The sequence below is a fragment of the Mycobacterium sp. MAC_080597_8934 genome (assembly GCF_000523975.1).
GTDB lineage: Bacteria > Actinomycetota > Actinomycetes > Mycobacteriales > Mycobacteriaceae > Mycobacterium > Mycobacterium avium.
Window position 1 is genome coordinate 284,773 of sequence record NZ_JAOS01000019.1, and the last position, 53,255, is coordinate 338,027.

Annotated in this window: 65 protein-coding genes, 4 tRNA genes and 2 pseudogenes (2 of these 71 only partly in view); 39 read left to right on the forward strand and 32 right to left on the reverse strand. The window is 69.5% G+C overall.

The features are described from left to right. The 5 genes from NF20_RS10210 to NF20_RS10230 all read right to left on the reverse strand — a co-directional run. Nucleotides 1-1,159, reverse strand: partial view of a lyase family protein gene (locus NF20_RS10210; RefSeq protein WP_033712743.1) — the 5' portion only. It extends 68 nt beyond the left edge of the window; the window shows 1,159 of its 1,227 coding nt (coding positions 1-1,159); it begins with the start codon at nt 1,157-1,159; its stop codon lies beyond the left edge, outside the window. Next, the gene (pcaG, locus tag NF20_RS10215) at nt 1,156-1,719 is read right to left on the reverse strand and encodes a protocatechuate 3,4-dioxygenase subunit alpha (protein ID WP_050593731.1); all 564 of its coding nucleotides are present in this window, start codon (nt 1,717-1,719) and stop codon (nt 1,156-1,158) included. Before pcaG ends, NF20_RS10210 begins: the two co-directional genes overlap by 4 nt. After that, nucleotides 1,712-2,476, reverse strand: coding sequence for a protocatechuate 3,4-dioxygenase subunit beta (gene pcaH, locus NF20_RS10220; RefSeq protein WP_033712740.1), 765 nt, complete (start codon nt 2,474-2,476; stop codon nt 1,712-1,714). The genes pcaG and pcaH overlap by 8 nt, the downstream gene beginning before the upstream one ends. A 67-nt stretch (nt 2,477-2,543) precedes the next feature. Beyond that, nucleotides 2,544-3,029, reverse strand: a complete 486-nt coding sequence (locus NF20_RS10225) for a hemerythrin domain-containing protein (RefSeq protein ID WP_033712739.1) — start codon at nt 3,027-3,029, stop codon at nt 2,544-2,546. Then, nucleotides 3,026-3,997 (reverse strand): Rieske 2Fe-2S domain-containing protein, encoded by a 972-nt coding sequence (locus tag NF20_RS10230; protein ID WP_011725507.1) that lies wholly within the window; start codon nt 3,995-3,997, stop codon nt 3,026-3,028. Before NF20_RS10230 ends, NF20_RS10225 begins: the two co-directional genes overlap by 4 nt. Nucleotides 3,998-4,267: 270 nt before the next feature. Between NF20_RS10230 and NF20_RS10235 the strand changes: the two genes are divergently transcribed. Genes NF20_RS10235 through NF20_RS10255 form a run of 5 tightly spaced genes read left to right on the forward strand, consistent with a single transcriptional unit; the run spans nt 4,268 to nt 7,883 of the window. Next, entirely contained in the window at nt 4,268-5,629 is a 1,362-nt protein-coding gene (locus tag NF20_RS10235; protein WP_011725508.1) for an aromatic-ring-hydroxylating dioxygenase subunit alpha, read from the forward strand. Continuing rightward, on the forward strand, nt 5,614-6,138 hold the full coding sequence (locus tag NF20_RS10240) for a 3-phenylpropionate/cinnamic acid dioxygenase subunit beta (protein WP_033712738.1): 525 nt from the start codon (nt 5,614-5,616) through the stop codon (nt 6,136-6,138). The genes NF20_RS10235 and NF20_RS10240 overlap by 16 nt, the downstream gene beginning before the upstream one ends. Beyond that, entirely contained in the window at nt 6,135-6,386 is a 252-nt protein-coding gene (locus tag NF20_RS10245; protein ID WP_033712737.1) for a hypothetical protein, read from the forward strand. The genes NF20_RS10240 and NF20_RS10245 overlap by 4 nt, the downstream gene beginning before the upstream one ends. Continuing rightward, nucleotides 6,370-7,164, forward strand: coding sequence for a 3-(cis-5,6-dihydroxycyclohexa-1,3-dien-1-yl)propanoate dehydrogenase (gene hcaB / locus NF20_RS10250; protein WP_033712736.1), 795 nt, complete (start codon nt 6,370-6,372; stop codon nt 7,162-7,164). Before NF20_RS10245 ends, hcaB begins: the two co-directional genes overlap by 17 nt. Continuing rightward, nucleotides 7,161-7,883, forward strand: coding sequence for a class II aldolase/adducin family protein (locus NF20_RS10255; protein WP_033712735.1), 723 nt, complete (start codon nt 7,161-7,163; stop codon nt 7,881-7,883). Before hcaB ends, NF20_RS10255 begins: the two co-directional genes overlap by 4 nt. Here NF20_RS10255 and NF20_RS10260 read toward each other — a convergent pair. Further along, the gene (locus tag NF20_RS10260) at nt 7,880-8,695 is read right to left on the reverse strand and encodes an IclR family transcriptional regulator (RefSeq protein WP_033712734.1); all 816 of its coding nucleotides are present in this window, start codon (nt 8,693-8,695) and stop codon (nt 7,880-7,882) included. The genes NF20_RS10255 and NF20_RS10260 overlap by 4 nt on opposite strands. Before the next feature lie 50 nt (nt 8,696-8,745). On the opposite strand from NF20_RS10260, the gene NF20_RS10265 reads away from it, so the two are divergent. Then, a complete protein-coding gene (locus NF20_RS10265) occupies nt 8,746-9,552 on the forward strand; it encodes an SGNH/GDSL hydrolase family protein (RefSeq protein ID WP_033712733.1) in 807 nt (268 codons plus the stop codon). Beyond that, nucleotides 9,549-10,214, forward strand: coding sequence for a DedA family protein (locus NF20_RS10270; RefSeq protein ID WP_003875326.1), 666 nt, complete (start codon nt 9,549-9,551; stop codon nt 10,212-10,214). Before NF20_RS10265 ends, NF20_RS10270 begins: the two co-directional genes overlap by 4 nt. Here NF20_RS10270 and NF20_RS10275 read toward each other — a convergent pair whose 3' ends face one another. Beyond that, on the reverse strand, nt 10,215-10,832 hold the full coding sequence (locus tag NF20_RS10275; protein ID WP_003875325.1) for a TetR/AcrR family transcriptional regulator: 618 nt from the start codon (nt 10,830-10,832) through the stop codon (nt 10,215-10,217). Between the two features lie 154 nt (nt 10,833-10,986). Here NF20_RS10275 and NF20_RS10280 point away from each other — a divergent pair, with 154 nt between their 5' ends. Beyond that, complete coding sequence (locus tag NF20_RS10280) at nt 10,987-11,424, forward strand: anti-sigma factor antagonist (RefSeq protein WP_033712732.1); 438 nt, start codon at nt 10,987-10,989, stop codon at nt 11,422-11,424. Nucleotides 11,425-11,466: 42 nt separating this feature from the next. Here NF20_RS10280 and NF20_RS10285 read toward each other — a convergent pair whose 3' ends face one another. The 3 genes from NF20_RS10285 to NF20_RS10295 form a co-directional block, all read right to left on the reverse strand. Then, entirely contained in the window at nt 11,467-12,237 is a 771-nt protein-coding gene (locus NF20_RS10285) for a sulfite exporter TauE/SafE family protein (RefSeq protein ID WP_033712762.1), read from the reverse strand. A 68-nt stretch (nt 12,238-12,305) separates the two neighbouring features. Then, a complete protein-coding gene (locus tag NF20_RS10290; protein WP_009977829.1) occupies nt 12,306-13,247 on the reverse strand; it encodes a catalase family peroxidase in 942 nt (313 codons plus the stop codon). A gap of 35 nt (nt 13,248-13,282) precedes the next feature. After that, nucleotides 13,283-14,083, reverse strand: coding sequence for an SDR family NAD(P)-dependent oxidoreductase (locus NF20_RS10295; protein ID WP_179944063.1), 801 nt, complete (start codon nt 14,081-14,083; stop codon nt 13,283-13,285). Between the two features lie 183 nt (nt 14,084-14,266). Here NF20_RS10295 and NF20_RS10300 point away from each other — a divergent pair, with 183 nt between their 5' ends. Together NF20_RS10300 and NF20_RS10305 are read left to right on the forward strand one after the other, a co-directional pair. Next, nucleotides 14,267-14,866: a hypothetical protein gene (locus tag NF20_RS10300; RefSeq protein ID WP_255343278.1), complete on the forward strand. Its 600-nt coding sequence runs from the start codon at nt 14,267-14,269 to the stop codon at nt 14,864-14,866. Nucleotides 14,867-14,951: 85 nt separating this feature from the next. Continuing rightward, nucleotides 14,952-16,499, forward strand: a complete 1,548-nt coding sequence (locus NF20_RS10305; RefSeq protein WP_033717271.1) for a long-chain-fatty-acid--CoA ligase — start codon at nt 14,952-14,954, stop codon at nt 16,497-16,499. Between the two features lie 5 nt (nt 16,500-16,504). Here NF20_RS10305 and NF20_RS10310 read toward each other — a convergent pair whose 3' ends face one another. The 4 genes from NF20_RS10310 to NF20_RS10325 form a co-directional block, all read right to left on the reverse strand. Further along, the gene (locus NF20_RS10310) at nt 16,505-17,341 is read right to left on the reverse strand and encodes an enoyl-CoA hydratase/isomerase family protein (protein ID WP_023897167.1); all 837 of its coding nucleotides are present in this window, start codon (nt 17,339-17,341) and stop codon (nt 16,505-16,507) included. Between the two features lie 88 nt (nt 17,342-17,429). Beyond that, the gene (locus tag NF20_RS10315; protein WP_023897165.1) at nt 17,430-17,723 is read right to left on the reverse strand and encodes a hypothetical protein; all 294 of its coding nucleotides are present in this window, start codon (nt 17,721-17,723) and stop codon (nt 17,430-17,432) included. Between the two features lie 20 nt (nt 17,724-17,743). Further along, on the reverse strand, nt 17,744-18,181 hold the full coding sequence (locus NF20_RS10320; protein WP_023897163.1) for a hypothetical protein: 438 nt from the start codon (nt 18,179-18,181) through the stop codon (nt 17,744-17,746). A 75-nt stretch (nt 18,182-18,256) separates the two neighbouring features. Then, a tRNA-Val gene (locus NF20_RS10325) sits at nt 18,257-18,328 on the reverse strand. Between the two features lie 171 nt (nt 18,329-18,499). On the opposite strand from NF20_RS10325, the gene NF20_RS10330 reads away from it, so the two are divergent. The 4 genes from NF20_RS10330 to NF20_RS10345 all read left to right on the forward strand — a co-directional run bounded on the left by NF20_RS10330 (nt 18,500) and on the right by NF20_RS10345 (nt 19,150). After that, nucleotides 18,500-18,572, forward strand: a tRNA-Gly gene (locus tag NF20_RS10330). A gap of 28 nt (nt 18,573-18,600) precedes the next feature. Beyond that, a tRNA-Cys gene (locus tag NF20_RS10335) sits at nt 18,601-18,674 on the forward strand. A 16-nt stretch (nt 18,675-18,690) separates the two neighbouring features. Further along, nucleotides 18,691-18,765: transfer RNA gene (locus NF20_RS10340), tRNA-Val, on the forward strand. A 172-nt stretch (nt 18,766-18,937) separates the two neighbouring features. After that, the gene (locus NF20_RS10345; RefSeq protein WP_132160184.1) at nt 18,938-19,150 is read left to right on the forward strand and encodes a hypothetical protein; all 213 of its coding nucleotides are present in this window, start codon (nt 18,938-18,940) and stop codon (nt 19,148-19,150) included. A 50-nt stretch (nt 19,151-19,200) separates the two neighbouring features. Here NF20_RS10345 and NF20_RS10350 read toward each other — a convergent pair whose 3' ends face one another. From NF20_RS10350 to NF20_RS28920, 3 genes are all read right to left on the reverse strand, one after another. Beyond that, nucleotides 19,201-19,659 (reverse strand): hypothetical protein, encoded by a 459-nt coding sequence (locus NF20_RS10350; protein ID WP_019733971.1) that lies wholly within the window; start codon nt 19,657-19,659, stop codon nt 19,201-19,203. Next, nucleotides 19,652-20,371 carry a hypothetical protein gene (locus NF20_RS10355; RefSeq protein ID WP_019733972.1) on the reverse strand — a complete coding sequence of 240 codons (720 nt, stop codon included), beginning with the start codon at nt 20,369-20,371 and terminating at the stop codon, nt 19,652-19,654. Before NF20_RS10355 ends, NF20_RS10350 begins: the two co-directional genes overlap by 8 nt. A 90-nt stretch (nt 20,372-20,461) precedes the next feature. Beyond that, the gene (locus NF20_RS28920; protein WP_075362305.1) at nt 20,462-20,707 is read right to left on the reverse strand and encodes a DUF3761 domain-containing protein; all 246 of its coding nucleotides are present in this window, start codon (nt 20,705-20,707) and stop codon (nt 20,462-20,464) included. Nucleotides 20,708-21,028: 321 nt separating this feature from the next. Here NF20_RS28920 and NF20_RS28925 point away from each other — a divergent pair, with 321 nt between their 5' ends. After that, nucleotides 21,029-21,283, forward strand: a complete 255-nt coding sequence (locus tag NF20_RS28925) for a DUF4236 domain-containing protein (RefSeq protein WP_080576349.1) — start codon at nt 21,029-21,031, stop codon at nt 21,281-21,283. Nucleotides 21,284-21,584: 301 nt separating this feature from the next. Here the strand turns inward: NF20_RS28925 and NF20_RS25680 are convergent, their stop codons facing one another. Then, a complete protein-coding gene (locus NF20_RS25680; protein WP_019732467.1) occupies nt 21,585-21,791 on the reverse strand; it encodes a hypothetical protein in 207 nt (68 codons plus the stop codon). Between the two features lie 80 nt (nt 21,792-21,871). Between NF20_RS25680 and NF20_RS26230 the strand changes: the two genes are divergently transcribed. From NF20_RS26230 to NF20_RS10380, 5 genes are all read left to right on the forward strand, one after another. Further along, the gene (locus NF20_RS26230) at nt 21,872-22,171 is read left to right on the forward strand and encodes a hypothetical protein (protein ID WP_019732468.1); all 300 of its coding nucleotides are present in this window, start codon (nt 21,872-21,874) and stop codon (nt 22,169-22,171) included. A gap of 304 nt (nt 22,172-22,475) precedes the next feature. Then, nucleotides 22,476-23,222, forward strand: coding sequence for a hypothetical protein (locus tag NF20_RS10365; protein ID WP_019732469.1), 747 nt, complete (start codon nt 22,476-22,478; stop codon nt 23,220-23,222). 24 nt (nt 23,223-23,246) lie between these two features. After that, the gene (locus tag NF20_RS10370) at nt 23,247-23,531 is read left to right on the forward strand and encodes a hypothetical protein (protein ID WP_019732470.1); all 285 of its coding nucleotides are present in this window, start codon (nt 23,247-23,249) and stop codon (nt 23,529-23,531) included. 114 nt (nt 23,532-23,645) lie between these two features. After that, nucleotides 23,646-23,954, forward strand: coding sequence for a hypothetical protein (locus tag NF20_RS26235; protein WP_020424469.1), 309 nt, complete (start codon nt 23,646-23,648; stop codon nt 23,952-23,954). A 76-nt stretch (nt 23,955-24,030) separates the two neighbouring features. Continuing rightward, on the forward strand, nt 24,031-24,552 hold the full coding sequence (locus NF20_RS10380) for a hypothetical protein (RefSeq protein WP_019732472.1): 522 nt from the start codon (nt 24,031-24,033) through the stop codon (nt 24,550-24,552). 7 nt (nt 24,553-24,559) lie between these two features. Here the strand turns inward: NF20_RS10380 and NF20_RS10385 are convergent. Beyond that, nucleotides 24,560-25,836, reverse strand: a pseudogene (locus NF20_RS10385) (amidohydrolase family protein). A 245-nt stretch (nt 25,837-26,081) separates the two neighbouring features. Here NF20_RS10385 and NF20_RS10390 point away from each other — a divergent pair. Further along, entirely contained in the window at nt 26,082-27,290 is a 1,209-nt protein-coding gene (locus tag NF20_RS10390) for an IS110 family transposase (RefSeq protein ID WP_007172600.1), read from the forward strand. A gap of 24 nt (nt 27,291-27,314) precedes the next feature. Here NF20_RS10390 and NF20_RS10395 read toward each other — a convergent pair whose 3' ends face one another. The 3 genes from NF20_RS10395 to NF20_RS10405 are packed head-to-tail and all read right to left on the reverse strand — an operon-like array spanning nt 27,315 to nt 30,271. Next, on the reverse strand, nt 27,315-28,529 hold the full coding sequence (locus NF20_RS10395; protein ID WP_019734166.1) for an amidohydrolase family protein: 1,215 nt from the start codon (nt 28,527-28,529) through the stop codon (nt 27,315-27,317). 3 nt (nt 28,530-28,532) lie between these two features. Then, complete coding sequence (locus NF20_RS10400; RefSeq protein WP_009977852.1) at nt 28,533-29,336, reverse strand: acetoacetate decarboxylase family protein; 804 nt, start codon at nt 29,334-29,336, stop codon at nt 28,533-28,535. Then, entirely contained in the window at nt 29,333-30,271 is a 939-nt protein-coding gene (locus NF20_RS10405; protein WP_019734167.1) for an SDR family oxidoreductase, read from the reverse strand. The genes NF20_RS10400 and NF20_RS10405 overlap by 4 nt, the downstream gene beginning before the upstream one ends. 67 nt (nt 30,272-30,338) lie before the next feature. On the opposite strand from NF20_RS10405, the gene NF20_RS10410 reads away from it, so the two are divergent. After that, a complete protein-coding gene (locus NF20_RS10410; protein ID WP_033712727.1) occupies nt 30,339-31,223 on the forward strand; it encodes an IclR family transcriptional regulator in 885 nt (294 codons plus the stop codon). Here the strand turns inward: NF20_RS10410 and NF20_RS10415 are convergent. Continuing rightward, entirely contained in the window at nt 31,220-32,506 is a 1,287-nt protein-coding gene (locus NF20_RS10415) for an amidohydrolase family protein (protein WP_019734169.1), read from the reverse strand. The two genes, NF20_RS10410 and NF20_RS10415, sit on opposite strands and share 4 nt — an antisense overlap. Nucleotides 32,507-32,583: 77 nt before the next feature. On the opposite strand from NF20_RS10415, the gene NF20_RS10420 reads away from it, so the two are divergent. From NF20_RS10420 to NF20_RS10430, 3 genes are all read left to right on the forward strand, one after another. Further along, nucleotides 32,584-32,802 carry a hypothetical protein gene (locus tag NF20_RS10420; RefSeq protein WP_019734170.1) on the forward strand — a complete coding sequence of 73 codons (219 nt, stop codon included), beginning with the start codon at nt 32,584-32,586 and terminating at the stop codon, nt 32,800-32,802. Between the two features lie 73 nt (nt 32,803-32,875). After that, complete coding sequence (locus NF20_RS10425) at nt 32,876-33,256, forward strand: DUF4189 domain-containing protein (protein WP_033712726.1); 381 nt, start codon at nt 32,876-32,878, stop codon at nt 33,254-33,256. 95 nt (nt 33,257-33,351) lie between these two features. Continuing rightward, nucleotides 33,352-33,723 (forward strand): DUF732 domain-containing protein, encoded by a 372-nt coding sequence (locus tag NF20_RS10430; protein WP_009977863.1) that lies wholly within the window; start codon nt 33,352-33,354, stop codon nt 33,721-33,723. Here the strand turns inward: NF20_RS10430 and NF20_RS10435 are convergent. Next, the gene (locus NF20_RS10435) at nt 33,654-34,331 is read right to left on the reverse strand and encodes a TetR family transcriptional regulator (RefSeq protein ID WP_019732934.1); all 678 of its coding nucleotides are present in this window, start codon (nt 34,329-34,331) and stop codon (nt 33,654-33,656) included. The two genes, NF20_RS10430 and NF20_RS10435, sit on opposite strands and share 70 nt — an antisense overlap. Nucleotides 34,332-34,407: 76 nt before the next feature. Here NF20_RS10435 and NF20_RS10440 point away from each other — a divergent pair, with 76 nt between their 5' ends. From NF20_RS10440 to NF20_RS10465, 6 genes are all read left to right on the forward strand, one after another. Next, nucleotides 34,408-35,238: a mycofactocin-coupled SDR family oxidoreductase gene (locus NF20_RS10440; protein ID WP_033712725.1), complete on the forward strand. Its 831-nt coding sequence runs from the start codon at nt 34,408-34,410 to the stop codon at nt 35,236-35,238. Between the two features lies 1 nt (nt 35,239). Continuing rightward, entirely contained in the window at nt 35,240-36,061 is an 822-nt protein-coding gene (locus NF20_RS10445; RefSeq protein WP_009977866.1) for a mycofactocin-coupled SDR family oxidoreductase, read from the forward strand. Continuing rightward, the gene (locus NF20_RS10450; protein WP_016706024.1) at nt 36,045-36,860 is read left to right on the forward strand and encodes a carboxymuconolactone decarboxylase family protein; all 816 of its coding nucleotides are present in this window, start codon (nt 36,045-36,047) and stop codon (nt 36,858-36,860) included. The genes NF20_RS10445 and NF20_RS10450 overlap by 17 nt, the downstream gene beginning before the upstream one ends. A gap of 3 nt (nt 36,861-36,863) precedes the next feature. Further along, nucleotides 36,864-38,327 carry an aldehyde dehydrogenase family protein gene (locus tag NF20_RS10455; protein WP_011725535.1) on the forward strand — a complete coding sequence of 488 codons (1,464 nt, stop codon included), beginning with the start codon at nt 36,864-36,866 and terminating at the stop codon, nt 38,325-38,327. 96 nt (nt 38,328-38,423) lie between these two features. Continuing rightward, a complete protein-coding gene (locus NF20_RS10460) occupies nt 38,424-38,636 on the forward strand; it encodes a hypothetical protein (protein WP_003875280.1) in 213 nt (70 codons plus the stop codon). 166 nt (nt 38,637-38,802) lie between these two features. After that, nucleotides 38,803-39,723, forward strand: coding sequence for a cation diffusion facilitator family transporter (locus tag NF20_RS10465; RefSeq protein ID WP_011725536.1), 921 nt, complete (start codon nt 38,803-38,805; stop codon nt 39,721-39,723). A 29-nt stretch (nt 39,724-39,752) separates the two neighbouring features. Here the strand turns inward: NF20_RS10465 and NF20_RS10470 are convergent, their stop codons facing one another. The 3 genes from NF20_RS10470 to NF20_RS10480 all read right to left on the reverse strand — a co-directional run bounded on the left by NF20_RS10470 (nt 39,753) and on the right by NF20_RS10480 (nt 41,599). Beyond that, nucleotides 39,753-40,682 carry a cytochrome c oxidase assembly protein gene (locus NF20_RS10470; protein WP_033712724.1) on the reverse strand — a complete coding sequence of 310 codons (930 nt, stop codon included), beginning with the start codon at nt 40,680-40,682 and terminating at the stop codon, nt 39,753-39,755. A gap of 28 nt (nt 40,683-40,710) precedes the next feature. Further along, on the reverse strand, nt 40,711-41,055 hold the full coding sequence (locus NF20_RS10475; protein ID WP_003875277.1) for a DUF732 domain-containing protein: 345 nt from the start codon (nt 41,053-41,055) through the stop codon (nt 40,711-40,713). Between the two features lie 199 nt (nt 41,056-41,254). Continuing rightward, nucleotides 41,255-41,599, reverse strand: coding sequence for a DUF732 domain-containing protein (locus tag NF20_RS10480; protein WP_003875276.1), 345 nt, complete (start codon nt 41,597-41,599; stop codon nt 41,255-41,257). 119 nt (nt 41,600-41,718) lie between these two features. Between NF20_RS10480 and NF20_RS10485 the strand changes: the two genes are divergently transcribed. The 3 genes from NF20_RS10485 to NF20_RS10495 are packed head-to-tail and all read left to right on the forward strand — an operon-like array spanning nt 41,719 to nt 43,556. Then, complete coding sequence (locus NF20_RS10485; protein ID WP_009977884.1) at nt 41,719-42,471, forward strand: Clp protease N-terminal domain-containing protein; 753 nt, start codon at nt 41,719-41,721, stop codon at nt 42,469-42,471. 39 nt (nt 42,472-42,510) lie between these two features. Next, nucleotides 42,511-43,038 (forward strand): hypothetical protein, encoded by a 528-nt coding sequence (locus tag NF20_RS10490; RefSeq protein WP_023861158.1) that lies wholly within the window; start codon nt 42,511-42,513, stop codon nt 43,036-43,038. Then, nucleotides 43,026-43,556 carry a GNAT family N-acetyltransferase gene (locus NF20_RS10495; RefSeq protein WP_033712722.1) on the forward strand — a complete coding sequence of 177 codons (531 nt, stop codon included), beginning with the start codon at nt 43,026-43,028 and terminating at the stop codon, nt 43,554-43,556. The genes NF20_RS10490 and NF20_RS10495 overlap by 13 nt, the downstream gene beginning before the upstream one ends. Here NF20_RS10495 and zapE read toward each other — a convergent pair. Beyond that, entirely contained in the window at nt 43,534-44,655 is a 1,122-nt protein-coding gene (gene zapE, locus NF20_RS10500) for a cell division protein ZapE (protein ID WP_088295513.1), read from the reverse strand. The two genes, NF20_RS10495 and zapE, sit on opposite strands and share 23 nt — an antisense overlap. Between zapE and NF20_RS10505 the strand changes: the two genes are divergently transcribed. From NF20_RS10505 to NF20_RS10525, 5 genes are all read left to right on the forward strand, one after another. After that, entirely contained in the window at nt 44,654-45,418 is a 765-nt protein-coding gene (locus NF20_RS10505) for a pyrimidine reductase family protein (protein ID WP_033712720.1), read from the forward strand. The genes zapE and NF20_RS10505 overlap by 2 nt on opposite strands. A 14-nt stretch (nt 45,419-45,432) precedes the next feature. Continuing rightward, on the forward strand, nt 45,433-46,992 hold the full coding sequence (locus NF20_RS10510; RefSeq protein ID WP_003875270.1) for an alpha/beta hydrolase: 1,560 nt from the start codon (nt 45,433-45,435) through the stop codon (nt 46,990-46,992). 28 nt (nt 46,993-47,020) lie between these two features. Next, nucleotides 47,021-48,307, forward strand: coding sequence for an arabinofuranan 3-O-arabinosyltransferase (gene aftC / locus NF20_RS10515; RefSeq protein WP_033712719.1), 1,287 nt, complete (start codon nt 47,021-47,023; stop codon nt 48,305-48,307). A gap of 287 nt (nt 48,308-48,594) precedes the next feature. Next, a complete protein-coding gene (msrB, locus tag NF20_RS10520; protein ID WP_003875268.1) occupies nt 48,595-48,999 on the forward strand; it encodes a peptide-methionine (R)-S-oxide reductase MsrB in 405 nt (134 codons plus the stop codon). A gap of 133 nt (nt 49,000-49,132) precedes the next feature. Then, on the forward strand, nt 49,133-49,981 hold the full coding sequence (locus NF20_RS10525) for a hypothetical protein (RefSeq protein WP_019734253.1): 849 nt from the start codon (nt 49,133-49,135) through the stop codon (nt 49,979-49,981). 66 nt (nt 49,982-50,047) lie between these two features. On the opposite strand, the gene NF20_RS10530 is transcribed toward NF20_RS10525, so the two are convergent. From NF20_RS10530 to hemE, 4 genes and pseudogenes are all read right to left on the reverse strand, one after another. Further along, nucleotides 50,048-50,800, reverse strand: a complete 753-nt coding sequence (locus NF20_RS10530; protein WP_019734252.1) for a class I SAM-dependent methyltransferase — start codon at nt 50,798-50,800, stop codon at nt 50,048-50,050. Continuing rightward, nucleotides 50,797-51,492, reverse strand: a complete 696-nt coding sequence (gene hemQ / locus NF20_RS10535; protein ID WP_033717273.1) for a hydrogen peroxide-dependent heme synthase — start codon at nt 51,490-51,492, stop codon at nt 50,797-50,799. Before hemQ ends, NF20_RS10530 begins: the two co-directional genes overlap by 4 nt. A gap of 5 nt (nt 51,493-51,497) precedes the next feature. After that, nucleotides 51,498-52,851, reverse strand: a pseudogene (locus NF20_RS26240) (protoporphyrinogen oxidase). Next, a protein-coding gene (hemE, locus tag NF20_RS10555) for a uroporphyrinogen decarboxylase (RefSeq protein WP_019734173.1) crosses the window boundary here: on the reverse strand, nt 52,848-53,255 show its 3' portion. Its footprint extends 666 nt past the window's final position; only the last 408 of its 1,074 coding nucleotides appear in the window; its start codon lies off the right edge, out of view; the stop codon is at nt 52,848-52,850. Before hemE ends, NF20_RS26240 begins: the two are co-directional and overlap by 4 nt.

A 53,255-nucleotide genomic window follows, 5' to 3' on the forward strand; every position in this document is an offset into this window, starting at 1 on the left:
AGTAGGTCGGTGACGGTGCGCCGCCGGCCAGCTCGGCGATCGCTCGCTGTTCACCCAAAACGTCTGCGGCTGCGAGGTTTTCGGCCATCCGCGCGGCGTGCACGCTCAGCCCGCCCAGCAGTTCCGTGCACTGGGATGCGGCCACGGCGGTGCGCCGGCCCAGGGTGCGCAGCGTGTCCCACTCGGCATGCCAGGCGCCGTCCGGGCGTTCGTCGCCGGCCAGCGCGGCGGCGGTGTGCAGCGTCGCGGCCAGCGGCGGGCCCGCGATCCCCGCCCGGCGAATCAGGATGGACAACACCGGGTTTCGCTTGTGCGGCATCGACGACGAGCCGCCGCGGGTGGCGGTCGGCGGCTCACCGAGTTCGCCGATCTCCGGGCGGGCCAGGGTGACGACGTCCGCGGCGATACGGCCCCAGCTGTCGGTGCAGCCGACGAGGGCGTCGGCGGCCGCGGTGATCGGTGCGCGGGCGGTGTGCCAGGGGGGCCGCGGCGCCAGGCCCAGCGCGGCCGCCGTGCCGCGAGCGAGCTCGACGGAGACCGCCGCCGGGTCGGCGGTGCCGGTGCGCAGCGCCGCGAGTTCGGTGCTGGCGGCCAATGTTCCTGCAGCGCCGCCGATTTGGACCGGGGTGACCAGGGCTATCACGTTGTCGAAGGCGTCGATGACCCCGTTCAGCCAGCCGGCGGCCTTGGCGCCGAAGGTGGTGGGGGCGGCGTGCTGGGTGAGGGTGCGGGCCACCATGGGGGTGGCCCGGTGCCGGTCGGTCAGCGCGGACAGCACCCGGATCTGCTCTCGCAGTTCGGCGATCAGGTCGTCGGCGAGCGCGCGCACGCCCAGCATCAGGGCGGTGTCCAGCACGTCCTGGCTGGTGAGCCCGCGGTGAATCCACGGCGCGACGGCCGGGTCGGCGCGCTCCCGCAGCAAGCGCACCAGCCCGATGACGGGGTTGCCGCCGTCCTCGGCGCCGACCGCTAGCGTCTCGGAGTCGTTGTCCGCCACCAGGTTCCGCAGGTCGGCCGCCGCGCAGTCGGCCGGTGCCAGTCCGGCGCCCGTCAGCGCGGCCAGCCACGCCGATTCCACCGCCACCATCGCATCCAGCAGCGCGGCGTCGGTCATGTGCTCACCGGCGCGGTGGTCCCCCGGCCACAACAGGTTGGTCATCGCTCGTCCGTCCGGTAGGCCAGGAACACCGTCTCGCCAGGTCCCTGCAGGCGGATATCGAATCGGTAAGCGCGGCCGCCGTTTTCGGCGACGCACAGCAGCGTGGTGCGGCGCTCGGGGGCGACATGGGCCAGCAGCGAATCGGTGTCCGGTCCCGCGCCGGGCAGGTAGGCGCGGGTGAACAGCCGGTTCAGCAGCCCGCGGGCGAACACGGTGAGCGCGAAGAACGGCGTGCGGCCGTCGATCACCGATCCCGGCGCGAGCGTGGTGAACCCGTATCCCCCGTCCTCGCCGGTCGCGCACCGGCCCCATCCGGTGAACACCGCGGGATCGCGGCGCAGCGAACCGGCTTGGCGCACAATGCGTCCCGCGCCGTCGGGCTGCCACAGCTCCACCAGCGCGTCGGGAACGGCCGCGCCGACGCCGTCGTACACCGTGCCGTGCAGCCGGACGGCCCGCGGATCGCCGTCGTCGACCAACCGGGCGTCGCCGGGATACGGCAATCCCAGGTCCAAAAAGGGGCCGACGGTTTGCCCTGGCGTGCAGGCTGTTTCAGTCATTCCCGGCCCCGGTCGGGGTTCGCCCGCCGCCGGCCAGCACGATGTCCCACCGGTATCCGGTGGCGTATTCCGGCTGGGTGAGGTCGTGGTCGTAGTGGGCGATCAGCCGCCGGCGCGCCGCGGGGTCCAGGATGGACTGAAAGATCGGATCCAGCTCGAACATCGGGTCGCCGGGAAAATACATCTGGGTGATCAGCCGCTGAGTGAAGGCGGTTCCGAAGACCGAGAAATGGATGTGGGCGGGCCGCCAGGCGTTGTGGTGGTTGCGCCACGGGTAGGGGCCGGGCTTGATGGTCAGGAAGCGATACCAGCCGTCCGGCCCGGTCAAACAGCGCCCGGCGCCGGTGAAGTTGGGGTCCAGCGGGGCGGGGTGGCGGTCGCGCTGGTGGCGGTAGCGGCCGGCGGCGTTGGCCTGCCAGATCTCGACCAGCTGACCGGGCACCGGCCGGCCGGCCTCGTCGACGACCCGCCCGGCGACGACGACCCGCTCCCCGATCGGCTCGCCGCGATGGCCGGCGGTCAGGTCGGCGTCCAGCGGGTCGACGTCGTCGCGGCCGAAGCACGGCGCCCACAGCTCGGCCGCCTCGGGATCGACCGCGACGAGCGGTTGCTTGGGGTGGCGCAGGATGGTGGCCCGGTACGGCGGATAGTCCAGCAGCGGCTGGCCGGCGCCCCCGTCGTCGGCGCGGTATTGCGCTGCGATGCGGGCGATCTCCGCGGTGATGTCGCCCTGAGAAGCGACACACTCGGGGTCCATGAGCCGTGAGGCTACTCCCGATCCGTCGCCGAACCCGGCAGGCGGGCGGTGTGGTCGACCGTCGGCCTCAGAGCGAACGCACCAGCGCCGCGCGTCCCTTGGTGCGCATCTTGTACAGCGCCGAGCCGCGGTACTGCTCCATCTTGGCGGCCATCTTGTTGCCCAGCTCCTCGAGCTCCGCGTCGGTGATGTGCACCTGCGGCGGGGCCGGGATCATGTCGCGTTCCTCCTCGTCGGCGTGCGCCTCGAGCACCGTCTTGAAGGAGTTCCATTCGTCCTCGTAGTTCGGCGCGCTCTGCGGGGTGCGCAGCAGCACCGAAAGCTGGTCGACGACCTGGCGATGCTCGGCATGGGCGACGGCGATCAGCTTGCTGGCCTCCTTGAGGGCCGGGTAGTACAGGTCGTCCTCGATGCGGAAGTGGATGTCGAGCTCGATCAGCAGGTCGTCGAAAAGGGCATGGCGCTCTTCGGAATTCACCGGCGCATCGCTGATCTTGCGGCCGAGGCCCTTGATCACGATGTGGTGTTCCTTCAAGACGTCGTAGGCGTTCAACTGGCTCCTCCTTTTGCGATTCCGACCGCGCCGCCGGGAGCGGGCTGCTGCTCGCCGCGGACCTCGACCACTCCGTCGACCACTCGGGCCTGGTAGCACGGCAGCGGCGCCGCCGCCGGCCCGCGCACCACCTCGCCGGACTCGGCCGCGAACCACGAGCCGTGCCAGGGGCAGACCAACCGGCCCCGGTCCAGCCAGCCGTCGGCCATCGGGGCGGCCAGGTGCGGACAGAACTCCCCGTACGCGGCGACCTCGCCCGGCTTGGTCTGGCAGACGACCAGGCCGACGCCGTCGACCTCGACGCGCACCGGTTTGCCGTTGAGCGAACTGGCCGGCAGCACCGGCGTCCAGGCCGAGGTGCGCAGCCGCGGGCCGGACTGGTCGATGCCGATGCCGGACTCGAAGACCAGCGCCCCGCCCAGATAGCTGCCGGCCACCGTGATGCCGTAGCCCAGCGCGGTGAGCAGGATGCCGCGTCCGTGCCGGCCCCGGCGCCGGTCGAACCACGACTGCACGTACAGCGCGGTGGCGGCCACGTTGAGCAGGCCGTGCACAGCGCCGACCCGGCGGTCCTCCTCGTGGGTGTGCTGCCAGTCGGTGACGCCGGTGACGGCCGAACCCAGGCTGGCCAGGATGCCCACCCCGAGCGCGCGGGTGGCGAACCGGGAGGCGTCGACGACCTCGGAGGCGGGTTGCCCGGGCAGCACGCTCAGCGCGTCCAGCGCCACCGTGGTGCCGAGCGCGCCGCTGGTCAGCGACGCCAGCGGCGGGTGCACCGGGTGACCGAGCCAGACCCCGTTGAGCGCGTTGGTGACGGTGTTGCGGGCGCTGCCCAGCCCGTTGTAGGCGAAGCTGAGCAGGTGTTCGAACCGGTAGCTCGGCCGGTCCATCCACTCCTGGCGGCCGATCGCCGCCACCACCTTCGATCCGACCTTCTGCAATCGACCCGCTCGTGGTCGACCCACCATGACACCAGTCCTTTCTCACGCCGGCAGGCAGACGGCGATCATCACGCCGAACCGAACGGATACCCCTTAACGCGCCGCGCTCACATGCGCGGGATGGCTGACGTGAACAACCGTAACTGCGGCGTTGCGGCTTTCGATTGCGTGCAACCTGTGAATTAGCACCAAGCATTCTGGCGGAAACCTGGTGACGCGCGGGCCCGGAGATTGACCAGCGCTACCGACTGCGGGATTCTACTGAGCGGAAAGTATTTCTGTAGAACAGAGGCAGCGATGGCGGGGCCGGACGGCGGATTGCTCGGGGTGCTCGAGAACGTGCGCCGCGGGATGATCCCCGCGCACATCTACAACGACCCCGAACTGTTCGCGCTGGAGAAGCGGCGACTGTTCGCCCGGGCGTGGACGTTCGTGGGGCACGAGTCCGAGATTCCGCACGACGGCGACTACATGGTGCGCCGGGTGCTCGACGATTCGTTCATCATCACCCGCGGATCCGACGGCCGGGTGCGGGCCCTGTTCAACATGTGCCTGCACCGCGGGATGCAGGTGTGCCGCGCGGAGCTGGGCAACGCCTCCAATTTCCGCTGCCCGTATCACGGCTGGACCTACCGCAACGACGGCCGGCTCACCGGGTTGCCGTTCCACCGGGAGGCCTACGGCGGCGACGACGGGTTCGTCAAGGACCAAACCCTTTTGCCCGCACCGAATTTCGCCGGCTACAACGGGCTGCTGTTCATCAGCCTGGATCCGGCCGCACCACCGCTGCAGGATTTTCTCGGCGACTTCCGGTTCTACCTGGACTACTACACCCGCCAAAGCGCGGGCGGCGTGGAGCTGCGCGGGCCGCAGCGCTGGCGGATCCGGGCGAACTGGAAGATCGGGGCGGAGAATTTCGCCGGCGACATGTACCACACCCCGCACACCCACGCCTCGATCGTCGATATCGGGCTGTTCCGCGAGCCGAAGGCCCAGAAGCGCAAGGACGGCGCTACCTATTGGGCGCACCGCGGCGGCGGCACCACCTACAAGCTTCCGCCGGGCGGCTTCGAGGAGCGGATGCGCTACGTCGGCTACCCCGACGAGATGATCGGGCGGATCAAACAGGTGTGGACGCCGCGGCAGCAGCGGGTGGTCGGCGAGGACGGGTTCATGGTCTCGGCGGCGACCTGCTTTCCCAATCTGAGTTTCGTGCACAACTGGCCCAAGGTGCGCGACGGGCGCGACGACGAGACGCTGCCGTTCATCTCGATCCGGTTGTGGCAGCCGATCAGCGAGAACGAGACCGAGGTGTGTTCGTGGTTCGCGGTGGACTCCGCGGCTCCCGCGCACTACAAACAGGATTCGTACAAGGCGTATCTGATGTGCTTCGGGTCCACCGGCATGTTCGAGCAGGACGATGTGGAGAACTGGGTGTCGCTGACCACCACCGCGGGCGGGTCGATGGCGCGGCGGCTGCTGCTGAACAGCCGGATGGGCCTGTACGACGACGGCCGCCCGGTCGTCGAGGCGCTGGCGCCCAGCGCTTTCCACGGCCCCGGACGCGCGCAGGTCGGCTACAACGAGCACAACCAGCGGGCGCTGCTGGCCATGTGGGCCGACTATCTGCAGGAAGGCGACGCATGCGAAAATCGTTGACCTGCCTGCCCTTTGACGATGCTCGGCACCTGCAGGCGCACCAGTTCCTGGTGGACGAGGCCTACCTGCTCGACGCCCAGCACTACCAGGCGTGGTTGGACACGCTGACCGACGACGTCCGCTACGTCATGCCGGTGCGGGTGACCACCGCGCGCGGCGCGGGGTTCGACACCAGCCCGGGGATGGCGCATTTCGACGAGGACAAGTACTCGCTGAGCCAGCGGGTCGCGCGGTTCGCCACCGAGCACGCCTGGACCGAGGATCCGCCGTCGCGGCTGCGGCATTTCGTCACCAACGTGCGCACCTTCGTCGAGGACGACCGGCACCTGCTGGTCGAGTCCGCCGAGCTGCTGTTCCGCAGCCGCGGCGACGTCAACGAGAGCGCCCTGGTGTCCTGCGGCCGCGAGGACGTGCTGCGCTGGTCTGAGGATCGCTGGAAGTTGGCCCGCCGCAGCATCTTCGTCGACGAGTCGGTGCTGCGGATGCAGAACCTGGCGGTGTTTTTGTGAATCCCGTCGGCGAACCCATCATCCTCGGCAACGAATTCACCGAGGTGCGGGTGCAGCGGGTCGAGACTCGCAACGGGTCGCGGCTGCTGATCAGCGCCCCCAAGACCGGGCGCTCGATCACCCTGGACCCGCTGGAGGTCGAGGCGCTGACCTGGCAGAACCCCCGCACGCTGGCCGCCATGGTGGGCAACGGCCAGGCGCCGCTGCTGCCCGACGAACCGGAGGACGGCGATGACCGGCTGGCTTGACGGCAAGCGCGCCCTCGTCGTCGGCGCGGGGTCGGGAATCGGGCGCGCCGTCGTCGACGCCTTCGCCGCCGAGGGCGCGAAAGTCGCTGCGCTGGAACGCGATAGCGACAAGTGCGACCGGCTGCGCCGGCAGCTGCCCGAGGTGGCCGTCGCCGAGGGCGACGCCACCACCCGCGAGGCCAACGAACGGGCCGTGGCGCTCGCGGTGGACACCTTCGGCGGGCTGGACACCCTGGTCAACTGCGTCGGGGTGTTCGACTTCTACCGCGGGGTGGGCGACATCGACGCGGGCGCGCTCGCCGACGCGTTCGACGAGATGTTTCGCACCAACGTGCTGAGCCACCTGCAGTCGGTCAAGGCGGCGCTGCCCGCGCTGCGGGCCGCCGGTGCCTCCTCGATCGTGCTCACCGAGTCCGCATCGTCGTTCTATCCGGGCCGCGGCGGGGTGCTCTACGTGTCGTCGAAATTCGCGGTGCGCGGGCTGGTTTCGGCGTTGGCGCACGAGCTGGCGCCGGGGATCCGGGTCAACGGCGTGGCCCCGGGCGGCACGCTGGGCACCGACCTGCGCGGCCTGGCCAGCCTGGGGCTGCAGGGCACCCGCCTGGACGACGCCCCGGACCGGGCGGCCGAGGTGGCCGCCCGCACTCCCCTGCGGGTCGCGCTGTCCGGCGCCGACCATGCCTGGAGTTTCGTGTTCCTGGCCTCCGACCGGTCCCGCGGCATCACCGGCGAAACCGTAAGGCCCGACGGCGGATTCGGGCTGGGGACGCCGCGGTGAGCGGCCGGCTGGACGAGCAGCGCGCCCTGGTGGCGCAGGGCTGCCGGGTGGCGGCGGCCCGCGGCCTGGTCGACGGCATCCTCGGGCATGTGAGCCTGCGGATCGACGACGAGCGCCTGCTGGTGCGCTGCCGCAGCGACACCGACGACGGGGTGGCGTTCACCCGGCCCGGCGACATCCGGCTGGTCCGGTTCGACGGAACCGCGGGCGCCCCAGGTGAACTCGACGGCTACCGGGTGCCGAACGAACTGCCGATCCACGTCGAGACCATGCTGGCCGACCCGCGGCACACCGCCGTCGCGCACCTGCACCCAGCGGCCGTGGTCGCCGCCGACCTGGCCGGCATCAGCCTGCGGCCGATCTACGGCGCCCACGACATTCCCGGCGCCTGGCTGGCCCGCGGCGGCGTGCCGGTGTACGAACGCGCCGTGCTGATCCGCGATTCGCGGCTGGCCCGGGATATGGTGGCGGCGATGCGCGGCCGGCCGGTGGTGATCTGCCGCGGGCACGGCATCACCAGCGCCGCCGCCACCGTGCCCCAGGCGGTGCTGCAGGCGATCAGCGTCGACGCGCTGGCCCGGATGTCGTTGCGGGTGCGCGCGGCCGGCGGCACGCTGCGCGACATCGACGACGCCGACTGGGACGACCTGCCGGACCTGGGTCCGGCGTTCACCGCCGAGGCGGCCTGGCGGCACGAGGTGGCGCGGATCGGAGGCTAGCCGAGCTGATCGCCGATCTCCTTGGCGGCGGCCACAAGTGCGGCGGCCACCGCGGGGTAGCGGGCGGCGTCCAGCCGGTTCTGCGGGGCGGCGGCGTTCAGGGCCAGCCGCAGCCCGGGCGCGCGGGTGGGGATCGGCACGGCGACCGACGCGACACCCTCCTCGCTCTCCTCCCGGTTGGTGGCGTAGCCGCGCTCGCGGATCCCGGCCAGCTCGGCCTCCAGCGCGGCGCGGCTGCCGATGGAATGCGCGGTGATGCGCTTGAGCCGCTCGCGCGGCAGCAGCGCCCGCAGTTCGGCCGCGGATAACTGCGCCAGCATCACCTTGCCCGTCGAGGTGCAATGCGCCGGCAAGGCGCGGCCCAGCCGGGAGGCCACGCGCACCGCGGCCGGGCCCTCGACGGCGGCGACGAACCGCACGCTGGCCCCGTCGAGCATGCCGACGTGCACCGTCTCGCGCAGCTGCTCGCTGAGCGCGCGCATGATGGGCGCGGCCGATCGCGCGATGTCGAGGCGGCCGAAGATGGCGAACGCCACCCCGGTCAGCGACGGGCCGGGCAGATACGCCTTGGACACCGGGTCCTGCCGGACGAATCCGCGGTAGGCCAGCATCGCCAGCAGCCGGTGCGCCGTCGAGGACGCCACACCCAGATAGCGGGTGGCCTCGCTCAACCGGATCTCGGGTTGCTCGCCCAGCAGCAGCAACAGCTTGAGCGCGTTGTCGACCGATTCGATCGGATACTGCGGCGCAAGCGCATCGGCGGCCGGCGCGGCCGCGGCTGGCCCGGCGACTCGCGCACGCTTGGCTGGCATGGCTCCACGGTAACCAGTCGGCGGCCCGGCTTCGCGTTATTCTCGGCTTCGTGAGCGGGGCCATTCACCCTGGATACCGCCGTTACGTCGCCATCGGCGACAGCCAGACCGAGGGCCTGTGGGACGGCGACGACAGCACGGGCCTGCTCGGATTCGCCGACCGCCTCGCCGCGATGCTCGATTCGGCGTTTCCCGGGCTGCAATACGCCAACCTCGCGATCCGCGGCAAACGGATCGGCCACGTGCTGGCCGAGCAGGTCCCGGCGGCCCTGGCGATGCGGCCGGACCTGATCACGGTGTGCGCCGGCATGAACGATGTCATCCAGCCCGGGCGCTCGTTCGGCCCGGCCCTGACCGACCTGGACCACATCTACGCCGCGCTGGCCGGATCCGGCGCGACGGTGGTGACGACGACCTTTCCGAACGTCGCGCAGTTCCTGCCGCTGGGCCGGCTGGTAGCCGGGCGGCTGACCCGGATCAATGCGGTCATCCGGGCGGCCGCGAACCGGCACGGGTTCCGGCTGGTCGACTTGTACAGCGCACCGTCGATGCGGGAGTTGGACACCTGGGCCGTCGACCGGGTGCACGCCTCGACCAAGGGGCACATCTTGTTCGCGGCCGCGGCCGCCGAGGCGCTGAATCTGCCTGAAAGCAGCCATGATTGGGCCCTGGGCGGGCAGCAGCGGGCCCGGCGTTCGGTCGCGGCCGGCGCCTACGAGCAGTGGCGCTGGACGCAGGACAGCTTCGTCCCGTGGGTCTGGCGGCGGCTGCGCGGCCTCTCGTCGTACGACGGGCGCGAACCCAAACGTCCGCGGCTGCAGGGTGTGGGCAGCGCATCAGGCATCCTTGACGCATGAACGTGGAGCCCTTGCTGCACTCGATCCCGCCGCTCGCGGTTTATCTGGTGGTCGGCGGCGTGGTCGGGATCGAGAGCCTGGGCATTCCGCTGCCCGGCGAGATCGTGCTGGTCACCGCGGCGCTGATGTCGTCGCATCACGACCTGGCCGTCAATCCGCTCGGTGTCGGCGTCGCCGCGGTGATCGGGGCGGTGATCGGCGATTCGATCGGCTACGCGGTGGGGCGGCGGTTCGGCATGCCGCTGTTCGAGCGGCTCGGCCGGCGGTTTCCCAAACACTTCGGTCCCGGACACGTCGCGCTGGCCGAGAAGTTGTTCAACCGGTGGGGCGCGCGGGCCGTCTTCCTGGGCCGCTTCATCGCGCTGCTGCGGATCCTGGCCGGGCCGCTGGCCGGCGCGCTGAAGATGCACTACCCGCGGTTCCTGACGGCCAACGTCTCCGGCGCCATCTGCTGGGCGGGCGGCACCACCGCGCTGGTCTATTTCGCCGGGGTGGCCGCCGAGCGCTGGCTGGAGCGGTTCTCCTGGATCGGGCTGGTGGTCGCCGTGGTGGCCGGGCTGACGGCGGCAATCCTGTTGCGGGAGCGCACCTCCCGGGCGATCGCCGAGCTGGAGGCCGAGCATTACCGCAAGACCGGCAACACCGCGACCGACCCGGTCTGACTACACCGCCTCGCCGGTGTCGGACACCAGCGGCGGCCGGTGTTCCTCGATCAGGGTGCGGGCCATCCGGCGGGCGCGCCGCGCGGCGTCGAGGTCGCCGACGGCGGCCAGCACGATGGCGCCCTTCATCAGGATGTGCCAGGACGACGCGAAGTCCTCGACGTCGGTCAAACCCGCCGCCACCGCGCGGCGGCGCACGATGTCGCGGACGCGGTCGATGTGGGCGATGCAGGCCTTCCCGGCCGGATGCTCCGGGCCAAGCTCGAGCAGCACGTTGATGAACGAGCAGCCCTCGTACCGGTCGCCCTGCCGGAACCACTCGTCCATCACGTCGAAGATCGCCAGCAGCTGCTCCTCGGGCGTGGCGCCGCGCAGCCGGGACTGCTCCTCGATCAGCCCGTACGTCCACAGCTCCTCGCGACGCTGCAGCACGGCCAGCACCAGGTCGTTCTTCGTCGCGAAATGGCGGTACAGCGTCGCCCGGGCGACACCGGCCCGGGCGATCACTTCGTCGGTGCCCACCGCGCGGATCCCACGCCGGCTGAACAGCTCATATGCCGCGGTCAGGACGCGTTCACGTGCCGAGGCGCCGGACGATCCGGCATCCGGAGTTGTCATACGAGCCTTACCGTACTCTTAGGTCAGGATCCGTAGACAGACCGCCCTGTCTCGTTATACAAAAGAAATTCGCCTAGGCGAACGGTCTGTCTTCAGACAGAAGGACGGGCATCCATTCGAGGCGCTCCCGCGCCTGTCGATTAGGGGGTCCATCATGAATTCAGTCATTGTGGAACCGATGTCCGCCACGCACCTGACGCTGAGCACCAAACTCGTCTACGAACTGGGCGACCCCAACAGCACACTGCGGGCGACGACCGCGCGCAGCGGCTCCGCGGTGCTGATCTATGCGGGCGGCGAGATCGACGCGTGCAACGAGGACACCTGGCGCCACCTGGTCAGCGAGGCCGCCGACGTCGTCACCACCCCTGGGCCGTTCGTGGTCGACGTCACCGGCCTGGAGTTCATGGGGTGCTGCGCGTTCGCCGTGCTCACCGACGAGGCGAAACGCTGCCGACAGCGCGGCATCGACCTGCGGCTGGTGAGCTGCGAGCCGATCGTCGCCCGCATCATCGACGCGTGCGGGCTGTCGGACATCCTGCCGATCTACCCCACGGTCGACTCCGCGCTGTCCGGCGCCGACCGCTGGTGAGCACCGGGTAGCACCAAAACCTTTGCTGCAGCGGCTGTTTCGTCATGCCACCGCGAGCAGTCGGTAGAGCCCGATCAGCCCCACCACCACGATGATGGCCCGCAGCGCGCCGCCGGACAGCCGGCGCCCGTACCGGGCGCCGAGCAGCCCGCCGACCAGCGAGCCCGCCGCGATCAGCCCGGCCGCCGCCCAGCTGATCCGGCCGAACGCCACCGACGTATAGGCAACCGCCGCAACCACATTCACCACCAGGGCCAGCAGATTCTTGGCGGCGTTCATCCGCTGCACCGATTCGGGCAGCAGTGCCCCCATCAGGCCGACCAGCAAAATGCCCTGAGCGGCAGTGAAATAGCCGCCGTAGACGCCGACGGCGAAGGTGCCGAACACCAGCGTCGCCATCCGTCCGGGTGGCACGTGTTCGGGTGAGCGGCCCGCCAGCTCGGCGCGCCGGGCCGTCCACGCCTGGATCCGCGGCCCGGTCACCACCAGGACCAGCGCGGCCACCAGCAGCACCGGCACGATCTGGGCGAACACCTTCTCCGGCAGATGCAGCAGCAGATAGGCGCCCAGCCCGGCGCCGGCCAGCGAGGCCGGCAGCTGCCAGCGCAGCCGGTCCCACTGACCGCGCAGCTCGGCGCGATAGCCCCAGGTGCCCGAGACGCTGCCGGCGACCAGGCCGGTGGCGTTGGACATGGTGGCCGTCACCGGCGGATAGCCGAGCGCCACCAGCGTCGGGAAGGTGATCAGGGTGCCGGACCCGACCAGCGCGTTGATCGCACCGGCGGCCAGCCCGGCCAGGCATATGACGAACATCTGAAATGGCGACACCGGAGAAAAACCTTAGCCTGCCGCCGATTTCGGCGCAGACCAAGGGGCCGGGGTCACACCGGCGGGGCTTGCGCGCCGCGATCCACCCCGGTCCGCAACTTGACCGACGCCGAGTACACCAGGGTCCGGAACCGCAGCACCGGATCGTCGGAGGGCTCGATGCCGTCGGTGACGCGCATCGGGTCGAAGACGACGATGTCGCCGCCGTGCTCGCGTTCGGTGTCGGGGCCGGTGATCGTCACGGTACCGACGGTGACGATCTGCGTGCTCTGCCAGGCCGACGAGGGGTCCACCGTCGAGTCCGTGGGCCCGGCGATCTGCACCCGGAAGTCGAACCGCACCGGCCCGTCCTGCAGTCGCGCCGCCAGCTCGTCGGTGAGAAAGTCCGGGTCCTTGCCGCGGGCGTCGGAGGCCGACAGGTATTCCTCGGCCGCGGTCGGAACCAGGTGGTAGCGAACGAATCTCGCGCTGCCGTCGGCGGCGATCCAGCGGAAGGCGTGCAGGCCGTGGTACTCGGTGGTGGCGTAGCTCGCCGGGATCCGGTTGGCCTCCCGCAGCAGGGGCAGCGCCCCGAGCAGCCGCGGATGGGTGAGCAGGTGGGTGGCCAACCGCAGCGGCGTGGTCAGGCCGGGCCGCATCGCCTTGAGCAGATCGATGAACCCCTCCGGGGTGCTGGAGACGAACAGCCGCGCGGTCTGCGCCGAGACGTCGGTGGTGGAGCCGTCCGGCAGGGTGAACTTGACCGCCATCCCGCGCACTCCGGGCGCGCCGTCGCGTTGCTTCGGGTTGCCCGATCCGTTGGAGAAGCGGATCAGCGCCGGGACCGTCGAGCCGTCGAGATGCGGTGCGGCCGAAAGCATCACCGCATCCCGGGTGGCGGTGAACGTGCCGCGGTACAGCGTGCCCTTGGCGTGCAGTGCGCGGCAGCCGGGCTGGGCTCCCCCGGTCCCCCGGATCGCCTCGATCGCCTGGTCGGGAGTTAATCCACCGCTCATGGACGGATCTTAGTGGTAATTGAATCCAATTGGTATCAGCTGGGAAAGCCGAACAGTTCCACCACGCCGTGATCGCGGCCGGCGGTGTAGCCGCCGTCGACGGCGATGGCCTGGCCGCTGACGAACGAGGCGTCGGTGGACAGCAGGAAGGCGGCCATCGCGGCGATCTCTTCGGGCCGCCCCAGCCGCTGCAGGGCGTGCTCCCTGGTGATCGAGGCCAGCGGCGCCTCCATACCGGGAATGCTGAACACGTTGTGCGCCATGGGCGTTTCGATGAAGCCGGGGCAGATGACGTTGGCGCGGATCCCGCTGGGCCCGTAGTCGAGCGCGATGTTCTTGGTCAGCAGCACAACACCGCCCTTGGCCGCGTTGTAGGAGCTGCCGCCGGCGGTGCCCTCCAGGCCCTCGACGCTGGCGACCGTGACGAGCGAGCCGCGCTCGCCGTCGACGCGGGATTGGTCGATCATCCGCGCCAGGGCCGCCTTTGCCACCAGGAAGGTGCCGGTGAGGTTGACCCCGATCACCCGGTCCCATTCGGAGCGGTCCAGCAGGTGCACCGGGCCTCCCCCAGCGACACCGGCGGCGTGAAAGACGCCGTCGAGGCGGCCCGGCACGGCGGCCAGTACGGCGGCGACGGCGGATTCGTCGGTCACGTCGGCGGGCACGAAGGTGAACCGGGGGCCCAGGCCGCCGGGCGGGTCGGCCAGGTCGGCGCCGACCACGGTGCCGCCCTCGGCCAGCAGCCGCCGCGCGGTGGCCAGGCCGATGCCGGAGGCGGCGCCGGTCACGACGAAGGTGCGGGAACGGGCACGGTCGGGGTTCACCATGCCCGTCATGGTGGCACACCGCGCCGGTCCCGGGGTTGCCGATGGCTGGTTTCTGCTGAAATACGTTGGCGCACTGAGGTTTACCCGACCAGCGGCGGCGCCCTATCGAGCGTCCTTGGACATCGAGGCCCGGGCGGGGCACGATGAGGCCATCGGTGAAACCCGCACCGCCCGAGCGAGTTAGGAACAACGATGTCATCGACTCGACCTCCCCGCGCCCCGTCGCGCCCCGGCGGACGGCGGCTCGCTACCGCCGGCCTCGCCGCCCTGGCCGTGGCCGTCGTCTGGGCCGGCGCCGCGCCTCCCGGCGCGCCCAGGGTGGCGCTGGTTTCCGGCGAGGCGATCGCCATCGCCCAGGGCGTCTCGGTCACCCCCGCGCCCGGCTGGACGCTGGGCAACCGCGGCCCGAACTGGGTGGCGCTGAACAACTCCGACACCACCGCGCAGCTGCGGATCACGGTCAAACCCGGGGCCGGCACCGACGCCGCCGCGCTGCTGCAGGCCGACATCGACCAGTACACCGGCGGCGCCTCGGCCGTCCTGACCGATGTGAACCGGCTGGGCCCGCCGGAGACCACGCCGCTGCAAGGCCCCAACTTTCAGCAGCAAGCCTCGCTCAATTACACGGCCACGGTGGTGCATCCGCAGGGCTCGATCCCAGTGATCGGCACCTTCACCGAGCTTCTCAACACCTCGACCGGCCGCTCGGCGTTCGTCGACTTCCGGCAGGACAGCAGCGCGACCACCCAGGCCGCCGGCGAGGGTGCGGCGATGATCGCGTCTTTGCAATAGCGGCCGGCGCTCGCCGGGGCCGCCGTCGCGGGCCCGCGCCCGACCGCGTAGGAAGAACGGGGACAAACCGAACGCGGAGGGGTTCATGCCAGCAGCCGAGACCAGGGAGACGCTCGCCGGAATCGTGGAACGGCACGCGCAGCGCCGGCCCGACGCGATCGCCATCCGCTACGGCGAACGGCAGTGGTCCTGGGCGGAGTGGAGCTCGCGGATCCGGCGCGCGGCGGGGGCGCTGCGCGGCGCCGGCATCGAGCGCGGCCAGTGCGTGGCGTTCCTGGACAAGAATCACCCCGCCTGCCTGGAGGTGCTCATCGGCGGCGCGTCCGTCGGCGCGGTGACCACGGTGGTCAATTGGCGGGTGATCGGCGACGAGCTGGTGCACGTGCTGGCCGACAGCGGCGCCCGCGTGCTGGTGGTCGGCGCCGAGCTGCGTCCGGCGGCCGAGGCGGCCGCCCGTCGGGTGCCGAGCCTGGAACGCATCATCGAGGTCGGTGACGAGTACGAATCCCTGCTCGCCGCAGCCGAACCGGCGCCGAGCGATGCGGGCGTAGACACCGACGAGACGGCGTTGGTGATCTACAGCTCCGGCACCACCGGGCGGCCCAAGGGCGTGCTGCTGAGCCAGCGCGCGCTGGTCAATCACGCGGCGAACCTGGCGCCTGCGTTCCCGTTCGGCGACGGGGACGCGAATCTTGTTGCGATGCCGCTGTTTCACGTCGGCGGAATCGGCTACGCGCTGTTCGGGATCCGGGCCGGGGCGCCGACCATCATGACCCGCGAGCCCGACGCGGCGGCGCTGATCGGGGCGGTGCGCGCCGGCGCCACCCACGCGTTCTTCGTCCCGCCGGTGATCGCCCGGTTCCTGGACGCGGGCGAGGCGGCGCGCGCCAGCATCGCCGGTCTGCGCTACATCGTGTACGGGGCGGCGCCGATGCCGCTGCCGCTGCTGCACCGGGCGCTGTCGACGTGGCCGGGCACCAAATTCGTCCAGGTGTACGGGCAGACCGAGTTGTGCGGTGCGGTCACCGCGCTGTCCGACGACGATCACCGCGATGCGGCGCGCCCCCAGCTGCAGCTCTCGGCCGGAAAAGCGGTGCAGGGCTGCGAGATTCGCATCGTCGACCCGGGCAGCGGCGCCGAGTTGCCGGCCGGGCGGTCCGGCGAGGTGTGGGTGCGCAGCAACCAGAACATGAGCGGATACCTCAACCGTGCCGAAGCGACGGCCGAGACGATCACCGCCGATGGCTGGGTGCGCACCGGGGATGTGGGACGTCTGGACGCCGACGGCTACGTGTACATCGAAGACCGGTTGAAGGACATGATCATCACCGGCGGCGAGAACGTGTACGGCCCCGAGGTGGAGAGCGTGCTCATCGAGCACCCCGCCGTCGTCGACGCAGCGGTGATCGGGGTGCCCGACGACTTCTGGGGCGAATCGGTCAAGGCGATCGTGGTGGCCGACGGTGACGTCGATGCCGCCGACGTCATCGAGTTCTGTCGCCGGCACCTGGCCGGGTTCAAATGCCCGCGCACGGTGGATTTCGTGGCGGAGCTGCCCCGCAACGCCAGCGGCAAGATTCTGAAAACGCAGCTGCGGAAACCGTTTTGGCGCGACCGGGACATGCGGGTGTGAGCCTGCTACAGCCGTCCGTCGACCCGCAGATCCGGGTGCACCCAGTCCGGTGAGCGGCGTTGTTTGAACGCGCGGAAGCCCTCGATGGCCTCGTCGTCGGACAGGCTGGCGGTCATGCCGATGCGGTCGTACAGGCCCAGGTAGTTGTCCAGGCTGGACTTGATGACGCCGCGGGCGCGCGGCGCGGTCCGGCAGCATTGCGCCAGTAGGTCTTTGGCCGCGTCCAGCAGGTTCTCGTGCGGCACCACCCGGGTGACCAGGCCCCAGTCGAGCGCTTCGACGGCGGTGAGCACCCGGCCGGTGAACATCAGGTCGCGGGTGCGCACCGGCCCGATGACCCGGGCCAGCATCTGGCTGTAGTAGGTGTCGGCGTAGCCGCGGAACAACTCGGGCACCCGGAAGGTCGCGCGATCGCTGACCACCGACAGGTCGCTACACAGCGCGATCTGGAATCCGCCGCCCTGGCACAGCCCGTTGACCGCGGAGACGATCGGCTTGGCCGAGGTGCGCACCGCGTCGAACGGGGTGACGTCCATGCCCAGCGCGGAGCCGAAGGTGATCCAATTGTCCTCGCCTCCCCCGCCGCCCATGTCGCCACCGGGCGCGAAGACGTCGCCGGTTCCGGTGAGCACCAGCCCGGCCAGATCCGGTTCCTCGTTGAGACGTCCGACGGCGTAACGGATTCCGAAGTACATCGCCGGGCTCAGCGCATTGCGCGCCTGGGGCCGGTCGATGGTGCACAGCGCGATGGGTCCGTAGCGCTCGAAGCGCAGGTACGGCGTGCCCAGCCAATCGCCTTCGGGCGGACGGGGGGTGTCGGGCGGTGTGGGGTTCTGCGCCACGGGGCTCCTTTCGGGTCGGCGCCGCCGCGGATGCGTCGCGCCGCAACGCCGCTACGGTAGCTCTTACAGTATCTGCGGGGGCCGGCGGCTACACATACGGCAGGGCGGTCGTCGCGGCTGTGGCGGCGGCGTCGGCGACCACCTCGGCGAGTTGGGCCTGCAGGGTGGCGGTGGCCTCACCCACCGGCTGGTCGCAGAACCGGCAGCGGGTGGTGAAGTTCGGCTGCTCGTCTTCGTCGGGCCAGAACCGGCGCGGCCCCACCTGGGCGCCGGGGTCGAACTGGACGGCCTGATGCGGGGCGTCCTTGAGGATCCTGCCGACGGGATGGTGTTGCGGGCATTCGAGTTTCAGCATGCCGATGCCTTCTTGATTGCCGGCCATGGTTCACCGTCCTCTCGCTGTCAGTGCAGGATCCGCGCGAGCCTGCGCCACCGCCGGTGCCGGTGGCGGAACATGACCCGGGCGAAGGCGCGGGTCGGCAGGCCGCGCAGGCCGTCGTCGGTTTCGATCTCGTCGGTGTAGCGGCAGCTGCCCTCGTCGATGGGCTCGAAGGTCAGGCGGTGGTTCCAGGTGCGGACGGGTCCGCCGTGCTCGTTGGTGTAGATCTCGGTGGGGTCGAGCCGCTTGATGGTGAGGTGATGCGTCCAGGCGGGGATCACTCCGAACAACCAGAATCGCGCTGATCCCTGGGTGCCGACCTCGATGCGCTCGGGGACGTCGAGGCGGTAGATCTGCAGCACCGGGCTGAGCACGTGGCGCATCATCTCGGGCTTGCGGGCCAGCGCCGACGCGGTTTCCACCGGGATCGGCAGCTCGGTAGTTAGGGTTACCTTACTCACGCCATTTATGGTGGCCCAGCGGGCGCGATCAGGCAATAGTCGGCCGCGCCGGTGGCCAAACGGCCTTGATGACGGTGGTCCCGGCTGGGATCGAACCAGCGACCTTCCGCGTGTGAAGCGGACGCTCTCCCACTGAGCCACGGGACCGGCGAACGACGTCGAACACTAGCACGAGCCAGACCCGACGATACCGGCCGCATCGGCTTCGGCGGGACGACACGATAGCCTAGACACGGCTCGTACCAAGAAATTTGTATGTGCCCGCTCACGTCGACTATCGTCGTGCTTCGCACCGGGCGACGATCTCGTCCGTGGCGCGCGGATGTAGCGCAGTTGGTAGCGCATCACCTTGCCAAGGTGAGGGTCGCGGGTTCGAATCCCGTCATCCGCTCGAAGGTGCAAGTGGCGTGGACCCCAACGGTGGAGTGGCCGAGTGGTGAGGCAACGGCCTGCAAAGCCGTGCACACGGGTTCGATTCCCGTCTCCACCTCCAGCTTTTGGTTTCCCCGGCGCGATTAGCTCAGCGGGAGAGCGCTTCCCTGACACGGAAGAGGTCACTGGTTCAATCCCAGTATCGCGCACCAGAGTTTATGCAGGTTAACAGCTGTACCTAGCCGAGCTATATAAGCCCCGTGCCAACTACGTGCGAATAGGCAACATATGTTGCCCTTCCAGGCACATGTCCATATCAGCGCATATGTACGATTTCCTTTGCTTCCCTTGGTATTTCGCCGCCACGGAGTGGCCGTCACCCGCATGACGACCACCACACCACTGCCGGGACAAACCGCCTTGACCTGCCTCTATGCCTGCCGAGCGAAGCTGCTGCGCGCTGAGACAGTGGCGCTCGACGCCGCCGATCACCTGACCGGGCCACGCCAGCGCCGCGTGGAGGACCTGGCGAAGCGGCTGGCCTACACCACCGCGCTGGTGAACCGCCTGGCCCTCGCCGTCCAAGGTGACCTGTGACCACCGCGTCTGGGCTTCCCGCGCCACCGGAGCATTTCGGAAACGGGACTTCAGGGAAGTACGGTGCTCCACTGTTGCGGGTCGTCCGACTCGTCTTGCCGTTCGTGCCAAGTAATCGTGACCCTGGTGTCGACGCCAAAGGCACGGATGGTGTCGAGTTCTTCTTGCGCCTGTGCGTAGACCACCGGAAGCGTCACCTGCTGTTCTCTGTTGCGGATCATCTGACTTCTGACCACGACGTTGTACCGATTGTTGTCCGATGGATTCCGCAGGTAGGTGACCGCATTACCACCAGGCTGGCTGAGTTCCCACATATCCGGTGACGCTAGCGCGGCGCTCCGCGCCTCGCGGACCATTTGCGCGATCCCGGCATCGTCGGGTGTTACTCCCATTTCCTCGAACTGGCGCTTTACTGCGAGTATCGCGTCGTGCTCGGTCCCGTCAAGCGGAATCCGCCATCCCTTCTCAAGGCGGTTAAAGAACTCGTCGTTGAATTCGATGTCAGCCATCTTCGCTGCCGCCTTTCCGCAGGAGTGTGAGTGTGCCGGTGTTTGATCGGCGCCATTGGTTGCCGTGGACATCGAAGAACGTCACGGCCGCTTCGATATCCACGACGTTGACATGGTGCAGCTTCTTGTCCATCGGGAACGGTTGGCCATTCTCGTCCACCCAGCGGGTGGTGAAGGATGCGCTTTCGTGTGGTGTCGGCCGAAGCACTGGCCGCTCGGACTTCGAGAGCGTCGGTACGGCTTGGGGAAAGGCGCGCATGTGTGCAGACTCAAGTTTCACGTCCAAGATCGGCGTGCTGCCGTGATTGAGGCATCCCACGCTGTATTCGGGTGCGTCCCAGCCGACTCGCCCCATCCTGGAGGTGATGTCCAAGATGACCAGTTTGGCCTGCGCTTCGTTAGCGGCATCGCGTTCACGTTTGCGCTGGCGCCGGTCGGTCGTAGCGATCCACACGGCTACTGCGGCGGCGGTGAAGGAACCGGCGGCAGACAGCGCGCTAATTACCAGGGCGAAGTTGATGTTGACGCCCTGTGCTGTGAGCAGCGCGGGCAATCCCACGAGGAGAGCGACGATCAGTGCCGCCGACCAGACGATGGCTGCAACCTTCACCAGGGTCCGAAGAGGCATGTTCGCGACACTAGCCCGCGCGGTTTTTCCGGTACGGCTGAACGGGCTTGTCGGCGGCAGCTGGTTGCCGACGGTGTCGATCAAACCCGACCACCAGACTTCTTATGTGTAAGGCCACCGCCCAACCACGGCACGACCAAGTTTCATTGCTCCCATGACTTGCCTGCTCCTCGCCTACTTGGACCTACCGGTGCCGCCGTGCCAGGAGCCTGACCCCTGCTTGTGTTGGGAGTGGCTGTACGTCCCATCGTTGTCGGGGAGGCTGCTCCGTGTGTGATCCGGCGATGGAACGCAGTTACCGTCAACGTTGATGTAGCCGCCGCACGACGGTCGTGGATCCATGGGCGAGAGCGGAGCAAGGATCGAGAGAGCCGCGGTCATGGTAGCCGGGGCGACGATGATCTTGGTGGCACGAGACATGGCTCAACTCCTTTTGGTTCGCGCGGAAACGTCCCCGATGCCGGGAGGACATTAATTTAGCTGCGCCGAGTCATTCGTATGTCGATTTTCAAAATCCCAAAATGAATACATAGGGGTCGGAACACCGCACAAGTCCGCGGTCAAAATAGCCAGATCGTGCTACGGCTCCCGCAGGCGCTCTGGCGCAACGGATCCCGAACTGGGGAGGTCGCTTCAGCGGCGCTGACCGCCGAAGCTGGGAAGCAACTGTCGATCTGGTTGTTTATCAACCTAGACGCCTGAGCGGGTACTAGATGCGGCCACCACTATCCAACGGAGGCAATGATCGTGAGCCATCGCAGGCCAAGGAAATTCGGGCCAGTGCGGTTCACCGTGAGCCCGCGAGGAATTTCCACCAGTATCGGTGGAGGCCCGTTGAGGATCACCCATGGGACCGACCGCAAGCGGCGGCAGACCATCCGAGCGCCCTGCACCGGCTTCTGCGACACTAAGGTCATCGGCGGCAAAACCTCATCCCCACCCGGAGCGTACGAGTTCTGCCACCAGCAACGCCCACAGCTAATGTGCGATCGCTGACGCTAGCGGAATTGAAAATTCAGCCCATTGCAGACGATCTGTCGTTGTCTGCCTTTGTATCCGGCGATGAGGCGCAGACCTTCGGCAACCTTGGCCAGTCGATACCGCCTATCGCCGCTGTGATTACCGGCTCCTCGGGGAAGTCAACCTCGTAATGGTCGACAGGTCGATGCTGTTCAGCCGAATGAACGGCCAGGCGTATGCCCGAGCGAGGCACTTATCGCCGTCCATGAAGCTACGGTTGCGCGCCAGCGAGTGCAGCAACGCAGCCACCTTGTCGTGCAGCGTCGAGTAGGCGTCATCACCGAGCGGGCACACGCGATGCTGCCGCCAGCAACGATGCCGTCGCGCTCAAATAGACGGTCACGCGAAACGGCCGGTGCAGCGCACCCGGCCGGGCCGTCACGTACTTGAACGTCTCGGCGACACGGGTGACGCGGCTATCGACTGCCATCCGGATCGCGTTCTGCACGAACGACTTGGGCGACTTCCCGGTGAGAGCGGTCACCGGCCGAGCACAGCGGGGTTTGTGCATTTCAACCGCCGATTCGTAGTTGTTAAACGAGGCAAACGCGGCATAATGCCCCCATGCGTTTCACCTCTGCCGCGGCGGCGGCCGGCATGGCTCTCACTGCGCTCATAGGCGCGGCGGCAGCGCACGCTGATACCGGCGTCAATGGCTACGTACAGTGCGTCGGCGGCGATGCCAAGCCCCCGCCACCGGGGCAACAGGCAGAATTTTGGTTTCCCAGCGTTCATGTGATCGACGTTGACCTCAGTTCTGGCGTGCCTCCCGAACAGGTGGTCCAGCGGTTAGTGGACATGGGAGTCAAGCCGGAAGACGCCGCCACTCGGGTGCGGTGCTTCATGGCCAACGCACCGCATTAGCACAGGCCTAACACCTTTTTTCGCTGCATTCAGGGGTGCCTGAGCAAGCCAGTCCCACCAACCAGCGAGTGAAATACCCCATCCATCAACGTCTTTCGGCACGTCGCTAAGCCGGCAGCCCGAGTGTCTACACCTCGGCCTGGCGGGCTGAGTCGCGCCCTTCTGATCCTGCATTCGCACGGACTTCGTTTTGACAAGAGGCCGACTCAGGCTGCGGGCCCAGCGATCCCGCGGCCAATTTCGCGGACGGCTGTCGCTCCCCGGTGCGAACATTCAAGAACACACCGAGCAGGAGCCCCCGCACATGCCCACCAACGACCACCAAGGCGACGAACAGCCACCGACCACGGCCGCTGCCAACGACGATGAGACCGGAGTCGGGAGCGCCTCCGATGAGACCGAGGTCGTGCCACCGCTCACTGTCGCCACACCGGGGCTGGCGTGGTCCGATGAGGACAGCAACGCCGAGGGTGATTACACGTGGGGGCGAACTGCGGAAAAGGCCAGCATCATCCTCATTACCGCCGCGGCAGTCGCGATCGTTCTGGGCCTCTTGATGTGGCTCGGGTTCTACCTCTATGACCAGAGCAGGGCGAAAGTTGCAGCGGGCACCACGCACCCCGCCACGGTCGAGCCTGCTGGGGTGCACCCACGAACCACCGCCGCACCCGTGCCGGCCGGTGAGCAGCCGCCCTCCATAGCGACGGCCATGCCGACACCCACACCCGTGCCGGCCGCGCCGCCACCGGTGCCTCCGGTGATACCGGCTCCGGCGCTCCCGCCACGCGGCGGCGCCGACGTTTTCACGATTTGCCCGGATGGGCATGAAGGCGTCGTCGGCGGCCACACCAGCTGCGAATTCGCAGCCAACGTGCGCCAGGTCTTTTACGCCTCAGGCATGGCCAACACCTTCGTCGCGTACTCGCCGGTGACCGGCAACGGCTATCAGATCACCTGCGTCGGCCGATACCCCGCGTATTTCACCGACGGATCGACGAAGATCTCGACGCGCTGCTACGGCGGCGACAACGCCGAAGTAGTCATCTGGTAACCGCCAACCGGCTTTCTGGTCAACATGAGTGATCCGGACGCAGAGGACGCGGAGCTGGACGCGGCCGACCGGCTCGAGCATTTCGCCCCGGACGACCCGACAGTGCGCGCCCTCGGCATCGAAACCATTGCTGCCGCAGCCAATCAGCTGTGCGACGCGGTCGACGACGCCGTCTTCCGCGGCGTGCCGACCCGCATCATCAACCTGGTGCTCGATGACCTCGAAGACCGGCTCAGCGTTTCCTTGCGCAGCGGCGACACGGTTTCCCTAACCGAACTCTGTAAGGAACTCGACATCGAGCCCGGTTGAGTTCTCACCCGAGGCCACAGTCGCCACCCGCCCAACCAGGCCGCCCACGTCAAAACCGCCCCGCCGTGTCAGAGCCCCGAGTTACGATCTGCGGCACGCAGTTACAGATTCGAGGTGGCCATGCATCGCATCCGACGTGTCGTCATCACCCTCGTTGCGGCGGCCGCGGCGATGTTCCCGGTTGCCGCGTTCGCCTCCGCGCCCCCGGCATCGGCCGACCCGATCTGCGGGACGCCGGGAACACCGCCCTGCGCGGGTCCCAGTCCCCTGACACCGGAACAGCAGTGCGCGTTGATCGCGTGGCGCTCGATGTTGCCGTGCAACTGGCTCGGCATGCAGGTGCCCGCCGGCACCCCGGGAAGTTGGGACAACCCGCCGGCGCCGCCGCCCCCGGCCGAGCCCCCGCCCCCGCCGCCGCCGTGAGCCTCGACCGCAGGAATGACGGCGGCGTCGCGACGTCGCAATGCGCTATCTTCAGCCGGTGACCAGACCTGCTCGCATGAGCACCCTCGCGGCGGCGCTGTCGCTGACGGCGTGCTTGACCGCGCCCGGCGCCACCGCCGACCCGACGCCCCAACAGTCGCCCTTCCCGACCGGAAAGTCCGGCACCACCATCCACGTCACGGAGTACAGCACCGCGACGGCCGACGTCACGCTCAACAGCGCGACCTGGGTCTCGTCCGGCTGCCCGGGCGGCGGCGGGTGCAACGTCATTGAACTCACCATCGCCGGCAAATCCGACAAGCCGTTCACCTACAGCCAGGCCTCGATCACCGCCGCCTCCACCCCGTGGCGTCAAGACCCCTACCGCGACACCCAGGGCGGCTCGTCGCTGGCCGACTACCAGCAGCTCAACAAGACGCCGCCGCTGCGCGTGGGCAGCGTCACCAACGGTCAAACCGCCCACGGCTTCATCGCCTACGACGGCGCCATCCGCCAGGGCGACGTCTACATCGAGTTCAACGACCCCGACGCGCCGGCCGCCCCCACCCCGCTGGCCGGCTGGAAAGTCCACACCTGAGCCGCGTTCAGCTCTGCACCAGATCGGGCATGGGCTCCGCGTCGGTCAGCCAGTGTCGTCCGGTCCGGCGGGCCGCCTCCCACTTGGGAATGCTCACCGCATCGTCTTGGCCCAGGTCCGCGGGAACCGGGCCGATGCGCGCGGCCAGCGGGGCCAGCGCGCCCAGGTCGAAGTTGTACAGCTCGGCGGCGGCCAGGCCCAGCATCTGGCGGGTCTCCTCGACGGGAATGTCCCAGAACGAGCGCCGCAGCCAGTCGCGGGTGTGCGGCCAGGTTCCTTCCGGATGCGGAAAGTCGTTGCCCCACAAGATGTTCGACACGCCGATCTCGTAGCGCCGGGCCAGCTCCCTGCGCTCGGTGGTGGTGGCGCCGATGAAACAGTTCCGGTCGAAGTACGCCGACGGCGGCATGGTCAGGTCGCCTTCCATCAGATGGCTCATCTTCTTGGCCGAATGCTCACGCAGATACCGGGTGTCCATCAGCCACAGCAGATCGTTGGCCCAGAACGCGCCGCACTCCGTCACCCCCCAGCGCAGGCCCGGGAAACGCTCGAACACGCCCGACCACAACGCGAACCACAGCGGCCGCGCCCCCCACCACCGCACCTCGGTGACATAGATGCCCAGATGGCCCCCGTACTCCTCCTGCGGCGCGGGACCGGAATGGGTGTGCACCGGCATCTGCAGGTCCTGGCAAGCGGCCCAGACCTTGTCGTAGCGACGGTCGTGATACGGCGGGTAGCCGACCCAGCGCGCCGGGATCAGGATCCCGCCCGCAACCCCGACTCGGCCGCGCGAGTGATCTCGGCGACCGCCGCGTCCACGTCGGCCAGGATCGGCACCACCGCGACCCCGGCCCGCCGCTCGGGACTGTGGCTGCACAGCTCGGCCAGCCAGCGGTTGTGCGCCCGCGCCCCGGCCATCGCCCGGCCCGGGTCGAGGTCGCCCGACTGGCCCAGGCCGGCCCCGAACGGGGCGCCGGCCACCCCGGTCACCGCGTCGGCGTCGGGAAAGATGACCTCGCCGACCACCCCGTCGCCGTCAAGTTCCTTGTCCCGCAACGCCACATCCCACCCGCCGGCGATGCCCTCGCCGTGCTCGGAGAACCACTCCTGCGCGAACTCCTCGTCGATGAACCCGCCGGCCTGCGCCGCGGCCGTCTTCTCCGCCAGATACGTCTCGAAGTCCTCCCGGTATTCGGGGTCGACGTATTCGCGGTAGCGCTCGGTCGGCAGCTCGGCGTGGGTGTCCGCGGAGATGATGATGTAGGGGTCCACGTCGGTCATGGCGGTCCTTAAGTTCGTAGGTGCAGTTACTTCGTGTTGTTACGTTGTGCTGTGACCCGGGTGGGTCGGGTGAGGCGGCATGTCGGTTGCCGGCCTGGTGGTGCGGCTTGAAAGGACTGGCCGCCCGGCCTTCCTGGACTTCCTCGGGCCGCTGATTGAGATCTGCGACGTGATCGCTTGTTTAAGGAAATGCTGGCGGGGTTGTCCGTGGGGATCGTGTTGGCAGACAAGCGGATAGGAGATCGATGGCAGCGGGCCAGTTGTGGGCTGGGGTTGATGTCGGCAAGGAACATCACTGGGTGTGCGTGGTCGACAACAGCGGCACGGTGGTGTTGTCGCGCAGACTCGGCAACGAGGAGCAACCGATCCGTGCGCTGATCGGCGAGATTGACTCGTTGGCTGATCAGGTTGCCTGGACGGTGGACCTGACCACGGTGTATGCCGCCCTGTTGTTGACCGTGTTGGCTGATGCCGGCAAGTCGGTGCGCTACCTGGCGGGCCGTGCGGTCTGGCAAGCCTCGGCGGTCTATCGAGGTGGTGAAGCCAAGACCGACGCCAAAGACGCCCGGGTGATCGCTGATCAGTCGCGGATGCGCGGCGATGACTTGCCACTGCTGCATCCCGACGACGATCTGATCACCGAACTGCGGCTGCTCACCGCTCATCGCGCCGACCTGGTCGCTGACCGCACCCGCACGATCAACCGACTGCGCCAACAACTCGTTGCGGTGTGTCCGGCGCTGGAGCGGGCCGCCCAGCTCAGCGCTGACCGGGGCTGGGTAGTGCTGCTGGCGCGCTACCAGCGCCCCAAAGCCATCCGCCAGACCGGTATTTCGCGGCTGACCCGGATCCTGGCCGACGCCGGAGTGCGTAATGCCGCGGCCATTGCGGCGGCTGCGGTGGCGGCCGCCAAAACTCAAACGGTCCGACTGCCCGGCGAACAAGTGGCCGCCGGACTGATCGCTGATCTGGCGCAGGGGGTGATTGCCCTCGATGACCGCATCAAGACCACCGATGCCGACATCGAGGACCGATTTCGCCGCCATCCACTGGCCGAAGTGATCACCAGCATCCCAGGCATGGGATTTCGGCTCGGTGCTGAATTCCTGGCCGCCGTCGGCGATCCCGAACTGATCGGCTCGGCCGACCAGCTCGCCGCCTGGGCCGGGCTCGCACCGGTATCTCGAGATTCGGGAAAACGCACCGGACGACTGCACACCCCCAAGCGCTACAGCCGCCGGCTGCGCCGGGTGATGTACATGTCCGCACTGACCGCCATCCGCTGCGACCCGGCCTCCCGCGCCTACTACCAACGCAAACGAAACCAAGGCAAACGACCCATCCCAGCCACCATCTGCCTGGCCCGACGCCGCACCAACGTCCTCTACGCACTCATCCGCGACAACCGCACCTGGCAACCCGACTCACCCCCGATCACTCAGTCGGCGGCTTGACATCGTCATTGAGAGTCCTTTCGCTTACCAGGTGCGGATGGGGTCGGGCTCGAAGACGGTGCTGCTCGCGTCGGCGGGCACGGCCGCCAGCGGCTCGGCGACCTCGGCCACGCTCGGGCCGATCCGGTCCACCAGCGGCGCCAGCGCGTCGAGGTCGAAGCCGTACACCCTCGCCGCGTTCCCGCCCACCATGGCGGCCACCTCGTCGGGCGGAACGTCACTGAAGGTGTACCGCAACGCTTCTCGCGTGTAGGGGGCGGTCCCCTCGTAGTGCGGGTAGTCGCTGCCCCACATGATCTTCTCGACACCGATTCCGTGCCGCTCGGCGCACTCGACCGGGCGCATGAAACTCGCGCCGACGTAACACTGGCGGGCCCAGTACTGGCTCGGCTTGAGCGAAAGCGAACCGGCGGTGGGACCGGCGAACCGGGCGATCGCCGAGTTCGCTCGCGCGTAGCGGGCCGCGGCCACGTCCAGCGAGGCCAGCGTCGCCGGTATCCACCCGGCGCCCTGCTCGGTGAACACCACGGTGAGATCGGGATGGCGGTCCAGTGCACCGCTGAAGATCAAGTGCCACAACGCCCGATGCGCCCACCAGTGCGTCTCGTACACCCAGACGGCGAACGAGCTGCCCCACCCGTCGATCGGGCTCGGCCCGGCGTTGCCGCCGTGGTGGTTGACCACCACCCCGGCCTCCGCGCACGCCGCCCACAGCGGCTCCCAGTGCTCGGCGTACAGCGGCGGGATGCCGGTGCCGGGGGCGATCCCGGGCAGCAACACCCCGCCGCGCAGGCCGCGTTTGGCGATCTGCCCCACCTCGGCAACGGCTTCGTCCAAGTCCCCCAGCAGGATCTGCCCCACCCCGGCGCGCCGCTCGGGTGACAGCGAACAGAAGTCGGCCAGCCAGCGGTTGTGGGCGCGCAGCCCGGCCCAGCGCAGCTCGAGCTCCCGCGCAGTCTCCGGCGGCGGGGCGGCCAGGCTGGCGTGCGGAAAGAACGGCGGCACGGTGTTGGGGTAAATCACCTCTCCCGCAATGCCTTCGGTGTCCAGCTCACAGTTGCGCCGCGCGCTGTTCCAGTTGCGCTCGGCGTCGGGCTCGCTCAGGTCGCCGAACGGGTTCACGTAAGTCTTTGCCCAACGGTCGAATTCGTCACGGTACTGCGGATCCAGGTAGTCGCGGTAGTCGAGCAGGTCCGCGCCGGCGTGGCAGTCGGCCGAGATGACGGTGTAGCGGTCCATGCGCTACGCCCGCGCCGGTTCGGGCCGCGGGGCGGCCAGCAGGGCCACGTCGTCGTAGCGCTGGTGTACGTAGGGCAGCAGCCACTCCTGCGGCACCCGCGCCGCGATCCGCCCCACCTGCACGGTGCGCCGCCGGCACCAGGTGATCGACGTGACCTGACGAATCACGATGTCGGCCACCGGATCCAGCGGCGACTCCCCCAGCTCGAGGGTGCCGTCGATGTTCTCCAGCAGCTCGTAGTGCCGGTGGTATTCACCGTAGACCAGGTGGGGGTCGGTGATGCCGCTGCCGTCGGGGGCGCGCAGGAACTTGAAGTAGAACTCGGTGTTCATCTGGTCGGGCGGCAACTCCGCCGGGCCACTGACCTGCCCGCTCAGCCGGATCAGCCGGTAGCCCAGCCGGTCCACGCCGGCGGTGACGCGGTCGCCGTCGCGCTCCACCGTGATCTGCGCGAGTTTCTTTGGCTCGCCGAAGGTTTCGCGGCCGCCGGTGACGGACTGTTCGGTGGACTGGGGCATGAACAGCGGATAGTCGCCGTGCCGGTCACCGTGCCGCGCGGTCACCGAGAACACCGCCGACCCGAACGGCGCCATCCCCTCGATGCGGACCCGCTGCAGCTGGATACGCACCAGCGGTTCGTCGGCCGGCTGCAGCGGCTTGGGCAGCACCGCCGCGACGATGTCCGGCTCCGTGAGGTAGGTGACCGTCACCGCCTCGGTGGCAATCGGCGCCTTGGTGGCATCGATCTCGTGGTCGACCTGGGCCTCGGGCGGGCGGGGCCCGTAGCGAATGACGTTGCTGCTCACTGGTTTTCTCCTTGCGTTTCGGAGTTTGCGCCGGCGCTGCGGCCGAGAACGTCGACCAGGTAGTCCGGGGCGCCGCGGGAAAGGATCGATGCCGCCTTGCGGCGCACGACGTCGTCGGACGCCGTGGGCGGGCCCATCATCCAGAACCGGTCCGCCGCAATGCCGTCCACCACCAGGTCGGCCACCGTCTCCAGCGGGGTGAACTCGACGCGGGCGCCGGCGGCCTCGAACCGGGCCACCACCTTGTCCAGCGTCTGCTCGGGCGTGCGGCGTTGCTGCGTCGGGGCGTAGCGCGGCGGTCGATGCCGCCACGACTCCCAGATACCGGTGTTCAAAAACCCGCCGGGGAACAGCACGTGCGCACGCACCCGCGTCCCGGTCATCTCCAGGTGCGTGTACAGGCTCTCGGTCAGGCACAGCACCGCGGCCTTTGTCATCGGGTAGACCGCGGTGGCCGGTCCGCCCATGGCGCCTCGCGCGATCGGCGCGAATCCGCCGTTGCCCGAGCAGGTGTTGACCACGTGTCCCTCGCCCCGCTCGAGCAGGATCGGTACGAACGCCTTGAGGCCGTGGATGACGCCCAGCACGTTGACGTCGATCCCCCAGCGCCAGTCGGCCAGGTCGTGCTCCCACAGATAGCCCTCGGACACCGCGCCGGTACCGGCGTTGTTGCACACCACGTCCACCGCGCCGAAGCGGCGCAACGCCTCCTTGGCCAGCGCCTCGACCGAGGAGTAGTCGGTGACGTCGGTGACCACGCCGGCCGCCTCGATGCCCTCGTCGGTCAGCGCCCGCGTCGCCTCCTGCAGCGGGTCGGCGAGCACGTCGGCCAGCACCACCTTCATGCCCTCGTGGCCGAGACGACGGCCGAGGGCCCGGCCGATCCCTCCGGCGCCGCCGGTGATCACCGCCACCTTGCCCTGCAGGTCCGTCATGGTGTGGCCATCGTCACATGGTCGCACAGAGCACCACAAGCGTTCGCATTATGTGACCATTGCCGGCATGGCCGCGCGTCCCTCGCCGCAAACCGAGCGGGTGGTGAATCTGTTCGAGCTGCTGGCGGCCGACGGCAGCGCGGGGATCACCCTGGCCGAGGCGTCCCGGCGGTTGCACGTGCACAAGGCCAGTTGCCACTCGATGCTGTCCGAACTGCTGCGGGCCGGCTGGCTCCTGCGCGACCCGGTGCGCAAGACCTACCACCTGGGCCCGGCCCTGGTGCGGCTCGGCCGCGAGGCCGCCGCCCGCTACCCGGCCCTGGTGCTGGCCCGCTCGGTGATGGACGAGCTGGCGGCGGCGACGGGCGCGCACTGCGTGGCGTTCTCGGTGAGCGAGGACTACTCCACCGTCGTCGATCAGGTCCGCAGCCGCCGCGGCGGCGGGCACCCGATGCCGATCGGCACCCAGTTCCCGCACCGCCCGCCGTACGGGGCGTCGACCGTTGCCTGGGCGGGAACCGAGGACCGGGAGCGCTGGCTGGCCGCCCTGCCCGACGAGGTGCGCGACCGCTACCGCGAGGCCATCGCCGCCGCCCGGCAGCGCGGCTACGCGGTGGGCCTGCACCTGCTGCCCGACGTGCGGCTGCAGGAACTGGCGCTGCTGGTGCGCAGCGCCGAGGTGCGATCCACCCGGCTGAGCCAGCTGGCGCAGGCGTTGACCGACGAGCTCATCCACCAGGAGGAGTGGTTCCCGATCAGCCTGGCCCCCGACCGCAGCTACAAGGTGAGCCACATCGACTCCCCGATCCTGGGGCCGGGCCCGAGCATCGCGTTGATGCTCAGCCTGGTGCCCAGCGCCGAGCCGATGAGCGGCGCGGCGGTCACCCGGCTGGGCACCCAGCTGGCCGCCGCGACCCGCCGGCTGAGCCAAGCCCTGACCGAGTCCGGTTAACCGCGTTGCGGCGCCAGCCGCTTGAGCGCCAGCCCGCCTTCGAAGGGCCGGTAGCCGAATGCGGCCGGGGCGCGATAGCCGGTGTCCGGCACCGGGGTGCGCACCTCCTCGACCGTGGGCCCGATCTTGGCGGCCACCGGAATCAGCTTGTCGAGGTCGAAACGGTAGAGCCGAGCGGCGTTGCCGCCCAAGATCTTTCGGCAGGCATCCTCGGGCCGGTCGTGCAGCGCCCAGCGGATGGCCAACTTCGAGTGCGGCGCAAAGCCTTCCTCGTGCGGATAGTCACTGCCCCACATGATGTGATCGGGCCCCATGAAGTCGATCATCGCGCCGTCGTAGGGCATCAGCTCGCTGGCCAGATAGCAGTTGCGCTGGACGTATTCGCTGGGCGTCAGGGTCAACGCGTCGACCGACGAGCCGCCGAACATCCCGTAGGTGCGGTTGTGCGCATCGGATTTCATGGTGGGCACCATGGCGTCGAGGACGCCGAGTTGTGCCGGCACCCACAGGGTTCCCTGCTCGGTCGGCACGAACCGCAGCGTCGGATACCGTTCGAACACACCGGCCAGGATCAGGTGGCCGAGGGTCCGCTGGGCCCACAGGGCCATCTCGGTGATCAACACGGCATTGGACGCCGGCTGGTCCATCGGCATCTCCGGGCTGCCGGCCCCCGCGTGCTGCACCACGGTGAGGTCCAGTTCGGCACACAGCGCCCACAGCGGTTCGTAGCGGGTGTGGAAAAGCGGGGCCACCTGCGAATCGCCGGGCGAGACCGGCGGAATCAGCACACCGCCGAAGCAGTCCTGCCGCGCGCCCCAACGGATTTCCTCCATCGCCAACTCGACGTCGTTGGGGAAGATCTGGATCAGCCCGCGGCGCCGGTCGGGAGCCAGCGAACAGAAATCGACCTGCCACCGGTTGTGCGCCTGCACACCGGCCCAGCGCTTTTCGAACTCCGCGCGAGTGCGGGGCAGGCTGATGGTGATGTTCGGCGTGGTCGGGAAGAACGGCGGAACGGTGTTGGGCAGCAACACCTCTGCGGCCACCCCGTCGGCGTCCATCTCGCCGATCCGCAGCTCGTGGTCCCAGTTCCGGTTGGCGGTGGCGACGATCAGGTCGTCGAACGGGCTGGCGTACGCCTTGGCCCAGGCGTCGAACTCGTCGTGCAGCCGCGCCGGCAGATACGGTTTGTAGCCGTAGAGATCCGCCCCGGCGTGAGTGTCCGTCGAGATGACGATGTAACGGTCCAGCGTGTCCCAGGTTGTAGCCATCGCGCCCTCCATGAATCAGGTCGAGTATAGGGAGAAGCCCCGGTGATACCAGCGTGTTCCGTTCCGCTGGGTGGGAGCAAGATGTTCGCGTGAGTTGGACGCGGTACGAGACCCGGGCCCTGGCGGACACCAGCCTTCGCGGCGACGCGCTGCACGCCGCCCTCGAGGACTACATCCGCGTGCGGAATCCACAGCTGACCGACGTCCGGCTGGAGCGGGCAACCGCGACCGGGGCCTCCGGCGGCCCGCCGGGCAGCCGCTGGTATCAGGTCACCTACCTGGCCGAAGACCCCGAACGCAGCGCGTAGCCGCCGGCCGATTCCGCCGCGCGCGCCCCGGCGTCGGCGCTACATTGCTGTCCTGGACACAAAGGAGCCCAGCGTGCGGTCACTCATCGCCGTCGTCGTCGTCGCGGTCGGATGCCCGGCCGCGGCGCTGTGGGCGCCCCAAACCGCCTGGGCCGACGACGACTTCGTCGCCCTGGCGGTGTCGGTGGGCAGCGGACGCGCCGCCGGCTGGGCCACCGCGAACAGCCAGGACCAGGCGAACCAACTCGCCCTTGCGCACTGCACCGCCGAGGCCGGCGACGCCTGCGAAGTGGTCGCGGGCGCCCGCAACGGCTGCGCGTCGGTGGCCTTCGACCGCGGCTCCGGGCGGTTCCGGGGCGGCTCGGGCCCCGATGCGGCCAGCGCCGACTCCGACGCCCTGGCCAAGCTGGGGGCGCCGAACGGGCGGATCAAAGCCACGCATTGTTCGTCGTGACCGCGAGCCGGCGTGCGCCGCGGCGACGGCACCCAGAATTCGTCTATCGTTTCAATAAGTCGTCTTGTTTCGGCCCACCGCACCCAGGGGAGGCCATGACTCACACCAAGGCCGGTCGTGCCGCGTGGCCGGCCGCCTGCGCGGTCGTCCTGTCCGCCGCCGCGCTGTTGTGCGCGGCGCCGGCCGCCGCGGACGAAGCCGATGACGCGTTCCTCGCCGGCCTGGCCAAGGGCGGGATCACCATGTTCGACGACGACGACGCGATCGCCATGGGCCACAGCGTGTGCTCGAGCATCGACGCCAACCCCAACGTGTCGATGCTGGCGCTGCGGCTGACCAAGCAAACCCCGTTGACGCCGAAGCAATCCGGCTACTTCATCGGTCTTTCGGTCGCCAGCTACTGCCCGCAGTACAAGGACGACGTCGACCCCTCGCTGGGCTGGCTGATCCCGCCGCCGCTGATGTGAGGTTGCCGGCCGGCATCGGCGTTCTGGTAGGCCTGGGTGAGCCAGTACACCGTGCGCTCGATGCCGGGCACGATCTCGGTGACGTCGATCTCGCCCTGGGCGAACCGGGTCAGAAACCCGAAGACCACACCGGTGAGGATGAGCTCCAGATCGTTGACGAATCCCGGATCAGCCTGGGCCAGAACGCTTTTTGCGACGGGAACGACGGCCTCGACACCGCGCTGGATCAGGCGTTTACCGCCGGGCCCCGAGCGCGCCTGAAAGTAGGAGCGCAGCATCAGCGGATGCCGCTCCCACGGCTCGAAGATGGTGCGCATCACGTGCATGAGGTCGGAATACATCGATTCGCCGGGCAGCTCGTCGATCAGCGACGGCAACCGCGCATACCGGTTGGCGTCCATCCACCCCTCCAGGGCCGCCACGATGAGCTCGTCGCGGGTGCGATAGCGCTTGTAGATGGTGGCCATCGAGACGCGGGCCCGCCGGGCCACCTCGCGCAGCTGCACGGCCTCGTAGCCCCCGGTATCGAGCATGTCGACCACGATGCCCAGAATCGGATCCCCGGAAACGATCGGGGCGTCGGGCCCTTTTGCCGTCACGGTAACCATGTTACTGTGCGCGGGTGAGTAACCACGTTACTCACCCCTGAACTGGGCCGCCGGACAAGAAACGAGGACGCCCGCCGTGGGTTCACTAGATGGCAAAGTCGCCTTCATCACGGGAGTAGCGCGCGGCCAGGGCCGCAGCCACGCGGTACGGCTCGCGCGTGAGGGCGCCAACATCATCGGCATCGACATCTGCGCGGACATCGCCGCCAACGGTTATCCGATGGCCTCCCGCGCGGAGCTCGACCAGACCGTCGCGCTGGTCGAGGAGGCCGGCGGCAAGATGCTCGGCACGGTGGCCGACGTGCGCGATTTCGGCCAGGTCAAGGCCGCGCTGGACGCCGGTGTGGAGCAATTCGGGCGGCTGGACATCGTGCTGGCCAACGCCGGCATCGCGCCGTTGGCCTTCCGGCAGTTGAGCATCGAGGAGGAACTGGCCCAGTGGCGGGCGGTCACCGGCGTCAACCTGGACGGCGCCTATCACACGGCGTGGGCGGCCATTCCGCATCTGCTGGCCGGTAACCGCGGCGGGGTGATCATCTTCACCAGTTCGACCGCCGGCATCAAGGGCTTCGGCGGCCTGCAGGGCGGCGGCCTGGGCTATGCGGCCTCCAAGCACGGCATCGTGGGGCTGATGCGCACCCTGGCCAATGCGCTTGCACCGCTGAACATTCGGGTGAACACGGTGCACCCGACCGCGGTCAACACGATGATGGCCACCAACGACGACATGACCGAATTCCTTCAGAAGAATCCCGGCGCCGGCCCGCACCTGCAGAACCCGATGCCGGTCGGCATGCTCGAGCCCGAAGACGTCAGCGCCGCCATCGCCTACCTGGTCTCCGACGAGGCCCGCTACGTCACCGGGGTGACGTTCCCGGTCGATGCCGGCTTCTGCAACAAGGTCTGACATGGCAACCGACGACGCGACGGGCCGGGTCGCCGGCAAACGGGTCCTCATCACCGGGGCCGCGCGGGGCATGGGACGCTCGCACGCGGTGCGGCTGGCCGAACAGGGCGCCGACTGCATCCTGGTCGACATCTGCTGCACCCCAACAGGTTTGGACTACCCGCTGGCCACCGAGGAGGACCTGAACGAGACGGTGCGACTGGTGGAGAAGCACGGCCGCCGGGCGGTGCCCAAGATCGTCGATGTGCGCGACGAGGCCGCCATGAAGGCGGCGGTCGACGCGGCCGTCGACGAGCTCGGCGGGCTCGACGGCGCGGTCGCCAACGCGGGTGTGCTCACCGTGGGCACCTGGGACACCACCACCGCCGAGCAGTGGCGGCTGGTCCTCGACGTCAACCTGATCGGGGCCTGGAACACCTGCGCGGCCGCGCTTCCCCACCTGATCGGCGGGGGCGGCGGCAGCCTGGTCAACATCAGCTCGTCGGCGGGCATCAAGGGAACCCCGCTGCATCTGCCCTACACGGCGTCCAAGCACGGCATCGTGGGGATGACGCTCGCGCTGGCCAATGAGCTTGCCGCACAGAACATTCGCGTCAACACCGTGCATCCCACCGGGGTGGCCACCGGGATGGCGCCGCCGGGCATGCACGCGTTGATCGCCGAACAGCGGCCCGATCTGGTGCCCATCTTCCTCAACGCGCTGCCCGCGCCGCTGATCGAGGCGTCCGACGTGAGCAACGCGGTGCTCTACCTGATCTCCGACGAATCCCGTTACGTCACAGGACTCGAGCTGAAGGTCGATGCCGGTGTCACGATCAGATAGCGCGGCGCGGCATCAGCGCGGGGTGCGCACCTTCGCCGAGGTGATGACCTTCGACCCGCCGGACGACGCCAGCCCCTGCGCCTCGGGGCTGATCGACTTCGTCTTCGGCGAGGTGTGGTCGCGGCCGGGGCTGAGCCGGCGCGACCGGCGGTTCGTGACGCTGGCCTGCGTGGCGGCCGCCGACGCGCAGGCCCCGCTCGAGCAGCACGTCTACGCCGCGTTGAACAGCGGCGACCTCAGCATCACCGAAATGCGGGAAGCGGTGCTGCATTTCGCCGTCTACGCGGGCTGGCCGAAGGCGTCACGCTTCAACATCGTGGTGGACCAGCAGTGGGCCAGGATCGCCGCGGAACGCGGTGAGCCGGCGCCCGACCCGGAGCCGCTGCTGCCGCTGGTCACCGCCGCCGATCCCGAGCAGCGGCTGCGGGGCGGCGAACGATCGTTCAAGGACATCAACTGCCTGCCGTTCGCGCCGCCGCGGGACAACCCCTATTCGGGCGCCGGCATTCTCAACTTCGTCTTCGGCGAGATGTGGCTGCGGCCCGGCCTGGGCATGAAGGAACGCCGCCTCATCACGGTCGCCTGCGTGGCCTTCCAGGACGCCGAAATCCCGATCATGTCGCATGTTTACGCGGCGCTCAAAAGCGGTGACGTGTCGTTTCGAGAGATGGACGAGGTGGCGCTGCAGTTCGCCGCGTACTACGGCTGCGCCAAGGCCGACCACCTCAACCAGGCGATCGCGGAGCAGAAGCAGCGGGTGATCGCCGAAAACCACTCCGACGCCACACCGGTCGGCTGACCCATGACGGCTACTGCGTCCTCACCGCCGCGTACGGGTGCGTTACTCATTGGCACGGAACGGATCACCGCGGCGTCGGGCGGAAGCCACCAGCACCGCTATCCCGGCACCGGTGTGCCCAACGCGACCATTCCGCTGGCCGGCCACAGCGAGGTCGACCGCGCCGTGCACAGCGCCCGGGAGGCGCAGCGGGAATGGATCTCCTACCCCGTCGATCGCCGCCGCGACCTGCTGTTCGGGCTGGCCGACCTGCTGCGCGACCACTTCGCCGAGCTGACCGAGCTCAACGTGCACGACTACGGGGTGCCGATCTCGGTCGCCGGCAACTCGGTGCTGACCGAGCGGTTCGTGCGCTACTACGCCGGTTACCCGGACAAGCTGACCGGGGCGAGCACACCGGTCAGCGGCGCGTTCGACGTCAACATCGTCGAACGTGAACCCTACGGCGTGGTCGCCGTCATCGCCCCCTGGAACGGACCGTTGGTGGTCGCGGGCGCCGCCGTCGCACCCGCACTGGCGGCGGGAAACGCCGTCATCTTCAAGCCCTCCGAGCTTGCGTCGTTGGCGCCCTTGCGCTTTGGCGAACTCTGCCTGGAGGCGGGGTTGCCGCCGGGACTGGTCAACGTGCTGCCGGCCGGCCCGGAAGGCGGCGAGGCGCTGGTTCGGCACCCCGGAGTCGGCAAGGTCCACTTCACCGGCGGCCACGCGACCGCCCAGCAGGTGCTGCGGGCCGCGTCGGACAACGTCACGCCCGTGACGGCCGAATTGGGCGGCAAATCCGCCTATCTCGTGTTCGCCGACGCCGACCTGGACACGGCGGCCGTCATCGCCGCCCACCAGGGCCCGCTCACCCAGGCGGGCCAGAGCTGCGCCTGCGCCTCGCGGATCCTGGTCGAGGCGTCGGTGTATGTGAGCTTCGTGGAAAAGCTCGTGGCCCAGGTGCAGGCCGCCACGATCGGCGACCCGCTGCGCCCCGACGTCATGCTGGGGCCGGTCATCACCGAGGCCGCCGCCGACCGCATCCTCGGCGTCATCGAGCGGGCGGTCGCCGAGAAGGCCGGCGACCTGGTCACCGGTGGGCGGCGGCTCGGGGGTGAGCTCGCGTCCGGCTACTTCATCGAGCCGACGATCTTCAGCAACGTGGACAACCGCTCGTCGCTGGCGCAGACCGAAACCTTCGGGCCGGTGGCCTCGGTCATGCCGTTCGCCGACGAGGCGCAGGCGGTCAGCCTCGCCAACGATTCCCGCTACGGCCTGAACGCGTTCGTCGCGACCGCCAACCTGGAACGCGCACACCGGGTTGCGCGCCGCTTGCAGGCCGGTTCGGTGTGGGTGAACAGGCACAGCGACATCGAGCCGCAGGGCCCCTACGGCGGATACAAGCAGAGCGGCTTCGGCCGCACCGGCGGCGTCGAGGGCCTGCACGAGTTTCTGCAAGTCAAGAACATCCGCATCGGCATGAGCTGACGGCGCGCCGGTGCGCATCCGGCCGGGAAATTCACGTCGGGTCGGCGAAATGCCGTGCAGATCAGATAGTTCCGCCGGAAGGGTACAGTCGCGATCATGAACTTGGTCGAGTGGCTGCGGACCCCCCGCTACCTGCGGACGCGCTTCATGATGGAAACGCGCCCGCTGAACCGCATGGAGATGGAGATCGTTTTCCTCGAGGTCTCCGCCCGCGACGCGTTGCTGCGGCTGCCGGTGGCGTTCATGGTGGTGCCGAAAACCTCCCGCCCCTGGCGCGACGGGCCGTCCGACTCCGAGAGGGACAAGTAGGGGCATCCGGCGGCGGTGGCGGCCTTGCGCCGGGCCCGAAATGCGTTGGCGCGCTGGCGATTCCGCGTGGCGCCGTCCGGTGGCCGCGGCCGTGCCCGCCGATCGCCATCACGTGTCCGGGACCGCGGCACTTGGGCGGCGCTGCCGAGTGGGGCATGCTGGCCGTATGCATGTGATCAACGGGGTCCGCGACCCGGCGGCAAGCTTTCCCCTCGACACCGCGACCGACGACGCCGGTGAGCGCCGGCAGGCCAACCGGGCCGTCGCCGTCAGCGCCGCCGGCCTGGCGCTGACCGGGCTGGTCGAACTGGTCATCGCGGTGGTGTCGGGTTCGGTGGCGCTGCTCGGCGATGCGCTGCACAACCTGTCCGACGTGTCGACCAGCGCCCTGGTGTTCGTCGGCTTCCGCGCGTCGCGCAAGCTCCCGACCGAGCGCTATCCCTACGGCTACGAGCGCGCCGAGGACCTGGCCGGTATCGGGGTGGCCCTGGTGATCTGGGGCAGCGCCGTGGTCGCCGGCTTCGAGAGCGTCACCAAACTGCTGCGGCACGGCGGCACCGGACACGTCGGCTGGGGCATCGCCGCCGCGGTCGTCGGGGTCGTCGGCAACCAGCTGGTGGCCCGCTACAAACTGGTGGTAGGCAGGCGAATTCGGTCGGCAACCATGGTGGCCGACGCCAAGCATTCGTGGCTGGACGCACTCTCGTCGGCCGGGGCGGTGCTGGGGCTGATCGGCGTGGCGCTCGGCTGGGGCTGGGCCGACGCGGTCGCCGGGATCGTCGTCACCGGGTTCATCTGCCACGTCGGCTGGGAGGTGACCGCCGACATCGCGCATCGCCTGCTCGACGGCGTCGATCCCGACATCGTCACCACCGCCGAGGCCGTCGCGGTCTCGGTGCCCGGTGTGACGCACGCGCACGCCCGGGCCCGGTGGACCGGGCGGACCCTGCGGGTCGAGGTGGAGGGCTTCCTGGATGCCGCCACGTCCCTGTCGGACTCCGATCGCATCGGCCGCAGCGTCGCCGCGGCCCTGGCCCCGCGGCTGCCGCAGATGCAGAGCTTCACCTGGACGGCACGCGCGGCCTGAAAATCCCAGCAGGCCAGGAAGTTTCGACGTCAGCCGCGGCCGAAGCGCTCGCGCAGCTGCGGGTCGTTCTCCCACCACAGGCCCGACGCGGCGGCGCCGCCGGCGTCGTGTGACTCGGCCTCGTCGAGTTCGGCGTCGACCGCGACGGCGTGCGCCCGCTCGTCGCGGGACATGGCCCGCATCAGCAGCAGCACGAACGGCCACCCGACCAGATCCCCGAGGATCCACAGAACACCGGCGCCGATGGTTTGGTCCAGCCGCGGGTCGGGGCCCCAGACCCGGTGCAGCCCAGCGTAATACGACGCACCAATCAGCGACCCCTGCCAGATGACCAGCCCCAGCAGCCCGTCGCCGAGCGCCTCCACCACGGTGATCAGCAGCGAGATCGACTGCGGGTAGCGGCGCGGCACCGGGTCCTCCTGCAGGCGGGCGTAGAAGTAGCCGAAACCCAGCGCCACCAACAGGATTCGGGTGGGCGCGCCCACCCATTCGTTGTGCAGGGCGGCGGTGTACCAGGGCGTCAGATACAGCAGCCAGGGGGTGGCCAGCATCCCCAGCGAGGTGGTCGCCGGGTGGGCGAGCACCCGGGCGATGGGGCTGGCCAGCAGGCGATCGAGGCGGTCGCGGCCGGACGGCCCCAGCGCGTCGCGCAGCATCGTGACCGGCGTGGCCTGTGCGAGGAAGAACGGCACGACGTAGAGCAGCAGCAACACCTGCAGCGCGCGCACCCAGAACAGCAGGTAGGCATACGCGCCGACGGCGCTGCAGGTGGCCGCCACCCACGCCAGCAGCCCGGCCGCAAAGCAGGCGGCGGGTGCGATGCGGGCCGACGCCCCGGCCCGCCGGTAGCACCAGGCGTATCCGGCGGCGAGCGCCACGACGACGACCGCGGAGACCGGGTCGAGATGCCAGGTCTGCACCGCGGTGTCCCAGGTCAGCGGTCCGGGATCGACGCGCACGGCACCAGCCTATTGCGGGCCGGCCGGCTCAGTTGCCGACGGCACCCTCGGGCTTGGGACCGCGGTCCTCCCCGGTGATGTACTTCGGGCAGTAGTGCGCGGCCGAGAGGTAGGTGAACTTGGCCGCGCTCGCGCCCTGGAACGCCGGGTTCTGGTTGCGCAGATCGGTCACGATCTTGGCGTCGGATTGGCCGTCGTCGAGCAGCTCGCACACCGACTTGCCGATGGTGATGGCGTTGCCGGCGTCCTGGTAGGTGATGCCGGCGTCGCGCAGGTCCTTGAGGAAGTCCTGATCGTTGTCGATGTCCGCGTGCGCCGGCGCGGCCAGTCCGATGGTGGCGGCGAGGGCGCACAGCCCCAGGAAGAGTCGCATAGCGCACCGATTGTCCCAAACCCGGCGGCGATCGGCATCTCGTCGGGCACCCGCCCGCAGGACGGCCCGCCTCGGAAATTGACGCCGGCGACGCACAGCAAACGATTCACACCGTTTTCGGCAATTCCCAGCGGGGTGCATATTAGGGCCGCGATGTTAAACGCAGGTTTCGGCCGCGCTACATCGCAAACGCGCGCCGTCAGGAAGTGCTGGGCGGCGTGTCGGTCGGGGTGGCCGGCGTGATGCTGGACGCCTGATCCGGGCAGTAGGCGTTGACGGCGATGGCCGCGAACGTGTTGGCATGGTCGTCACTGAGGTTGGAGTTCTTGGACTGCAGGGTGCTGACCACGTCCGACATCTGCTTGCCGCCCTGCAGCGTGGTACACACCCATTTGCCCGCGCCGGCGGCCTTGTCGGCGTCGCCGTACTTGATGCCGGCTTTATCCAGTGAGGCCACGAATGCGTCGTCGGTGCTGTCGGCGCGCGCGGGTACGGCCAACCCAATTACCGCGGCAAATCCCGCCACAATCAAAAACAGCTTCATGAATCGGTGATTCTTGCAGAGCACGGAGCAAACCGCATCCTTTCCCCGGACGACCCCGAAACCCCGCGGCGTCAACCGTGGGTTGACACCACCACAAGCGTCAACCTAACGTTGACGGCATGTCCGAGCCCATCCGCATCGCCCACCCGGTCCGCCTCGACGAGCTGATCGACGCCATCAAAACCACCCACCCCGACGTGCTGGACCAGCTGGCCGACGCCGTGCTGGCGGCCGAGCACCTGGGCGAGGTGGCCGACCACCTGATCGGCCACTTCGTGGACCAGGCCCGCCGCTCCGGGGCGTCGTGGACGGACATCGGCAAGAGCATGGGCGTCAGCAAACAGGCCGCGCAGAAGCGCTTCGTCCCGCGCGAGGCCACCATCCTGGATCCCGGTCAGGGCTTCCAGCGGTTCACCCCGCGGGCGCGCGGCGCGGTGGTCGCGGCCCAGAACGCCGCCCACCAGGCCGGCAACCGCGAGATCACCCCGGACCACCTGCTGATCGGTGTGCTCAGCGACCCGGCCGCGCTGGCGACGGTGCTGCTGCGCCTGCAGCACGTCGACACCGACGCCCTGCGCGACGCCGCGACCGCCGCGATCGCCGCGCTGCGCGCCGACGGTGACCCGCCGGCGCTGATCCCGTTCAGCGGGCCGGCCCGCAAGGTGCTCGAACTGACCGTGCGCGAGGCACTGCGGCTCGGCCACAACTACGTCGGCACCGAGCACCAGTTGCTGGCACTGCTGGAGCTCGAGGACGGCGACGGGCCGCTGCACCGCGGCGGCGTCGACAAGGAGCGGGTCGAGGTCGATCTGATCCGGGCGCTGGAATCACTGGGCAGCGGCAAGAACGTCGGCGCCGGCGAAGACGGTTGACCCTCCCTTCGGCGCGACGGTGTGTGCGATCATGCGAGGATGCGTCGTTGGCTGAGGGTCGTGTCCGCCTTCCTCATCGCCTTTCCGGTTGCGGCGGCCGGCGTCGGGGCGGTCCCGCTCCCCCGCGCCTGGGCCGGGGACGCGCCGATCGGGCACATCGGTGACACGCTGCGGGTGGACAACGGCACCTTCATCGCCGACGTCACGGTGAGCAGCGTGGCGCCCTGCGACCCGCCCCCGGGATTCGGCTACACCCGCGAGGGTACCTACAAGGGCTTCCCCGGCAGCACCGTCGACCGCGCCGACGTGACCATCCGGGCCATCCGGGTGCCCAACCCCTACATCCTGGCGACCGTGTTCAGTTTCAACGGCGTGACCCCCAACGCCGACGCCTACAAGCCGCGCGCCTCCGATGCGCCCGACGCGCTGGACAACGTGCTCGTCAACGCGCCCAACGGCGCGATCGTGCGCGGCGGGGTGTACTGGGACGCCTACCGCGACCCCGTCTCCAACGTGGTGCTGCTGGACAAGAAGACGGGCTATCACCTGGCTCAGTGGAATCTTTGACGCCCGCGCCGGCCACCCACGCCGTCCGCATCATCACGACGGAATCCGTTGACGTTCAACAGCTTGCGGACCTGGCCGCGCGGACGTTCCCGTTGGCGTGCCCGACGTCGGCGGCGCGGGAGGACATCGCGGCGTTCATCGACGCCAACCTGTCGGCCGAGTGTTTCGCCCGGTATCTGGCCGACCCGCACCGCGCGGTCCTGGCCGCCGAGCTCGACGGCCGAATCGTCGGCTACGCCATGCTCATTCACGACCTCGCCGGCGACGCGGCCGAGCTGTCGAAGATCTACGTCGCACCCGAACAGCACGGCGCCGGGACCGCGGCCGCACTGATGCGCCTGGCGCTGGACACTGCCGGCCGCTGGGGCGCCAGCCGGGTGTGGCTGGGCGTAAACCAGAAAAACCAACGCGCACAACGCTTTTACGCCAAGCACGGCTTCACGGTCAGCGGCACCAGAACCTTTCAGCTGGGCGCCGGCCGAGAGGACGACTACCTCATGAGCCGTACGCTTCGTTAGCGCCGGCGGTCAGCGCCAACAGCCGGGACATGGCCCGCAGGTACTTCTTGCGGTATCCACCGGAAAGCATCTCCGCGCTGAAAATGGTGTCCAGCTTCTCCCCCGAGGCCAGCACGGGCACCCCGGCGTCATAGAGCCGGTCGGTCAGCGACACCAGCCGCAGCGCGACGTTCTGGTCGTCGATGCGGTGCACGCCGGTCAAAAACACCGCGGTGACACCCTCGATCAGGGTCAGATAGCGCGACGGGTGCATGGTGGCCAGATGCGCGCACAGCGCGTCGAAATCGTCCAGCGTCGCCCCCGGCACGACGGCGGCGCGCGCGGCCACCTGTGCGTCGGACAGCGGCGGCGGGGCCGGCGGCAGATCGCGGTGCCGGTAGTCCGGCCCCTCGATCCGCACGGTGGTGAAAATGCTTGCCAGCGTGTTGATCTCGCGTAGGAAATCCTGCGCGGCGAAGCGGCCCTCGCCGAGCTGCTCGGGCAGCGTGTTGGAGGTGGCGGCCACCGACACGCCGCGCTCGACCAGCGACGAGAGCAGCCGCGCGACCAGCGTGGTGTTGCCCGGGTCGTCGAGCTCGAACTCGTCGATGCACACCGCGGTGTAATCGGCCAGCAGGTCCACGCATTCGGCGAAGCCGAACACCCCGGCCAGCTGGGTCAGCTCGCCGAACGTCGCAAACGCCTTGGGCGCCGGGCCATCCGGTGAGCGCACCGGGCCGTCACCGGGCAGCTCGTAGTAGGCCGACGCCAGCAGGTGCGTCTTGCCCACCCCGAACCCGCCGTCCAGGTAGAGGCCCACGCCGGGCAGAATCTCGCGTCGTCCCAACAGTTTTCGCCGGCCGGCGCGGCGCTGCACGGCTTGGCGGCAGAATTCCCGGCAGGCCGCGACCGCGGCGGCCTGCGTCGGCTCGGCCGGATCGGGCTGATACGTCGCAAAGCTCACGTCGGCGAAGGTGGGGGGCGGTCGCAGCTGGGCGATCAGCCGCTGCGGCGACACCGTGGGATGCCGGTCCACCAGGTGCGCCACACCGGCCGACGCGGACGCGGAGCCGGACCCGTGCATGCACGCACTGTAACCGCGTGCTGCAATCAGACGCATGGCCCTTCCGGAGACGCCGCTGTCGCTGCTGGGGTCGGTACGCGAGATCGACGACGGCGAACTCCCCGGCCTGTACGACTATCCCGACGGGCACGCCGGAACCTGGGTGCGGGCCAACTTCATCGCCAGCGTCGACGGCGGCGCCACCGCCGACGGCAGCAGCGGCGCCATGGGCGGGCCGGGCGACCGGTTCGTCTTCAACCTGCTGCGCGAACTCGCCGACGTCATCGTGGTGGGGGCGGGCACGGTGCGCATCGAGGGCTACTCCGGCGCGCAGCTCGGCGTCGCCCAGCGTCAGCAGCGCCAGGCCCGCGGCCAGAGCGAGGTCCCGCCGCTGGGGATCGTGACCAAATCCGGCCACCTGAACCGGGACATGGCGGTGTTCACCCGCACCGAGGTGCCGCCGCTGGTGCTCACCTGCGCCGCGGCCGCCGACCAGACCCGCCGACTGCTCAGCGGCCTGTGCGAGGTGCTGGACTGCTCGGCCGGCGACCCGGAGCGGGTCGACGAGGCCACCATGCTGGCCCTGCTCGGCAAGCGCGGGATGCGGCGCATCCTCACCGAAGGCGGTCCGACGCTGCTGAATTCGTTGCTCGAACGCCAACTGCTGGACGAGCTGTGCCTGACCATCGCGCCCTACCTCGTCGGCGGCCACGCCCGGCGCATCGCCACCGGGCCGGGCCAGCTGCTCACCCGGATGCGCTGCGCGCACGTGCTGACCGACGACGCCGGCTACCTGTACACCCGCTACGTCAGGTGCTAGCTACTGTGGTCGGCATGAGTCGGCCCCACCCGTGCGCCACGATCCTGGTGGCGGTGACCGCGTTGCTCGCCGGCTGCGTCCCGGGCCTGGCCGCCGACCCGCGCTTCGCCACCAATTCCGGCGCGCGGCCCCAGGGCGCGGCCACCTCCAAGCCGGCGCCGGGCGGCCCGCCGCCGCTCGCCGCCCCGAAAAACGACCTGGCCTGGCACGACTGCACGTCCCGGGTGTTCGCCGACGCGGCCGTCCCGCCCGCCCCCGGCATCCAGCTGGATTGCGCGAACTACGACGCCGACCTGGACCCGGTCAACGGCGGGGGCGGTGCCCTGAGCATCGGCGTGGTGCGCGCCCGGTCGAATCAGACGCCCCGCGACGCCGGCCCGCTGGTGTTCACCACCGGCTCGGACCTGCCGTCGTCGGCGCAGCTGCCGGTGTGGCTGTCGCGGGCCGGCGCCGACGTGCTGGCCGCGCACCCGATCGTCGCCGTCGACCGCCGCGGCATCGGCATGTCCAGCCCCATCGACTGCCGGGACAAGTTCGACCGCCAGCAGATGCGTGATCAGTCGCAATTCCAGGCCGGTGACGACCCGGTGGCCAACCTGTCCGAGGTCGCCAACACCGCCACCACCAATTGCACCGACGCGATCGCGCCGGGGGCGTCGGCCTACGACGACGCGCACGCCGCCTCCGACATCGAGCGGTTGCGCAGCACCTGGGACGTGCCCGCGCTGGCGCTGATCGGGATCGGCAACGGCGCCCAGGTGGCGCTGGCCTACGCCGGGTCGCGGCCGGACAAGGTGGCCCGGTTGATCCTCGACTCCCCGGTCGCGTTGGGCGTCAACGCCGAAGCCGCCGCCGAGCAACAGGTCAAGGGGCAGCAGGCCGCGCTGGACGCCTTCGCCGCCCAGTGCATCGCGGTGAACTGCGCGCTGGGCCCCGACCCCAAGGGCGCGGTCAGCGCGCTGCTCGCCGACGCCCGCGCCGGCAAGGGACCCGGCGGCGTGTCGGTGGCGCAGGTGGCCAACGCGATCACCGTCGCGCTGGGCTTCCCGTCCGGCGGGCGCGTCAACGCCACCACCGACCTGGCCAACGCGCTGGCCAGCGCCCGCTCCGGCGACACCAACGCGCTGAACAACCTGATCAACCACGCCAACGCGATGCAGGACTCGGACGGCCAGTTCGTCAACGTCTGCAGCGACGCGGTCAACCGCCCGACGCCGGACCGGGTGCGCGAGCTGGTGGTGGCCTGGGGCAAGCTCTATCCGCAGTTCGGGACCGTCGCCGCGCTCAACATGGTCAAGTGCGTGCACTGGCCCACCGGCTCGCCGCCGCCGTCGCCGAAGAGCCTCAAGGTCGACGTGCTGCTGCTCGGCGTGCAGAACGACCCGATCGTCGGCACCGACGGGGTGGCGGCGACCGCGGCGGGGATCATCAACGCCAACGCGGCCAGCAAGCGGGTGATGTGGCAGGGCATCGGACACGGCGCCAGCATCTATTCGGGCTGCGCGGTTCCGCCGCTGATCGGCTACCTGGGCAGCGGCAAATTGCCCAACACCGACACCTACTGCCCGGCCTGACGCTGCTTTCGGATCGCCCGGCGCGCCGGTGTACGGTGCGCTGGTGACGGCAGCTGAATCGACCGGCTTGCGTGATTGGATCCAGGCCGCCTTTCGTCCCCGCACCAGCGCACCCAGCGTCGCGACCGTGCTGCGGTCCGCGTTGTGGCCGATCGCCATCTTCTCGGTGCTGCACCGCAGCATCGTGGTCACCACCAACGGGAACATCACCGACGACTTCAAACCCGTCTACCGGGCGGTGCTGAACTTCCGGCGCGGCTGGGACATCTACAACGAGCACTTCGACTACGTCGACCCGCACTACCTGTATCCGCCCGGCGGCACGCTGCTGATGGCCCCGTTCGGTTATCTGCCCGAGTATCCGTCGCGGTACCTGTTCATCCTCATCAACACCGTGGCGATCCTGATCGCCTGGTACCTGCTGCTGCGACTGTTCGGCTACACGCTGTCCTCGGTCGCCGCGCCGGCGCTGCTGCTGGCCATGTTCTGCACCGAGACCGTGACCAACACGCTGGTGTTCACCAACATCAACGGCTGCGTGCTGCTCGCCGAGATGCTGTTTTTGCGTTGGCTGCTGGACGGCCGGGTCGGCCGCCAGTGGTGGGCCGGGGTGGCCATCGGGTTGACGCTCACCCTCAAGCCGGTGCTGGGGCCGCTGCTGCTGCTGCCGCTGCTGAACCGGCAGTGGCGGGCGCTGGTGCCCGCGTTCGCGATCCCGATCCTCATCAACGCGGCGGCGTGGCCGTTGGTCAGCGACCCGATGGACTTCGTCACCCGCACGCTGCCCTACATCGGGGGCGTGCGGGACTACTTCAACAGCTCGATCGAGGGCAACGGCGTGTACTTCGGCCTGCCCACCTGGCTGATCGTGTTCATGCGAATCCTGTTCACGCTGATCGCGATCGGCGCGCTGTGGCTGCTGTACCGCTACTACCGCACCCGCGATCCGCGGTTCTGGTTCACCAATTCCGCCGGCGTGCTGCTGCTGTGGTCGTGGCTGGTGCTGCCGCTGGCCCAGGGCTACTACTCGATGATGCTGTTCCCGTTCTTGATGACGGTGGTGCTGCCCAACTCGCTGATCCGCAACTGGCCGGCGTGGCTGGGGATCTACGGCTTCATGACGCTGGACCGCTGGCTGCTGTTCAACTGGATGCGCTACGGCCGCGCGCTGGAATACCTCAAGATCACCTACGGGTGGTCGCTGCTGCTGATCGTGGTGTTCAGCGTGCTCTGCTACCGGTATCTGGACGCCAAGGCCGAGGACCGGCTGGATCGCGGCATCGATCCGGCATGGCTGACGGGTGGGCGCGAGTAGCTGCGCGGTGATCGCAAGCGCGGCGCAGCCGGGCGCAGCGGGTCACCGCCATTAGCGGCGCGGTGATCGCAAGCGCGGCGCAGCCGGGCGCAGCGGGTCACCGCCATTAGCGGCGCGGTGATCGCAAGCGCGGCGCAGCCGGGCGCAGCGGGTCACCGCCATTAGCGGCGCGGTGATCGCAAGCGCGGCGCAGCCGGGCGCAGCGGGTCACCGCCATTAGCGCTAGCGTGGAGGCATGACGCGCCGGCGACGATGCAGAGCGCAGCGATGAGGAGGAGCGTCGCAATATGACCAGTCCGAAGGTGCAATTGACCGACGACGAGTGGCGCCAGCGGCTCACCCCGGAGGAGTTCCACGTGCTGCGCCAGGCCGGCACAGAACGACCCTTCACCGGTGAATACACCGACACCAAGACCGAGGGCGTCTACCAGTGCCGGGCCTGCGGGGCCGAATTGTTCCGCAGCACAGAGAAATTCGAGTCGCACTGCGGCTGGCCGTCGTTCTACGACCCGGCGAACTCCGATGCGGTGATCCTGCGGCCGGACCACTCTTTGGGCACGACGCGCACCGAGGTGCTGTGCGCGAACTGCCACAGCCACCTGGGCCACGTGTTCACCGGCGAGGGCTACCCGACGCCGACCGATCAGCGCTACTGCATCAACTCGATCTGCCTGCGGCTGGTGCCGTCCTGATTTGCGAGGCGCCTGTTGCCCTTGACCTCGCTCGCTGCGACGACACTTAAACCACGCACGCGACACGCCGGAAACGGGCGCCCTGGTTTAAGTTTCGCGGATCCCCCGGCTCCGCCCCGGCGTCAGTTCATGCGTGGACGACGCGTTTGTGGGTAGCGACGCCGTGCGGCGCGGAACCTTGAGCCGCCACCAATTGCGAGCGCAATTCCGCGCCATATATCCCGACATTTATCTGCCCGCCCACGCCGCGCGCTCGCTGCGCACACGTTCGGTGGCGGCGTGGTTGTGGTCGGGCCGCCGCGGCGTCCTCGCCGGGTTGGCCGCCGCAGCGCTGCACGGGTCGAGCTGGATCGACGACGACGAGCCCATCGAGCTGATCTGGCGCAACCCGCATCCGCCGGCCGGCGTGATCACGCGCAACCAGCGGCTCGAGCCCGACGAGATCACCCGGGTCGCCGGTCTGCCGGTCACCACCCCGGCCAGGACCGCGTTCGACTTGGCCAGGCAACGGCCCCGCGGCGAGGCGGTGGCGCGACTCGACGCGTTGATGCGGGCGACACCGTTCTCGACCGAGGAAGTGCTGATGCTGGCCGAGCGGCGTCCACGAGCGCGGGGGCTGCGAAAGCTGCGTGCGGCCCTCCCGCTGGTGGACCCCGGAGCCGCGTCGCCAAAGGAGACCTGGCTACGCCTCCTGCTGATCGATGCCGGAATTCCGGTACCCGCCACGCAAATACCGGTCCAACAGAACTGGCGGCTCATCGCCGTGCTCGACATGGGTTGGGAGGATTATCTGGTGGCCGCCGAGTACGACGGCGATCACCACCGCACCAATCGGCGGCAGTACGCGCGCGACCAGGCTCGGCTGCGCACGCTGCAAGAACTGGGGTGGATCGTCGTCCGGGTGATCGCCGAGGACAAGCCTGACGACGTGGTGCGACGCACACGTGATGCACTAACCCGTCGCGGCTACCGCGACACTTAAACCACGCACGCGACACGCCGGAAACCGGCGCCATGGTTTAAGTCTCGCGGCCGAAGAAAGGAGCCGTCAGTCCACCCGGGTGGCGTGCACTTCCCAGAACGGGGCGTGCACCCGGCCGCCCTGCAGCCACGGCTCCATCGCGCGGAAGCGCTCCAGCAACTTCGCCGCCTCGTCGGCCATGTCGGGATTGCGAGCAGCCATCATCTGAATCGTCTCGGCGCTGAGGTTGACCTGGTAGGTGGTCGGCCCCAGGTAGCTGATCTCCCAGCCGGCGGCGGGGAGCACGTCGCGAAAGTCGTTCTCGGACAACGACCGCATCATCTTGAAGCCGTTGACGTCATGTTCGCCGAACTCGAACATGTACAGCCGGGCGCCCGGTTTGGTGGCCCGATGCAGCGCCCGCGCATACGAGCTGCGCAGCTCGGGCTCGGTGGCGAAGACGTGGTAGAACGCGCAGTCGACCACCGTGTCGAACCGGCCGTCGAAGCCGTCCAGCTTCGTCGCGTCGGCCAATTCGAAATTCACCGACACCCCGGCCTTGTGGGCGTTGGCCCGGGCCCGCTCGATGGCGGCAGCCGAGCCGTCGATTCCGGTCGCCGAAAAACCCTGGGACGCATAGTAAATCGCGTGATGACCCGGGCCGGTGCCGGGGTCGAGCACCTCACCCTTGACCGCGCCGAGCGCGACGAGCTGGCGGACCACCGGCTGCGGGCCGCCGATGTCCCACGGCGTGGCGGCGGGTAATCCGTGCGACGTCCGCTGGTCGCGGTACATCTCCTCGAAGCGGGCGGGGTCGGCGGGATCGAACGATGCAGTCACGGCAGCGAATTCACCAGCTGCTCGACGGGCACCCTGGGACCGGTGAAGAACGGGGTCTCCGCGCGGGTGTGCCGGCGGGCGTCGGTCGCGCGCAGCTCGCGCATCAGGTCGACGATGCGGTGCAGCTCGGGCGCCTCGAAGGCCAGGATCCACTCGTAGTCGCCGAGCGCGAACGCCGGCACCGTGTTGGCGCGGACGTCCTTGTACTCGCGGGCGGCCATGCCGTGTTCGGCGAGCACGCGGCGGCGTTCCTCGTCGGGCAGCAGATACCACTCGTAGGACCGGACAAAGGGATACACGCAGATGTAGGCGCCGGGCTCCTCGCCGGCCAAAAACGCCGGGATGTGGCTCTTGTTGAACTCGGCCGGCCGGTGCAGCGCCACGCTGCTCCACACCGGCGAGCACACCCGCCCCAGCGCGGTGGTGCGCCGGAAATCGGCGTAGGTCGCCTGCAGCGCCTCGACGGTTTCGGCGTGCGTCCAGATCATGAAGTCGGCGTCGGCGCGCATGCCCGCCACGTCGTAGAGCCCGCGCACCACGACGCCGCGCTCCTCCTGTTGTTTGAAGAACCGCGACGCGTCGTCGACGACCTCGTCCCGCCGGTCCCCCAACGCGCCCGGGCGCACGGCGAACACCGAGAACATCAGGTAGCGGATCGCCGAGTTCAGCGCGTCATAGTCAAGCTTGGCCATGCGACCTATCGTGCCACTTCCGCCTGAAGGGCCTCGACCGCGCGCCCGGCCGCGCCCACGCAGGCGGGCACCCCGATGCCGTCCAGGTAGCCGCCGGCCACCGCGAGCGTCGGCGGCAGGCCCGCGCGCAGCTCGCCGACCAGCTCGGCATGGCCGGGCCCGTACTGCGGCATGGCGTCGAGCCAGCGCTGCACCCGCACGTCCACCGGGCGGACATCCAGCCCGAACACGGCGGCCAGGTCGGCCAGCGCCCAGCCGCGCAGCTCCTCGTCAGGGGTGCGGGCGGCCACCTGGTCGCCGAACCGGCCGAACGACAACCGCAGCAGCTGCACGTCCGCGCGCGTCCCCCATTTCTTGGACGACAGCGTGATGGCCTTGGCCCGCAACCGCTCGCCGGTGGCGACCAGCACGCCGGAGCAGTCGGGAAACGCGGTGTCGCCCGGCGCCGCGAGCGCCAGCACCACCGACGACGCGGCGACGACGCGGCCGGCGGCGGCGGCGCTGCGCGGGGCGATCCCGGCCAGCAGCCGCGCGACCTCCCGCGCCGGCACGGCCAGGATCACCGCGTCGGCGTGCCGGCGGGCACCGGCGTCGTCGACCACGGCCCATCCCGGCCGGCGGGTTCCAGCCGGGCCGCCGCGGCCGGACCCGCCGCGGGAGGGCGCGCGCGACCAGCTCGTCGACCAGCACCCGGTAGCCGCCGTCCAGCGCACCGAACACCGGCGCACCGGTGGCCGGCGGCAGGGCCCGCCGGACCGCGTCGGTCAGGCTGGCGGCGCCGCGGTCCAGGGCCGCCGCCACGGTGGGGGCGGCCGCGCGCAGCCCGATGGTGGCCGCCGAGCCGGCGTACACCCCGCTCAGCAGCGGATCCACCGACCGCGACACCACCTGCTCGCCGAACCGATCGCCCACCAGGTCGGCCACCGCGGGATCGCTGCCGGGGCGCCAGTGCAGCGGCTGCCGCGGTTCGGCGTCGATGCGGGCCAGCGTCGCATTGTCGACCAGTCCGGCCATCGACGCCGCCGACGACGGGATGCCCACCACCGTGCCGGTGGGCAGCGGGTGCAGCCGTCCCCGGCTGTAGATCAGCGGGCGTGCGCCGGTCGAAACGCGTTGGCGGCCAGTCAGATTCAGTTCGCTCAGCAGTGCGGGCAGCTCGGGGCGGCGCAGCACGAACGCCTCGGCGCCCAGGTCCATCGGCACGCCGCCGACCGGCTCGGTGCGCAGGATGCCGCCGAGCCGCGGCGCCGGGTCGAGCAGCGTGATCACCGCGTCGTCGCCGGCCGCCACCCGCAGCCGGTAGGCCGCCGTCAGCCCTGAAATACCGCTGCCCACAACACAATACGAGCGGGCCGTCATAGCGAGTGGACCAGTGACACCAGCTCGGTCAGCACACCGGGATCGGTTTCGGGCAGCACCCCGTGGCCGAGGTTGAACACGTGCCCGGCCGCGCCGGCGTCGACGGCGCGCCGCCCGTCATCCACCACCGCCCGCGCCGCCGTCTCCACCACCGGCCACCCGGCCAGCAGCACCACCGGATCGAGGTTGCCCTGCAGCGCGGTGCCGGGCATCACCCGGGTCGCCGCGTCGGCGAGCGCGGTGCGCCAGTCCACGCCCACCACCGTCGCGGGCGCCGGTTTGAGGGCGGCCGACATCGCCCCCAACAGTTCGGCGGTGCCCACCCCGAAGTGCGTCATCGGCACGCCGTAATCGGCCAGCGCCGCGAACACCCGGGCGCTGTGCGGCTGCACGTAGCTGCGGTA

What these genes read in the sequence shown, in the direction of transcription:
- pcaG (WP_050593731.1), bottom strand. Translation starts at nt 1,719, where the DNA reads ATGACTGAAACAGCCTGCACGCCAGGGCAAACCGTCGGCCCCTTTTTG.
- pcaH (WP_033712740.1), bottom strand. Translation starts at nt 2,476, where the DNA reads ATGGACCCCGAGTGTGTCGCTTCTCAGGGCGACATCACCGCGGAGATC.
- NF20_RS10230 (WP_011725507.1), bottom strand. Translation starts at nt 3,997, where the DNA reads ATGGTGGGTCGACCACGAGCGGGTCGATTGCAGAAGGTCGGATCGAAG.
- NF20_RS10235 (WP_011725508.1), top strand. Translation starts at nt 4,268, where the DNA reads ATGGCGGGGCCGGACGGCGGATTGCTCGGGGTGCTCGAGAACGTGCGC.
- NF20_RS10240 (WP_033712738.1), top strand. Translation starts at nt 5,614, where the DNA reads ATGCGAAAATCGTTGACCTGCCTGCCCTTTGACGATGCTCGGCACCTG.
- hcaB (WP_033712736.1), top strand. Translation starts at nt 6,370, where the DNA reads ATGACCGGCTGGCTTGACGGCAAGCGCGCCCTCGTCGTCGGCGCGGGG.
- NF20_RS10260 (WP_033712734.1), bottom strand. Translation starts at nt 8,695, where the DNA reads ATGCCAGCCAAGCGTGCGCGAGTCGCCGGGCCAGCCGCGGCCGCGCCG.
- NF20_RS10270 (WP_003875326.1), top strand. Translation starts at nt 9,549, where the DNA reads ATGAACGTGGAGCCCTTGCTGCACTCGATCCCGCCGCTCGCGGTTTAT.
- NF20_RS10275 (WP_003875325.1), bottom strand. Translation starts at nt 10,832, where the DNA reads ATGACAACTCCGGATGCCGGATCGTCCGGCGCCTCGGCACGTGAACGC.
- NF20_RS10280 (WP_033712732.1), top strand. Translation starts at nt 10,987, where the DNA reads ATGAATTCAGTCATTGTGGAACCGATGTCCGCCACGCACCTGACGCTG.
- NF20_RS10285 (WP_033712762.1), bottom strand. Translation starts at nt 12,237, where the DNA reads ATGTTCGTCATATGCCTGGCCGGGCTGGCCGCCGGTGCGATCAACGCG.
- NF20_RS10290 (WP_009977829.1), bottom strand. Translation starts at nt 13,247, where the DNA reads ATGAGCGGTGGATTAACTCCCGACCAGGCGATCGAGGCGATCCGGGGG.
- NF20_RS10295 (WP_179944063.1), bottom strand. Translation starts at nt 14,083, where the DNA reads ATGACGGGCATGGTGAACCCCGACCGTGCCCGTTCCCGCACCTTCGTC.
- NF20_RS10300 (WP_255343278.1), top strand. Translation starts at nt 14,267, where the DNA reads ATGTCATCGACTCGACCTCCCCGCGCCCCGTCGCGCCCCGGCGGACGG.
- NF20_RS10305 (WP_033717271.1), top strand. Translation starts at nt 14,952, where the DNA reads ATGCCAGCAGCCGAGACCAGGGAGACGCTCGCCGGAATCGTGGAACGG.
- NF20_RS10315 (WP_023897165.1), bottom strand. Translation starts at nt 17,723, where the DNA reads ATGGCCGGCAATCAAGAAGGCATCGGCATGCTGAAACTCGAATGCCCG.
- NF20_RS10345 (WP_132160184.1), top strand. Translation starts at nt 18,938, where the DNA reads ATGACGACCACCACACCACTGCCGGGACAAACCGCCTTGACCTGCCTC.
- NF20_RS10350 (WP_019733971.1), bottom strand. Translation starts at nt 19,659, where the DNA reads ATGGCTGACATCGAATTCAACGACGAGTTCTTTAACCGCCTTGAGAAG.
- NF20_RS28920 (WP_075362305.1), bottom strand. Translation starts at nt 20,707, where the DNA reads ATGTCTCGTGCCACCAAGATCATCGTCGCCCCGGCTACCATGACCGCG.
- NF20_RS28925 (WP_080576349.1), top strand. Translation starts at nt 21,029, where the DNA reads ATGATCGTGAGCCATCGCAGGCCAAGGAAATTCGGGCCAGTGCGGTTC.
- NF20_RS26230 (WP_019732468.1), top strand. Translation starts at nt 21,872, where the DNA reads ATGCGTTTCACCTCTGCCGCGGCGGCGGCCGGCATGGCTCTCACTGCG.
- NF20_RS10365 (WP_019732469.1), top strand. Translation starts at nt 22,476, where the DNA reads ATGCCCACCAACGACCACCAAGGCGACGAACAGCCACCGACCACGGCC.
- NF20_RS10370 (WP_019732470.1), top strand. Translation starts at nt 23,247, where the DNA reads ATGAGTGATCCGGACGCAGAGGACGCGGAGCTGGACGCGGCCGACCGG.
- NF20_RS10380 (WP_019732472.1), top strand. Translation starts at nt 24,031, where the DNA reads ATGAGCACCCTCGCGGCGGCGCTGTCGCTGACGGCGTGCTTGACCGCG.
- NF20_RS10390 (WP_007172600.1), top strand. Translation starts at nt 26,082, where the DNA reads ATGGCAGCGGGCCAGTTGTGGGCTGGGGTTGATGTCGGCAAGGAACAT.
- NF20_RS10395 (WP_019734166.1), bottom strand. Translation starts at nt 28,529, where the DNA reads ATGGACCGCTACACCGTCATCTCGGCCGACTGCCACGCCGGCGCGGAC.
- NF20_RS10405 (WP_019734167.1), bottom strand. Translation starts at nt 30,271, where the DNA reads ATGACGGACCTGCAGGGCAAGGTGGCGGTGATCACCGGCGGCGCCGGA.
- NF20_RS10410 (WP_033712727.1), top strand. Translation starts at nt 30,339, where the DNA reads ATGGCCGCGCGTCCCTCGCCGCAAACCGAGCGGGTGGTGAATCTGTTC.
- NF20_RS10415 (WP_019734169.1), bottom strand. Translation starts at nt 32,506, where the DNA reads ATGGAGGGCGCGATGGCTACAACCTGGGACACGCTGGACCGTTACATC.
- NF20_RS10430 (WP_009977863.1), top strand. Translation starts at nt 33,352, where the DNA reads ATGACTCACACCAAGGCCGGTCGTGCCGCGTGGCCGGCCGCCTGCGCG.
- NF20_RS10435 (WP_019732934.1), bottom strand. Translation starts at nt 34,331, where the DNA reads ATGGTTACCGTGACGGCAAAAGGGCCCGACGCCCCGATCGTTTCCGGG.
- NF20_RS10445 (WP_009977866.1), top strand. Translation starts at nt 35,240, where the DNA reads ATGGCAACCGACGACGCGACGGGCCGGGTCGCCGGCAAACGGGTCCTC.
- NF20_RS10455 (WP_011725535.1), top strand. Translation starts at nt 36,864, where the DNA reads ATGACGGCTACTGCGTCCTCACCGCCGCGTACGGGTGCGTTACTCATT.
- NF20_RS10460 (WP_003875280.1), top strand. Translation starts at nt 38,424, where the DNA reads ATGAACTTGGTCGAGTGGCTGCGGACCCCCCGCTACCTGCGGACGCGC.
- NF20_RS10465 (WP_011725536.1), top strand. Translation starts at nt 38,803, where the DNA reads ATGCATGTGATCAACGGGGTCCGCGACCCGGCGGCAAGCTTTCCCCTC.
- NF20_RS10475 (WP_003875277.1), bottom strand. Translation starts at nt 41,055, where the DNA reads ATGCGACTCTTCCTGGGGCTGTGCGCCCTCGCCGCCACCATCGGACTG.
- NF20_RS10480 (WP_003875276.1), bottom strand. Translation starts at nt 41,599, where the DNA reads ATGAAGCTGTTTTTGATTGTGGCGGGATTTGCCGCGGTAATTGGGTTG.
- NF20_RS10485 (WP_009977884.1), top strand. Translation starts at nt 41,719, where the DNA reads ATGTCCGAGCCCATCCGCATCGCCCACCCGGTCCGCCTCGACGAGCTG.
- NF20_RS10490 (WP_023861158.1), top strand. Translation starts at nt 42,511, where the DNA reads ATGCGTCGTTGGCTGAGGGTCGTGTCCGCCTTCCTCATCGCCTTTCCG.
- NF20_RS10505 (WP_033712720.1), top strand. Translation starts at nt 44,654, where the DNA reads ATGGCCCTTCCGGAGACGCCGCTGTCGCTGCTGGGGTCGGTACGCGAG.
- zapE (WP_088295513.1), bottom strand. Translation starts at nt 44,655, where the DNA reads ATGCGTCTGATTGCAGCACGCGGTTACAGTGCGTGCATGCACGGGTCC.
- NF20_RS10510 (WP_003875270.1), top strand. Translation starts at nt 45,433, where the DNA reads ATGAGTCGGCCCCACCCGTGCGCCACGATCCTGGTGGCGGTGACCGCG.
- msrB (WP_003875268.1), top strand. Translation starts at nt 48,595, where the DNA reads ATGACCAGTCCGAAGGTGCAATTGACCGACGACGAGTGGCGCCAGCGG.
- hemQ (WP_033717273.1), bottom strand. Translation starts at nt 51,492, where the DNA reads ATGGCCAAGCTTGACTATGACGCGCTGAACTCGGCGATCCGCTACCTG.